This is a genomic window from Pseudomonas sp. SWRI50 (genome assembly GCF_014269095.1).
Lineage (GTDB): Bacteria > Pseudomonadota > Gammaproteobacteria > Pseudomonadales > Pseudomonadaceae > Aquipseudomonas > Aquipseudomonas kermanshahensis.
The window spans coordinates 107,954-161,304 of record NZ_JABWRW010000014.1 but is presented as its reverse complement, the minus strand read 5'-3'; the positions used below and the strand labels follow the sequence as shown (position 1 = coordinate 161,304).

The window sequence follows — 53,351 nt, the reverse complement described above, 5'->3', positions numbered from 1 at the left end:
TTCATTACTACAACCATGACCGCATCAAGCTAAGGCTTAACGGCCTGAGCCCTGTTGATTACAGGGCTCAGGCTGCTAGCTGAAACTGTCCAACTTTCTGGGGGCAGTCCAGGCGTCGTGTGCTATTTCAAGCAAGCAGAAATCCTGTGGGAGCGGGCTTGCCCCGCGAAGGGCCGCGCAGCGGCCCCGGCCTATTCAGCCTCAGCTCGCCTCGCGATAGGGGTTACGCGGATCCTGCGTCCAGTTCAGGTAAGGCTTGCCGGTATCCTGCGCCACCATGTCGATGCAGTTTTCCACCGGGCAGGTGATCTGGCACAGGTTGCAGCCCACGCATTCCTCCTCGATCACGCTGTAGACGTGGGTGCCGTCGGCCTTGGCCGTGCTGGCAATGGCCTGGTGCGAGGTGTCTTCGCAGGCGATATGGCAACGACCGCACCCAATGCAGGCGTCCTGGTCAATGTGCGCCACTGACTTGTAGTTGATGTCCAGGTACTTCCAGTCAGTGGTGTGCCCCACCGCCTGGCCTCTGAATGCTTCCAGGTTGCGGTGCCCATGCTGGTCCATCCAGCGCGCCAGGCCATCTTTCATGTCTTCGACAATGCGGAACCCGTGCAGCATCGCTGCCGTGCACACCTGCACGGCGCCACTGCCCAGGGCAATGAACTCGGCCGCGTCTCGCCAGTTGCCGATGCCGCCGATGCCACAGATGGGCAAGCCGCGTGTTTCCGGGTCGCGGGCGATTTCCGCGACCATGTTCAGCGCGATCGGCTTGACCGCCGAACCGCAATAGCCGCCATGGGTGCTCTGGTCGCCGACTATCGGGTGGGCCACCATGCGGTCCAGGTCCACGCTGGTGATCGAGTTGATGGTGTTGATCAACGACACCGCATCCGCCCCGCCACGGTGCGCGGCGCGGGCCGACTGGCGAATGTCGGTGATGTTGGGTGTGAGTTTCACGATCACCGGCAGGGCGCAATAGGTCTTGCACCAGCGGGTGACCATCTCCACATATTCCGGTACCTGGCCGACTGCTGCGCCCATGCCGCGCTCAGGCATGCCGTGGGGGCAGCCGAAGTTCAGCTCGATACCATCAGCGCCCGTGGCCTCCACCAGAGGTAGGATGAACTTCCAGGATTCTTCCTCGCACGGCACCATCAACGACACGATTAGCGCACGGTCGGGCCAGTCCTTCTTCACCTGGGTGATCTCGCGCAGGTTGATTTCCAGCGAGCGGTCGGTGATCAATTCGATGTTGTTGATCCCCTGCACCTGGCGGTTGGGGCCGTAGTGCGCCGAGTAGCGCGACGACACGTTGACCGCCGCCGGGTCTTCGCCCAGGGTTTTCCAGACCACACCGCCCCAGCCAGCCTCGAAGGCGCGGACCACGTTGTAGGCCTTGTCGGTGGGGGGCGCCGAGGCCAGCCAGAACGGGTTGGGTGCCTTGATGCCGGCAAATTCGATAGACAAGTCGGCCATTTACGCTGCCTCCACGTTGAGCATGAGTTGGGCATGGATGGCTTCAGCGGCCAGCTTGCCGTGCTGCACAGCCTGGACGGTGAGGTCCTGGCCCAATGCGGTACAGTCGCCGCCCGCGTAGACGCCCGCCAGGCTGGTGCGCATGTGCGCATCGACGCGGATGCGTTCACCCTCGCGGGCCAGCTGCGCCGCCACGGGGTCGGCGAGGCTGGCGTCATCGAAGCGTTGGCCGATGGCCTTGAAGATCGCATCGGCGGCCAGCTCGAAGGTTTCGCCGGTGTCGCGCAGGCGCCCGTCGGCAAGCTCGGTGCGGGCGAAGCGCATGCCGCGCACCTGGCCGGCATCGTCCAGCAGTACCGCCTCGGGGCGCGCCCAGGTGTGCAGGCGCACTTGGTTGGCCTTGGCGATGTCTTGCTCGTGATCGGTGGCGCCCATGTCGGCGTGGCCGCGGCGGTACACCAGGTTGACGTCATGGGCGCCCAGGCGGCTCATCTGCACGGCCATGTCGATGGCGGTGTTGCCGGCGCCAATCACCAGGCAGCGGTCGGCCAGCGGCAGTTGGCTCAGGTCATCGGCCTGGCGCAGTTCGCGGATGTACTGCGTGGCGGCGAGCACCCCAGGTGCCTCTTCATCGGCCAAGCCGAGCTGGCGCACCGCATTCAGGCCCAGGCCCAGGAACACCGCGTCGTATTGATCGCGCAGCTCGCCCAGGCCAAGGTTGTCCCCCAGGCGTTGGCCGTGGCGGATTTCGATGCCACCGATGCCCAGCAGGAATTCCACTTCGCGCTGGGCGTAGTCGTCTACCAGTTTGTAGCGGGCGATACCGTATTCGTTGAGGCCACCTGCTTTTTCGCAGGCTTCGAACACCACCACGTCATGCCCATGCATGGCCAGGCGATGCGCGCAGGACAACCCCGCAGGGCCGGCGCCGACCACGGCGATGCGCTTGCCGGTAGCGGGGGAGCGGGTGAAGGGGTGCTCGGTGAAGTGCGCGTTGTCCAGCGCATAGCGTTGCAACTGGCCGATCAGCACCGGTGCGCATTCTTGGGCGTTGTTGCGTACGCAGGCCTGTTGGCAGAGGATCTCGGTCGGGCAGACACGGGCGCAACTGCCGCCGAGAATATTGGCCGAGAGAATGCGTTCGGCGGCGCCTTGCAGGTTCTCGTCACTGATGCGGTGGATGAACGAGGGAATGTCGATTTCGCTGGGGCACGCATTGACGCAGGGCGCGTCGTAGCAATACAGGCAGCGTGCGCTCTCCACGGCGGCCTGGCGGGCGGTGAGGGGAGGGGCGAGATCGCCGAAGCGCTCGGCCAGCTGGTCGGCGCCGGCCCGGGGGCGCGGCAAGTGGTTCAGGGCATCGATCACGGTTGTAGCCTCTCTTTTCTTTTTTGGATGTGGCAGTCAACGGCAATACGGCGCCGCCCGGCCTCTTCAGGGCCGGTACGGCAGTGCAGGTGCAGTGCGGGTAATGCTCAGCGCTGAACGGGTGTCGGGCGCTGTTGCTCGGCGCGGCGGCCTAACACCTCGTACACCGAGGGGTAGGCCGGGCGCTCCACGTAACGACCGGCGCCAGGTTCGGCGCGCAAGTCGCCATCGGCCCACAGCACACGGCCCTGGCTGATGGTGTGGCTGGGGATGCCGCGAACGGTGCGGCCTTCGAAAATGTTGAAGTCCACGCGCTGGTGGTGGGTTTGCGCCGAAATCGTCCGCGTGCCCTGTGGGTCCCACAGCACCAGGTCAGCGTCGGCACCGACGCGTATCGCGCCCTTGCGCGGGAACAGGTTGAAGATCTTGGCCGTGTTGGTGGAGGTCAGCGCGACGAATTCCTGCATCGACAAGCGCCCACTGTTGACTCCGGCATCCCACAGCACCGCCATGCGGTCTTCGATGCCGGCGGTGCCATTGGGGATGCGGCTGAAGTCGTCGCGGCCCATGGCCTTTTGTTCGGCGCAGAAGCAGCAGTGGTCGGTGGCGGTGGTGTGCAGGTTGCCCGACTGCAGGCCGCGCCACAGGGCTTCCTGGTGTTCCCGCGGGCGGAAGGGCGGGCTCATTACATAGCCTGCGGCCGTGGCCCAATCCGGATTGCGGTAGACGCTGTCGTCGAGCAGCAGGTGGCCTGGCAGTACCTCACCATACACCGGCTGGCCTTTGGCCCGAGCGTAGGTGATCTCGTCCAGGGCTTCGCGGCTCGAGATGTGCACCACATACAGCGGCGTACCGATGGTTTCGGCAATACGGATAGCACGGCTGGCCGCCTCGCCTTCGACCTGCGAAGGGCGCGACAGCGGGTGTGCCTCTGGCCCGGTCAGGCCTTGGGCCAGCAGCTTGTTCTGCAGGTGGTAGACCAGCTCGCCGTTCTCGGCATGCACGGTTGGCACCGCGCCCAGTTGCAGGCAGCGCTCGAAGCTGGCGACCAAGGTATCGTCGGCCGCCATGATGGCGTTCTTGTACGCCATGAAGTGCTTGAAGCTGTTCACCCCATGGTTGGCCACCAGCTCGCCCATCTCTTCTGCGACCTGCTCGCTCCACCAGGTGATGGCGACGTGGAAGCCGTAGTCGCAGGCACTCTTTTGCGCCCAGCCACGCCAGGTGTGAAAGGCCTCCAGCAATGACTGCTGCGGGTTGGGGATGACGAAGTCGATGATGGAGGTGGTACCACCGGCCAGGCCGGCAGCGGTGCCGCTGAAGAAGTCTTCGCTGGCCACGGTGCCCATGAAGGGCAGTTGCATGTGGGTGTGCGGGTCGATGCCGCCGGGCATCAGGTACTGGCCACTGCCGTCGAGGATTTCGCAGTCGGTGGGCGGTTCGAGGTTTGCGCCTATGGCCGCTATCAGGCCATCGACACACAGGACATCGGCGGTGTAACGCTCTTCGTGGGTGATCACGGTGGCACCACGGATCAACAGGGACATGCCGTCTTCCTCGCAGGCTGACCGGTCTGGGCCGGTTCTTGAATTGTTATACGCCAGTGACTGCCGGTGATCGAAGGGTAGCCTACAATCCTGTCAGGCCTGACAAGAATGGAATCTAGATGGTGATTTGGGATTGTTCAAGAAAATAATTTATGAGCTTATAACTTTCGTAACTTATTGATATTTAGATAATTATTGTTTGAATCACCAAAATGGTGAGGCCTTTCACCATTTTGACGCACTTGACAAGAAGCCAAATTGGTCAAGATTTTCCATGCAAAATCAGCTGCTTGATAGCGGGCCAGAAGACGCCTGCCGCGTGGCTGAAAAAACAGGCTGCACCGGTTTGAAACACGCGCCGGACGCAAGCCTGGCTTGAGCGGGCGCAACAGGCAGGCGAAGGGATAACCGTGCTTTCGCTTTGCGTCGATAAATGCCTTGCAGTTCAGTTGATTACCTCCGGTCGGCGGCGGCCACCCGGGACGGCTCAGGCCAACCCGGCACGTAATTTGAGTACGGCCACAACCGCCAGGCCGGACCGGAGGAGCAGTACTGGTGGTGTGTGTACTCCGGCCATCGCTTTAGCCCGATGAGCAAACAATTAGAAAAACCTGGAGAAGGCCCCATGCAACAGAGCAGATCGCAAGTGATCGAGCAGGATGGCCTGTTCGAGCTGGAGGCAGGCACTGACGTGCTCGACAGCTCGCGCTACAACCACGACATCGCACCCACCAAGGTGCACCAACGCACCTGGAACAAATGGCACATCACCGCCCTGTGGGTGGGTATGTCCATCTGCGTGCCCACCTACACCCTCGGCGGCGTGCTCACGGCCTACTTTGGCCTGAGCGTGGGCGAGGCGCTGCTGGCCATTCTGCTGGCCAACCTCATCGTGCTGATCCCGCTGACCCTCAACGCGTTCCCTGGCACCAAGTACGGCATCCCGTTTCCGGTGCTGTTGCGTTCCTCGTTTGGCATCCTCGGCTCGAACGTGCCGTGCTTGATTCGCGCGGTGGTCGCTTGCGGCTGGTTCGGCATCCAGACGATGTTCGGCGGCCTGGCCATTCACCTGTTCCTCGGCTCGATGTTCGATGGCTGGAAGGCTCTGGAGGGCACCGGGGAGGTGATCGGCTTCATGATTTTCTGGGCGCTTAACTTGTGGGTGGTGTTGCGCGGGGCGGAGTCGATCAAATGGCTCGAAACGCTTTCGGCGCCGTTGCTGGTGGCGGTGGGCGTGGGCCTGCTGTTCTGGGCACTGCCGCACATGTCGATGACCGAGTTGCTGGCGCAGCCGCCCAAGCGGCCAGAGGGCGTCAGCGTGGTCAGCTACTTCTGTGCCGGGCTCACCGCCATGGTCGGTTTCTGGGCCACGCTCTCGCTGAACATTCCCGACTTCAGCCGGTACGCCAAAAGCCAGAAGGACCAGATACTGGGGCAGATCTTCGGCCTGCCGCTGACCATGTTCCTGTTCGCGGCATTGGGCGTGGTGCTGACCGCAGCCTCCGCGTCGCTGGTGGGTGAAACGGTGTCTGACCCGGTCAGCCTGATCGGCAAGATCCAAAGCCCGGGCTGGGTGGCGCTGGCCATGGCGTTGATCGTGATCGCCACGTTGTCGACCAACACGGCGGCGAACATCGTCTCGCCCACCAACGACTTCCAGAACATCGCGCCACGCCTGATCGGGCGAAGCCGCGCGGTGTGGCTGACCGGGTTTATCGGCTTGGCGCTGATGGGCCATGAACTGCTCAAGAAGCTGGGCTGGATCGTCTCGGACCTGAGCCTGGAAAGCGTTTATTCGAACTGGTTGCTGGGTTACTCGAGCCTGCTCGGGCCGATTGCCGGAATCATGGTGGTGGACTATTTCCTGATCCGTCGCCAGCGCCTGGATTTGGCTGGGTTGTACCGCGATGACGTGTATCCGGCCTGGAACTGGGCTGGATTCGCCGCCTTCGGCGTCCCGGTGGCGCTGACCGTGATGTCGATCGGCAACAGCAGCTTCAGCTGGTTCTACGACTATGGCTGGTTCACCGGCTCGCTGCTGGGTGGGGCGTTGTACTACGTCCTGGGTGGCTTGGCGGCGCGCAGCCCGGCGCGGTTGGCCAAGCCGTTGCCGTGATACCGAGTATGCCTCTTCGCGGGCAAGCCCCCACAGGCTACGGCACGTTCAATGTGGGAGCGGGCTTGCCCGCGAAGAGGCCCTGATAAACAACAAAAAAGCCTGAGGGGAAAACCCATGACTCCAGTCCACGATATCCTCAAGACCACCGCCCGCCATGTTGACAGCGCACGCCTGTGGCAATCGCTGATGGACCTTGCCCGCCTCGGCGCCACGGCCAAAGGCGGTGTCTGCCGGCTGGCGCTGACCGACCTTGACCGCCAGGCCCGCGACCTCTTCGTCGAGTGGTGCGAGGCAGCCGGTTGCACCGTGAGTGTCGATGCGGTCGGCAATATTTTCGCCCGCCGCCCGGGGCGCAACCCCAAGCTGCCACCGGTGATGACCGGCAGCCATATTGATACCCAGCCCACCGGCGGCAAGTTTGATGGCTGTTATGGGGTGATGGCCGGGCTGGAGGTGATCCGCACCCTCAACGACCTCGGCGTTGAAACCGAAGCGCCGTTGGAAGTGGTGGTGTGGACCAACGAGGAGGGCTCGCGCTTTGCCCCCTGCATGATGGGCTCTGGAGTGTTCGCCGGTAAGTTCACGCTGGAAGAGACGCTGGCCAAGCGTGATGCACAGGGGGTGAGTGTTGGCGAGGCGCTCGATGCCATCGGCTTCGCCGGCCAGCGCGCGGTACTCGGCCACCCGGTGGGGGCTTATTTTGAAGCGCATATCGAGCAGGGGCCGATCCTTGAAGACCAGGCCAAGACCATCGGCGTGGTGTTGGGTGCGCTGGGCCAGAAGTGGTTCGACCTGACCCTGCGCGGGGTCGAAGCCCATGCCGGCCCAACGCCCATGCACTTGCGCAAGGATGCCTTGGTGGGCGCTGCCGCCGTGGTCGAGGCAGTCAACCGTACGGCCCTTGGGCACCAGCCACATGCCTGTGGCACGGTGGGTTGCCTGCAGGCCTACCCGGGGTCACGCAACGTGATCCCGGGTGAGGTGCGCATGACCCTGGACTTCCGTCACCTTGAAGGCGAGCAACTGGACGCGATGATTGCCGAGGTGCGTGGGGTGATCGAGAGCACCTGCGCCAAGCATGGCCTGGCGCATGAGCTGATCCCTACGGCGGATTTCCCGGCCCTGTATTTCGACAAGGCCTGCGTCGATGCCGTGCGCGATTCGGCAGGTGCGCTGGGCCTGCCGCACATGGATATCGTCAGTGGAGCCGGGCATGACGCGATCTTCCTGGCCGAATTGGGGCCAGCAGGGATGATCTTCGTGCCTTGCGAGAATGGCATCAGCCACAACGAAATCGAGAACGCCACGCCGGAGGACCTGGCGGCGGGGTGTGCGGTGTTGTTGCGGGCGATGCTGGCAGCGTCGGAGGCGATTGCCAGTGGGCGGTTGGCGGCGTAGGGGGTGTATGTCTTGAAGGGGTGGTTCGGCTGACAGGTGCCTGGCGGGAGGTTTTCATCGCCTATGAGATCGAGCGCCGCCCGCGCGGCGCTCGATCTCATGGGCGCCACAGCCCTAACGGCATGCACCTATCAGCCGCAACCCTATCTACCCCACCACCACAAGACACCCATCCCGCCCAATATGATACCGCTGCAGGTCCTGCGCCAAGGTCAGATGCCCGCTGTAATGCGCCAGGGCCTCCACACGTACATCGTCGATGCACGGGTTGCGCCGCGGATCGCCCTGGTAGCGTGCGCTGAAATGCGTGAGCACCAGGTTGCGCACACCCGCCGCCTCGGCAAACCGTGCCACTTGCGCCGCTGTGCTGTGGCCGAACGTAGCCCCCGTGCGCTCGACGACCGCCTGGGTAAAGGTCGCTTCGTGCACCATCACATCCGCGCCCTTGGCCGCCTCCGCCAACAGCTCGGGGTTGTCGTTGTCACCGCACACGATCACCCGTCGCGCCGGCCGCGATGCGCGCAGGTAGTCCCGGCCGTGCAGGGTCCGCCCCTCATACTCGACCGACAGCCCTTTGGCCAGGTCGCCCCACAACGGCCCGCGTGGAATGCCTTCGGCATCCAGGCGCTGCACGTCCAGGCGCGGCTCAGGGTTGAGCTCTGTGAACACGAAGCCCACGCTCGGCACCCGGTGCGACAGCTGCACGGTACTGACCTGCAGCGTCTCGCTACGCCAGTCAGTCAGGCTTTCAACGGCCAGCAGGCGCACCTCGAAAGGCAGGTAAGTGTCGCTGGCGGTCAAGCCCAGGCGCACCCAGTCATGCAGGGCGGCGGGCAGGATGATATCCAGCGGCTGGGTACGCCCGCTCATCCCGGCGCTGGCCAGCAGGCCCGGCAGGCCGAAGCAATGGTCGCCGTGTACATGGGTGATGAAGATGCCGCGCAGGTCGCGTATCGACAGCGGCGTCTGTAGCAGCCGATGCTGCGTGCCTTCGCCGCAATCGATCAGGTACCAGTGGCTGCCGCTGGCCTCGATGAGGGCCGTGGCACTGACGTTGCGGGCCTTGGTCGGCACCCCAGCACTGGTACCTAGAAACAGCAGGTCCATGATCAGGCTCCTTTGCTTCAGCCCAGCAGCGACAGGTCGCGCAACAACGCTTGCAGGCCCTGCGGCACAAGCGGGCCGATGCGGTCGAAGTCGGCGCTGTCGCACCACCGGGCGCGGAAGGGGCTGCCGTCGGACTCGCGGCCTTCTACCCAGGTCTGCTGGTAAAGGCTGGCGTCGTCGAAGCGTGCATCGAATACCTGCACAATCTCATGCCCCGGCGTATCGGCATAGTGGAACAAGCTCTCCAGCGTGCCGAGCAACCGCACATCGCTGATCGACTGCCCCAATTCTTCTTCGATTTCCCGGGCGATGGCGTCACGGCCCCGCTCACCAAACTCGATGCCACCCCCGAGTGGGCGGCACAGCGTCTGCTGCGTCACCGGGTCGTCGAAGACGTTGACCAGAATCTTCCCTTGGTGATGGAAAACGCACAGCGCCAGCGAGCGAATGCGCGGTTCGAGCAACGGCTTGAGGAAGCTGCGTTCATAGCTGTGGATGAACCGTTGCTCAGTGGCCAGGGCGACTGCAGCGATGCATTCCGGGTTGGTCTCTGCCTGCTTGCGGTACTGCTCGTAGGCGGCCAGGCTGGAAAAACTGAACAGGCAGTAGGCGATGTTGTTGGCACCTTCGGCAGGCAGGAAATAGCCATGGTGCTTGCCGCCCATGCGCGTGACCAGGCGCATCCACAGGCGCGAATAGGCTTCGAAGGCCGGTAGCTGGTAAGGGTCGACGGTGTATTTGACGTGGCAGGTGATCAACGGCTCGTTCCTTCGAGGGGAGGCGGGGCGCACACCTTAGCCTGCTTGCCCCGCGTCGTCGACATGCCAGCCGCGCGGCGGGCTAGCCCTCCTGGCGCCAGATCAGCTTGCTGGTGTCGTAGCCTTGCTTGCGGGCAATCGACAGCAGTTCCTCGCGTTCCTGGTCGGTGATTGCCGGCGTGCGTGAGAGCAACCATAGGTACTCGCGGTTCGGGTGCCCGACCAGGGCCACGCGGTAGTCCTTGTCGTGGTAAAGCACCCAGTACTCACCCTTGGTCAGGCCTGGAGCCAGCCGGCTGAACCAATTGTCGAACTGCACCCAGAGCTTGTCGGTCTTGCCCGGTTGCTGGGCTTCGGCGATGCCCTTGGCCTCGTTCCACTGGCCGTCCTTTTCCTTGCAGCGGTTGTTGACGTCGATGCGCCCGTCCTCACGCAAGCCGTAACGCGCTTCGGATTGCACGCAGTTGCGCTGAAAGAACATTGGCAGGCGCGCCAGCTCATACCAGGTGCCCTGGTAGCGTTGCAGGTCGACCTGCTGGGTGGTCGGCGGCGTGCGGTGTTCATCGTTCGAACCCGCGCAGCCGACCAGGGCAAGGGTCATGCAGGAAAGCATCAGTGCCGTGCGCATCGCCATAGCGAACCTCCTTGAAGCGGATGTGGATTTACCTTTGCTTCGATGCGGGCGTGCGGGAAAAGTTGTATCGAATATCCCCACGCCGCCAGGTTTTACAGCCAGTAAGTCACCGCCCACCAGCCCAGCCCACCCATGACCACGGTATAGGGCAACGCCATCCACACCATGCGCCCGTACGACAGGCGGATCAGCGGTGCAATCGCCGAGGTCAGCAGGAACAGGAACGCCGCTTGCCCATTCGGCGTTGCCACGCTCGGCAAGTTGGTGCCGGTATTGATCGCCACCGCCAGCGTCTCGAAATGCTCGCGGCTCATGCCACCGTTCATGAAGGCCTGCTTGACCTCGGTAATGTAGATAGTGGCGACGAACACGTTGTCGCTGATCGCCGACAGCAAACCGTTGGCCAGGTACAGCATGCCCGGTTGTTGTTCGGCGGGCAGCGCCAGTACCCAGGCGATCAGCGGGCTGAACAACTGCTGCTGATGGATCACCGCGACCACGGCGAAGAACACCACCAACAGCGCGGTGAACGGCATGGCATCCTGGAAGGCGCGGCCCAGGCGGTGTTCGTCGGTGATGCCGGTGAACGCAGTGATCAACACGATTACCAGCAGGCCGATCAGGCCCACTTCGGCAATGTGCAGGCCCAGGCAGATGATCAGGATCAGCGCGGCGCTGCCTTGTACCCACAGCGCGGCGCGCTGTGCCGGCGTACGGGCGGCGTCATCTTCGGCGGCGTAGGCAGCCAGCACCTGGCGCACGCGTTCAGGCATCAGTGTGCCGTAGCCGAACAGGCGTAGTTTTTCCAGCGCTACGCAGGTCAACAGCCCGGCGCCGAGCACCGGCAACGACACCGGGGCGACCTTGAGGAAGAAGTCGGCGAAGTGCCAGCCCATTTCATGGCCTATCAGCAGGTTTTGCGGTTCGCCCACCAGCGTGCACACGCCGCCCAATGCAGTGCCCACCGCACCGTGCATCAACAGGCTGCGCAGGAAGGCGCGGAACTGGTCGAGGTCTTCACGGTGCAGTTGCGGGATCTGCTGGTCGCTGTCGAGCGCGCTTTCTTCACGCGGGTTGGCACCCGAAGCAACGCGGTGAAAGACCGCGTAGAAGCCCACGGCAGCGCTGATGATCACCGCCGTGACTGTCAGCGCATCGAGAAAGGCCGAGAGGAACGCTGACAGCACGCAGAACAGCAGCGACAGGGCCGCCTTCGAGCGCACACCGAGCAAGATCCGCGAGAACAGGAACAGCAGCAGCTCTTTCATGAAGTGAATGCCGGCGACCATGAACATCAGCAGCAGGATCACCGGGAAGTTGTGCAGCAGCTCTTCGTACAGGGCCTGTGGGGTGGTCATCTCGAGCAGCAGTGCTTCGACCAGCAACAAGCCGCCAGGCATCAACGGGTAGCACTTGAGCGCCATGCCCAGGGTGAAGATGAATTCGATCACCAGCACCCAGCCCGCCGTGACCGGGCCCGCAGTCAGCAACAGCAAGGGGTTGAGCACCAGGAACAGGCCGATGACAGCCTTATACCAAAGCGGTGACTGGCCCAGGAAGTTGTGGGCGAGCGCACCGGGCAGGGAGCGGGGCATGAATATGTATCCTTATGATTCAGCGATGGCGCACGGTGCCGGATCGAGCCGACTTAGGCAAGATTTGCCGTCCTGCTTTTGGCACAAGTGCGGCCTCCTGGCTGGGTTAACATCCTGCGTCATGACCCTTTCCCAGCAGGAGTGCCGCCCGTGACCGAGTACAGCGCGTTCAAGGTTGAACTGACTGATAGCATCGCCCACGTCCAGATCAACCGCCCCGAGAAAGTCAACGCGATGAACGCTGCCTTCTGGGAGGAGATCATCGACATCTTCCAGTGGGTCGACGACACCGATGCGGTGCGCGCCGTCGTCATTAGCGGTGCGGGCAAGCATTTCTCTGCCGGCATCGACCTGATGATGCTGGCCTCGCTGGCCGGCCAGTTGGGCAAGGACGTTGGCCGTAATGCGCGCTTGTTGCGCAGCACCATCCTGCGCCTGCAGGCGTCGTTCAATGCCGTCGACAAATGCCGCAAGCCGGTGCTGGCGGCAGTCCAGGGCTACTGCATTGGGGGCGCCATCGACCTCATCTCGGCGTGCGACATGCGCTACTGCAGCCAAGATGCGCAGTTCTCGATCAAGGAAATCGACATGGGCATGGCCGCCGATGTCGGCACGCTGCAACGTTTGCCACGTATCATTGGCGACGGCATCATGCGCGAGCTGGCATTCACCGGGCGCAACGTCGAGGCCGATGAGGCGCTGCGCATCGGCCTGGTCAACCGGGTCTATGATGATCAGGCCGCGCTGCTTGACGGGGTCTTTGCCATCGCCCGTGAGATTGCCGCAAAATCGCCGATCGCCGTGGCCGGCACCAAGGAAATGCTCAGCTACATGCGTGACCATCGCATTGACGATGGCCTTGAATACATCGCCACCTGGAACGCCGCGATGCTGCAGTCTGAAGACCTGCGCGTGGCCGTGGCGGCGCACATGAGCAAACAGAAACCGACGTTCGCCGACTGACTGGGTCGGGGGGCGCGCAGCAAGGAACCCCGACATGTCAGCACGCTGGACTACCGCAGTACTCGACCCGCAGATCACCGGGGGCTTGGCCGTCGCCCGCAGCCCGGAAGGGTTCCTGGTGGACGACAACGGCGCGCTGTTCCCCCGCGAATGGCTCAAGCGCCAGGACCTGGACGTGCTGTGCGAGCATGGCATCGGTCACTTCGATGGCGAGCCGGTGTTCCTGCTTGCACTGCGCGGCGCCACCGACCTGCCAGGTTGCAGCTGGCGTGGCCTGCGCGCGTTCATGCTCGAAGGCGACTTCGACCTGTACAAGGTGCTGGGTTATGCCGCGCAGATTGGTACCTGGGCCCGCGAGCACCGTTTTTGCGGTAGCTGCGGTCAGGCGATGACGCAAATCCGTTGGGAGCGGGCGATGTACTGCCAGCCCTGCGACCTGCGCAGCTACCCGCGCATTTCGCCGAGCATGATCGTGCTGGTCACCCGCGGTGACGAGATTCTGCTGGCGCGCTCGCCGCGTTTCGTCACCGGTGTCTACAGCACCTTGGCGGGTTTTGCCGAGCCCGGCGAGTCGGCCGAGGATTGCCTGGTGCGCGAAGTGCGTGAAGAGGTAGCGGTCGAGGTGCAGAACATCCGTTACGTCGGCAGCCAGTGCTGGCCGTTCCCGCATTCGATGATGCTGGGGTTCCATGCCGAGTACGCGGGCGGCGAGATCGTCATGCAGCCCGACGAGATCGAGGATGCCCAGTGGTTCAGCGTGCATGACCTGCCGCCGCTGCCGGCCGGGCGTTCCATCGCCCGGTACCTGATCGATTTGTACGTGGCTGAACGCTTAGGCCTGCCCGAACCAGTGCTGCCACGCTAGGCGCACGGTAAGCGCCAGCACCACGGTGATGAAGACCGGGCGGATGAACTTGCTGCCGCCGCTGATCGCCGTGCGTGCGCCGAAGAACGCACCCACCATCACCGACAGGCCCATGCACAGGCCGACGACATAATCCACCTGCCCGGAAATGATGAACACCGTCAGCGCCGCGATGTTGCTGACGAAGTTCATGCTGCGCGCCACACCGCTGGCGCGCACCAGGTCGATCGGGTACAGCAGCAGGGTGCTCACGGTCCAGAACGCGCCAGTGCCGGGGCCCGCTACGCCATCGTAGAAGCCCAGGGTGAAGCCTTGGGGGGCCTGCCATTTTTTCTTGATCGGTGCGTCGGCATCCAGCGGCGCCTTGGGCGTGCCGCCGAACAGCAAGTAGACGCCGCAGGCGAAGACCACGACCGGGAGCATCTTGTTCAGCCATTCGGCGGGCAGGTAGTGGGCGATCACCGCACCCAGCGAGGCGCCTACCAGGGTAGCGAACAACGCCGGGCGCCACTGCGCGGGGTGGAACAGTTTGCGCTTGTAGTAAGTGAAGCCGGCCGTGGCCGAGCCGAAGGTAGAGCTGAGCTTGTTGGTGCCCAGCACCAGGTGTGGCGGCATGCCGGCGGTGAGCAGGGCCGGGGTGGTGAGCAGGCCGCCGCCGCCGGCGATGGCGTCGATGAAGCCGGCGACGAAGGCGACCAGGGCCAGGATGAGTAGGGTGAGGGGTTCTACGGTGAGTTCGAAGGGCATTGGTTTTTTGTGCACACAGGAAGGCAAGGGCGCGGCAAACAGCCGCGCTAGAAGTGCCACATGTTAGTCCTGGCGGCTGTATGTTGCCAATGCGGGCCCTTTCGCGGGCAAGCCCGCTCCCACAGGTTTTCACTGGTTCGAAGGCAGTGAAAGTCGTGTGGGAGCGGGCTTGCCCGCGAAAAGGCCGCTACAGGGGGTTACATCAACTCCGTATAAACGCCAGCAAATCCGCATTGATCACATCGGCATGGGTGGTCGGCATGCCGTGCGGATACCCTTTGTAGGTCTTCAACGTGCCATTAGGCAGCAACTTGGCCGACAACGGGCCCGCGTTCTCGTAAGGCACGATCTGGTCATCGTCACCGTGCATGACCAGCACCGGCTGGGTGATGCGCTTGAGGTCCTCGGTGAAGTCGGTCTGCGAAAACGCCACGATGCCGTCGTAGTGCGCCTTGGCACTGCCGATCATGCCTTGGCGCCACCAGTTGCCGATGATGCCTTCCGACGGTTTGGCCCCGGGCCGGTTATAACCGTAGAAAGGCCCCGTGGGCACGTCGCGGTAGAACTGCGCCCGGTTACTCGCGACCTGGGCCTGGAAGCCGTCGAAGACCGACTTGGGCAGGCCGCCTGGGTTGGCCGGTGTCTGCACCATCAGTGGCGGCACTGCGGCAATCAGTACCGCCTTGGCCACCTTGTCGCCGGGGTAGCGTGCCATGTAGCGCACCACTTCGCCGCCACCCGTGGAATGGCCGACATGCACCGCACCCTGGATGCCCAGGTGGTCGACCACGGCGGCTACGTCATCGGCGTAGTGGTCCATGTCATGGCCATCCCACACCTGGCTAGAGCGCCCGTGGCCGCGGCGGTCGTGGGCGACCACGCGAAAGCCTTGGGCCAGGAAGAACAGCAACTGGGCATCCCAGTCATCGGCACTGAGCGGCCAGCCGTGGTGGAAGTGTATGACCGGCGCATCGCGCGGGCCCCAGTCTTTGTAGAAGATCTGAACGCCATCCTTCGTGGTTACGTAGCTCATGGTCGCGTCTCCTCTGTGCAGGGGATTGCCAAGTGAGCTATTGAGAATAGGAGAGATTTCTGAGTTGTCAGTACTGGCCTCTTCGCGGGGCAAGCCCGCTCCCACAGGAATACCACCGTCTCTAACCGGGTAGTAAACCTGTGGGAGTGAGCTATTGAGAATAGGAGAGATTTCTGTGTTGTCAGTACTGGCCTTTTCGCGGGGCAAGCCCGCTCCCACAGGTATATCACCGTCTTTAACCTGGTAGTAAACCTGTGGGAGCGGGCTCGCCCCGCGAAAGGGCCGGCACCGGCAATCGAGCCATTACAGGAACCAGCGGTACTCCCTGGCGCTGACTTCTTGCATGAATGCCAAGTGGTCTTGCCGCTTGTTCTCGCAATACACCATCACGAATTCTTCCCCCAGCCCCTCATTCACTGCGGGGTGGCTGCGCATCGCGGTGACTGCGCTGAGCATGTCCTTGGGGAAGTCGATGCCGCTGCCGCGGTCTTCGTTCAGCGGTGTGATCGGCTCCTGCGCCGCATCCAGCCCATGCTCCATCCCGCACAGGATTGCCGCCAGCACCAGGTAAGGGTTGGCGTCCGCGCCAGCCAGACGATGCTCGATGCGCAAATTGCGTACATCGGACTCGGGAATGCGTATGCACGCATCGCGGTCTTCATAGCCCCAACTCGCACGGCTGGCGGCGTTGACCATGGCGCCGTAGCGACGGAACGCATTGTGGTTGGCTGCAAAGATCGGCATGCAGTGCGGCAGGACCGCCAGGCAGCCCGCCACCGCATGGCGCAGCGGGCGTTGCCCATCGGCAGCCAGCAGGTTGTTGCCGTCGTTGTCGTACAGGCTGACGTGTACATGCATGCCGCTACCAGGGGCGTGCAGGTAGGGTTTGCTCATGAACGAAGCACGCAGCCCGTGCTTGAGCGCCACGCCACGGGTGCTGCGGCAGAACAGGGCAGCCCAGTCGGCGGCGCGCAGGCCGTCGTCGCAGTGGCCGAAATTGATCTCGAACTGGCCCGGCCCCAGTTCGGCCGTGATGACATTGGCATCCACCCCTTGGGCATTGGCCGTTTCGACCATGTCGCGCAGCACGTCGCTGAAGCGCGACAGGCGCTCGATGTGCATGTTGGGCTGATCGTCCGGGTCATCGCTGAACGGGTCGCGGGGGAACTGCGGCAGCCCTTCCTTCAGTGCCCGTTCGAACAGGTAAAACTCCAGCTCGAACGCCACCACCGGGCGAATGCCACGCCGCGCCAGGCGTTGCAGTACGCGGGCGAGCACTTCCCGGGGCTCGAACTCGATGGGCGCGGCGGTGCCGTCGGAGCTGATCAACATCTGCCCCAGCGGCTCGCGCTCCCAGGTGACTGGCTTGAGGGTGCCGGGGATCAGGCGCCGCACGGCATCCGGGTCGCCGTCGCTGAAACAGTAGTCACCAATCGGGAACAGCCCGCCCTGTACCCCTAGCAACACGCAGTTCTGCGGCAGTTTCAGCGGGCTGCCGGCGGCGACCTTTTCCAGCATGTCGACGGGGTAGCGCTTGCCGTAGAAATGCCCGGGGATGTCCAGGCTCAGCAGGTCGACTTGGCGTACTTCGGGGTAGCGGGCACGGAAGGCGCGTACTTCACTGAGCAGATCGGGAAAACCTGTTGTGATGGTCATGCTGTGCTCTCATCGGAAGACCCAGAGAACCCGGGTCGTCTGGTCGGTCAGGTTGGCGTAGCGGAACTGGCTGTGCGGCGGCAGCTGAAAGCTGTCGTTGCGCCGGAGCGTGACGGCCTCGGCGTGGCCATCGCGCCACAGCGTCAGCTCACCTTCCAGGACGAAACCGCCTTGCTCGGAACTGTCGTTCAGGTGCCCCTCGCCACTGCTGGCGCCGGGCGCCAAGTGGCTTTCGAGCATGGAAAAGCCGCCATTCAAGGTAGGCGACACCAGCACATCGCTGATGCCTTCGGCGTAGTAAATGGTGCGCCGCTCACCTGGTCGGGTAACCCAGTCCAGCGGCCGGGGTTGGCCGGCCTGGTAGAAGTAGGTGGTCGGTACGTGCAGCGCTTCGCTGATTGCGGTCAGGTCGGCCACGGTCGGCCGTGACAAGCCGCGCTCGACCTGTGACAGAAACCCCAGTGAGCGCTTGACCTTACCGGCCAACTCGTCGAGCGTCAGCCCGCGGTGCTTGCGCAGGTCGCGAATCAGCAGCGCCAGTGTTTGAACTTCATCAGACATGGTCGCGCAACCTGTACCAGGCTTTGGCTGCGGCTTCCAGCGGTGCGGCCATCAAGTCGCCGCCTGGGAAGCGGCCGTTATCGATACCTTGGTACAGCGCCAGCAGGTCGTCGTTGCCAAGGATCGCATCGCTGACCGCCCGCGCCCCGGCCAGGGTCGGCAGCACGCCGTGGCCCGAGAAGCCTTGTAACCAATAGCGCTCGCCGTCCCGGCCGATGTCGGGGGTGCGCTGGATGCTGCAGTCGATGTGGCCGCCCCAGGCATAGTCGATGGCCACGCCGGCCAACTGCGGGAACACCCGTTCAAGGTAAGGGCGGGTGGCGCTGGCCACATCCTTGGGGATGCCGCCCAGGTAGGTGCAGCCGCCGCCAAACAGCAGGCGGTTGTCGGGGGTAAGGCGGAAATAGTCGGGTACGAACTGGTTGTCGATCACGCAGCTGTTGCGCGGCAACAATGACTTGGCGAAGTCGGCTTCCAGAGGCGCGGTGGCGACCTGGTAGGAGCCGACGGGCAGCAAGCGGCGCGACAGGGCCGGGTCGAGGCGGTCGATGTACGCGTTGCAGGCCAGTACCAGGATTTGGCTGTGTACCTCGCCATGCTCAGTGCGGGTCACATAACCGTTGCCAGTCTGCTGGTAACCGAGCACCTGGCTTTGCTCGAAAATATGGCCACCGGCTGCCTCGATATTGCTGGCAAGGCCTTGGGCGAGCTTGAGGGGGTTGAGGTGGGCGCCTTTGGCGTCATACAGCGCGGCTTGGTAGCGTGGGCTGTCGATCCACTGGGGTAGCTCGTCGCGCCCTATCAGGCGCAGGGCGTCATAGCCCCATTTGGTTTCGGCGTCGTGCAGGGCTTCTTCAAGCATTTTTACGCGGCGCGGCAGCACGGCTGTCCACAAGCTGCCAAGCCGGTAGTCGATATCGAAGCCATGGCGCTGTGGCAGCTCACGCATTTCATCGGCCGCCCAGCACATGCTGTCCCACAAGCGCCGGGTGCGTTCTACGCCAAGGGCCTTCTCCAGCGGTGGCATGTCGCACGACCAGCCCAGCAACGCTTGGCCGCCGTTGCGCCCGGAAGCGGCCCACGCCACACGGCTTGCTTCCAGCAGCGTGACACGCTTGCCGGCCATGGTCAGTCTCAGGGCGGTGTGCAGGCCGCTGAAACCTGCGCCGACGATGAGGATGTCGGTGTCGTGGCGGCCTTGCAGGGTGGGGCGCAGGGGAATGCGGGTGGGGTAGGTCTGGGCGTAATAGCTGGCGATGTGTTGCGCGGATTGCTTGAACATGCCGGTGCCTCATGAAAATTATTGTGATTATTTTCATGAAAATTTAGCAGGTAAATTTCACGGCGCCAGTGCGTTGGTCGGGTTTTATGGTTTACCTGTGTTTTGGTGGTGCCTGTGCTGGTCCTTTCGCGGGCAAGCCCGCTCCTACAGATACACCTCAGGCTTCAGGTCGCTGCCTTTTTACGAGGCTGCCTTGGCTTGCCTGCGGTCGGTTTGCTTCCGGTGGCTTTACTTTTGCCGCCGCCCCGGCGCTTCTTTTTCCAAGGTGGCGCTGCGCCGGCCGCTGGCGCGGTAATGGTCATGCGCATGCTGCTGCAGCGTTCGACCAGCTTACCCATCCAGGCCGACTGCCGGGCGACGAACTCTTCCAGGCTCATTTCGCCGCTCTGCACCATGTCCAGGGCCTGCTCCCAGATGGCCGTCGTCCCGGGGTCGGCAATGGCCCTGGGTACGGCGTCGATGAGGCTGAAGGCTGCGGGCGTCGCGGATAAGGCCTTGCCGTTCTTGACCAGATAACCACGGTCGAGCAGGCCCTGGATGATGCTGGCGCGTGTCGCTTCGGTGCCGATGCCCGTGGTTTCCTTGAGCTTCTGCTTCAACCGCGGGTCATCTACCAGTTTGGCGACGTTTTTCATGGCCTTGATCAGGTCGCCTTCGGTAAAGGGCTTGGGTGGCTGGGTCCACATGTCCTTGAGTTGCAGCCCTTGCACGTTGCAGTCCTGGCCTTCGCGCAGGGCTGGCAGAACCTGGGCCGGCGGCGCCTCGCGGCCTTTGGCCGGGGTCAGCGCCTCGGGCAAGGCACGGCGCCAGCCAGGCTCGACGATCTGCTTACCCACAGCACGCAAGGCATGGCCTGCACAGTCGAAATCGGCCTGGGTGCGGTCGTACTCGTGGTTGGGCAGGAACTGCGCCAGGTAACGGGCGCGGATGAGGGTGTAGACCGCCTTGTACTTAGCGGGCAGGCGCGAGGGGTCGCTGGCCGCGGCAGTGGGGATGATGCCGTGGTGGGCGCTGACCTTGGCGTCGTTCCAGGCGCGGGAGCGACGCTGGGGCTCCAGGTGAGCCTGCAGCGGCGCCAGGCTGGCATCGGCGCGCTGCAGGGCGGCAAGGATGGCGGGGGCCTCGGCGTGCTGGCTCAGCGGCAGGTAACCACAGTCGCTGCGCGGGTAGGTGATCAGTTTGTGGGTTTCGTACAGGGCCTGGGCGATGTCGAGGGTTTCCTGGGCGCCGAAGCCGAACTTCTTTGAGCACAGCTCCTGCAGGGTGCCCAGGTCGAAGGGTAGGGGGGCGGCTTCGCGTACGCGTTCAGTCGCCACCTTGGCCACGCGGGCAGTGCCCGCATTGCCCATGTCGGCGGCAGCCTGTTGCGCCAGCACCTGGTTGAGGCACCGGCCCTGGTCGTCACAAGCATCTTCTGGTGCTCGCCACTGAGCGTTGAAGCCCTGGCCAGCCTGTTCGAGTTGCACGTCGATGGCCCAAAACGGTACCGGGACGAAGTCGGCGATGCTGCGATCACGGTCCACCACCAGGCGCAGGGTCGGGGTCTGTACCCGGCCTACCGGCAGTACGCCCTGGTAGCCGGATTGGCGCCCGAGCAAGGTGAATAGCCGGCTCATGTTCATGCCGATCAGCCAGTCGGCGCGGGAGCGGCCCAGCGCCGAGTGATAAAGGCTGAAGGTTTCCTGGCCCGGCAGCAGGCGTGCCAGGGCCTTGCGGATGGAAGCGTCATCGAGGGCCGACAGCCACAGGCGCTGGATCGGCCCGCGGTAACGGCAGTGCTCGACCAGTTCGCGGGCGATCATTTCGCCTTCGCGGTCGGCGTCGGTGGCGATGACCAGCTCGCGCGCCTCGCCTAGCAGGCGTTTGACGGCCTTGAACTGGCTGGCGGTCTTGGGCTTGACCAGCATCTTCCATTTTTCGGGAATGATCGGCAGGTCGGCGAGGTTCCAGCGCTTGTAGCGTTCGTCATAACTGTCGGGCGGGGCGGTTTCGAGCAGGTGGCCGATGCACCAAGTGACGCAGACGTCGGTGCCTTGCCAGCAGCCGTCGGCCTTGCGGTTGGCGCCGAGCACTTTGGCGATGTCTTTTGCCTGGGAGGGTTTTTCGCAGAGGAACAGGCGCATGGCCGAGCACGCTTCATCGGGGGTGATGGGCACTAGGATGCGCAAGCAGGGGCGCAGAGGCAAGTTTTATCTGGATGGATGTACAGGTTTTTGGCAGTGGAGATGTATTTGGCTGTGCTGGCCTCTTCGCGGGGCAAGCCCGCTCCCACAAGTCTTGCACTGATGCTGAATGCAGTGGAGGACCTGTGGGAGCGGGCTTGCCCCGCGAAGGGGTCAGTGAAACCACGGCTTATGGATCAGGCGCGCGAGTCGCGCACCATGTCCACATGCGGGATGCCGGCTTCAAGGAACTCTTCGCTGACGACGCGAAAGCCCAAGCGCTCGTAGAACGGCGTGGCGTGTACCTGGGCACTGAGCATCTGCTGCTTCAGGTCGCTGTTCTGGGCCTCGACGATGACCGCATTCATCAGTGCATCGCCAACCTTCAGGCCGCGCCAGTCCTTGAGCACCGAGACCCGGCCAATGGTGCCGTCAGGCAGCAGGCGGGCGGTACCGATCGGGTAGTCACCCTCCAGGGCCAGGAAGTGCACCGCGGTCGGATCGTCCGAATCCCACTCAAGCTCCGGTGGTACGTGCTGTTCGGCAATGAACACCGCCTCACGGATGCGGCGGATGTCGGCGTTGTCCTTATGCCAGTCGGCGAGGCGCACACGAATCTTATTCATTGGCGAATCCCAGGCTTCCTTGTTTGATCAGCTGCTGTACCAGCATAAGGCCATCTTCATCCTGCAGCCACTCTGCAAGGTTTTCGATGTGTAACGCATCGGCAGCACAGACCAGCTTCAGCAGCTCACGCAGTTTGGCCGGCAACGGGCAGCTGCGGCCGCTGGCGAACAGCATCAGGTCATCGTTGAGCTCGGACCAGGCCATGCGCGCGCTTGGGTTGCGGATCAGGATGGCGCCATCTTCCAGCGCTTCGATCAGCTGTTCCTCAGTGAGCTCTTCACCCACGACCTGCTCCGGGTAGCGCGGCTCGGTCATGAACTGGCCGAACCAGGTCAGCAGCAGGTCTTTGTCACCCATGTGCTTGTCGAGCAGGCCTTTGAGGCGGTCGAGGGCGTCGTGCTGGATCTGGTGCGGGTCGCTGACCGGCTGGGCGTCGGCGTCGCTGTAGCGCTCTTCGTCCGGCAGGAACTGGCCGAGGAAGTCGGTGAAGTGGGTCAGCACTTCAGCAGCGCTTGGCGCGCGGAAGCCGACCGAGTAGGTCAGGCAGTCGTCTTCGGCTACGCCGTAGTGGGCCAGGCGCGGCGGCAGGTAGAGCATGTCGCCAGGTTCCAGGGTCCACTCACCGCTCTGTTCGAAGTCGGCGAGGATGCGCAGGTCGGCGTGCTCGATCAGCGGGCTCTCGCTGTTGCACATCTGGCCGATCTTCCAGTTGCGCTTGCCGTGGCCTTGCAGCAGGAACACGTCGTAGTTGTCGAAGTGCGGGCCGACGCTGCCACCTGGGGCGGCGAAGCTGACCATCACGTCGTCGATGCGCCAGCTGGGCAGGAAGCGGAACTCTTCCAGCAGTTCGGCCACTTCCGGGACGAACTGGTCCACGGCCTGTACCAGCAAGGTCCAGTCACGCTCGGGCAGGGTGGCGAAGACTTCTTCTTCGAACGGGCCGCGGCGCAGCTCCCACGGGCGCTCGCCGTGTTCGAGCACCAGGCGCGATTCGACTTCTTCTTCCAGCGCCAGGCCGGCCAGTTCGTCGGGCTCGATCGGGCTGATGAAGTCGGGGAAGGCCTGGCGTACCAGCAGGGGCTTCTTCTGCCAGTAGTCGCGCATGAATTCGCGGGCCGAGATGCCGCCCAGCAGCTGCAGTGGAATATCAGGATTCATGTTCAACCTATTGAAAAAACGTAATTTTCGTACGGGAATAAAAACGCCCGGCTAAGCCGGGCGTTGAACGCGACGGTCAGCTTAGATGCGTTTGGCCTGTGCTGCCGCGTTACCGATGTAAGTGGCAGGGGTCAGCTGCTTGAGCTCGGCCTTGGCGTCGGCTGGCATGTCCAGGCCGTCGATGAAGGTCAGCAGCGCCTCAGGGGTGATGCCCTTGCCACGGGTCAGCTCTTTGAGCTTCTCGTACGGGTTCTCGATGTTGAAGCGGCGCATGACCGTCTGGATCGGCTCGGCCAGGACTTCCCAGCAGGCGTCCAGGTCGGCGGCGATACGCGCGGTGTTGACTTCCAGCTTGCCGATGCCCTTCAGGCTGGCTTCGTAGGCGATGACGCTGTGAGCAAAGCCCACGCCCAGGTTGCGCAGCACGGTGGAGTCGGTCAGGTCGCGCTGCCAGCGCGAGATCGGCAGCTTGCTGGCCAGGTGCTGGAACAGCGCGTTGGCGATACCCAGGTTGCCTTCGGAGTTTTCGAAGTCGATCGGGTTGACCTTGTGCGGCATGGTCGACGAGCCGATTTCACCGGCGACGGTCTTCTGCTTGAAGTAGCCCAGGGAGATGTAGCCCCAGACGTCGCGGTCGAAGTCGATGAGGATGGTGTTGAAGCGGGCAATCGCGTCGAACAGCTCGGCGATGTAGTCGTGCGGCTCGATCTGCGTGGTGTACGGGTTGAACTGCAGGCCCAGCTCGTCTTCGATGAAGGCGCGGGCGTTGGCTTCCCAGTCGATCTGCGAGTAGGCCGACAGGTGGGCGTTGTAGTTGCCCACGGCGCCGTTGATCTTGCCCAGCAGTGGCACGGCGGCTACCTGGGCGATCTGACGCTCCAGGCGGTACACGACGTTGGCCAGCTCTTTACCCAGGGTGGTCGGCGAAGCCGGTTGGCCGTGGGTGCGCGACAGCATCGGCACGTCGGCCAAGGCGTGGGCCTGGGCGCGGATGGCGTCGGCGATCTGGCGCATCAGCGGCAGCAACACGTCGTCACGGCCAGCGCGCAGCATCAGGGCGTGGGACAGGTTGTTGATGTCCTCGCTGGTGCAGGCGAAGTGGATGAACTCGCTGACCTTGGCCAGTTCAGGCAGCTGGGCAGCCTGCTCTTTGAGCAGGTACTCGATGGCCTTGACGTCGTGGTTGGTGGTGCGCTCGATTTCCTTGACGCGTTCGGCGTGCTCGAGCTTGAAGTCGGTGGCCAGAGTGTCCAGCAGGGCGTTGGCTTCGGCGGAGAACGCCGGTACTTCGCCGATCTGCGGGTGGGCGGCCAGGCGCTGCAGCCAGCGCACTTCGACCAGGGCGCGGAAACGGATCAGGCCGTATTCGCTGAAAATGGGGCGCAAGGCCTGGGTTTTGCCGGCATAACGGCCGTCTACAGGGGAAACCGCAGTGAGCGAGGAAAGCTGCATGGGGTGTTCTCGGACAGTCAGGCTTTTGGAAGGGCGCATATCATACATGAAAAAAGCGCCCGGGTCGGGTGGCTGACCAAAGGTCGGGCCTATAAAAACATCTCGCAGTGCCTTTGTGGGAGCGGCCTTGTGTCGCGAAAGGGTTGCGCAGCAGCCCCGTCAATCTTGAGTCAGGCCTGAGAGGCTGGGGCTGCTGGGCAGCCCATTCGCAGCACAAGGCTGCTCCTACAAGGGTCGGCGTTGCCTTCAGGAAGGCGTACGCATCATGTCGTACAGTTCGTTGAGCAGCTTGCGACGGCTGAACACCAGCTGCCAGCGATGGCCGCCCAGCTGGCGCCACAGGCGCGCGGCGCGGATGCCGGCCAGCAGCAGGGCGCGGATTTTGGAGGCGTTGCTGGCCTGCTGCAGGAAGCGCATGTCGCCGTGTACCTGGATACGCTGGCGCAAGGTGCTCAGGGTGTCCTGGTACAAGGCGCCACTGGAAGCGATGACGTTTTCATGAACCAGGCCGAAATGGTCAGCCTGTGACTGGATTTGCGGCAGGCGGTTGCCGATGGTGTCGAGCAGGTCGCCGCGCTTGGCCAGTTGGCGTTCCAGGCCCAGCATGGACAGGGCATAGCGCAAGGGCTCGCGCTGCAGGCTGCTGGGGTCGCGCTCCAGGGCGCCGACCAGGGCGCGGTAGCCGTCCCGCAGGTTGAGGTCGTCACCGCCGAACACCTCCAGGGTGTCCTTGGGGTCGCGCACCAGCAGGCTACCCAGCATGCAGCCGATGTTGGCCTCGCTGGCCTGGCCGGTGCGGGCGATGCGGTCGACCAGCACGGCGGCTTGGAATACGCCGCCCAGGGCAATCAATTGCTCCTGCAGGTTGCTCATGCGCGCGGGCTCCAGGGCTCGGCAGTCTCGATCACACCGCCACCCAGGCACACCTCACCGTCATAGAACACCACCGACTGGCCTGGGGTGACCGCGCGTTGCGGTTCGTCGAACACGGCGCGGTAACCGCTCTCGGTCAGTTCCAGGGTGCAGTGCTGGTCGCTCTGGCGGTAGCGCACCTTAGCGGTGAGCTTGCGCGGGCTGCTGAGGTCGATCGGGTTGACCCAGTAGATTTCCGAGGCGAGCAGGGCGCGGGAGAACAGCCAAGGGTGTTCATTGCCCTGGCCGACCACCAGCACATTGCGGGCCAGGTCCTTGTGCAGCACGTACCACGGCTCGTCGCCGGCGTCCTTCAGGCCGCCAATACCCAGGCCTTGGCGCTGGCCGATGGTGTGGTACATCAGGCCATGGTGGCGGCCGATGACTTCGCCGTCGGTGGTCTGGATTTCACCGGGCTGGGCTGGCAAGTACTGCTTGAGGAAGTCGCTGAAACGGCGCTCGCCGATGAAGCAGATACCGGTGGAGTCTTTCTTCTTGGCGGTGGCCAGGCCATGCTTTTCGGCAATGGCGCGCACCTCTGGTTTTTCCAGCTCGCCGACCGGGAACAGGGTGCGGGCGATTTCTTTGCCGCCAACCGCATGCAGGAAGTAGCTCTGGTCCTTGTTCGGGTCCAGGCCCTTTAGCAGCTCGGTGAGCGCGCCGGTGTCGCGTCGGCGCACGTAGTGGCCGGTGGCGATCAGGTCGGCGCCCAGCGACAGGGCGTAGTCAAGGAACGCCTTGAACTTGATTTCGCGGTTGCAGAGGATGTCTGGGTTAGGCGTGCGGCCGGCTTTGTACTCTTCGAGGAAGTGCTCGAACACGTGATCCCAGTACTCGGCGGCGAAGTTGGCGGTGTGCAGCTTGATACCGATGCGGTCGCACACGGCCTGAGCGTCGGCCAGGTCTTCACGGGCTGTGCAGTATTCGGTGCCGTCGTCCTCTTCCCAGTTCTTCATGAACAGCCCTTCCACCTGGTAGCCCTGCTCCATGAGCAGAAGGGCGGAGACGGAGGAGTCCACGCCGCCGGACATGCCGACGATGACGCGGGTCTTGGCGGGGTCTTTGAGTGCTGGGCTGGTCATGGCTACCGATGTGTATCAGAGGGGAAAAACGCCGATTCTATCAAACCCGAGGCTGCACGTCAGTCGCGCAGCAGCGTGAGGCTGTGCAGCGGGCCGGCGAGGTAGTCGTCAAGGCAGCGCGGCACCAGCTCGCTGCGCCAGCGGGTGGGGTCGGCCAGCAGTTCGTCGCGGGTCAGCCAGACGGCACGGACGATGTCGGTGTCCAGTGCCAGGTCAGCATGATGGCGCACGGTGCGGGCGGCGAAGCAGATGCGCTGATAAGTCACGCCATTGCTGGGGGCGGTGTACAGGTAGATGCCGACCACGCCGGTCAGTTCGACTTCCCAGGCGGTTTCTTCGAGGGTTTCGCGCAGGGCGGCCTGGGGCAAGGTTTCGTTGGGTTCGAGGTGGCCGGCGGGTTGGTTGAAGACGTGCTGGCCGGCTTTGAATTCTTCGACGAACAGGAATTTACCTTCGTGCTCGACGAGGGTGGCGACGGTGATGTGGGGTTGCCAGGTCATTGAAGTGTCCTTGTCGATTGCCGGGACCGCGTTGCGGTCCATCGCCGGCAAGCCAGCTCCCACAGGTGGTGCATAAATCTCAGGGTATGCACATTGCCTGTGGGAGCTGGCTTGCCGGCGATGGGCTGCAAAGCAGCCCCCAAGATCCAGAAAGCACAAACCCCGGTGCGTGGCCGGGGTTTGTGGGGTTACTTCAAGCGGACCTTACAGGGCGGCAATGGCGCTGTTGAAGGTCTGGCTTGGGCGCATCACCTTGGCGGTCAGCTCGGCATTCGGGGCGTAGTAGCCGCCGATGTCGGCCGGCTTGCCTTGAACGGCGTTGAGCTCGGCGACGATGGTCGCTTCGTTCTCGGCCAGGGCTTTTGCCAGCGGTGCGAAGCGTGCCTGCAGGGCGGCGTCGTCAGTCTGAGCAGCCAGGGCCTCGGCCCAGTACAGGGTCAGGTAGAAGTGGCTGCCGCGGTTGTCGATACCACCGACTTTGCGCGAAGGCGACTTGTTGGTGTCGAGGAACTTGCCGGTGGCCTGGTCCAGGGTATTGGCCAGGACTTTGGCGCGCGGGTTGTCGTAAGTGTTGCCCAGGTGCTCCAGGGAAGCGGCCAGGGCCAGGAATTCACCCAGCGAGTCCCAACGCAGGAAGTTCTCTTCAACCAACTGCTGCACGTGCTTCGGTGCCGAACCGCCAGCGCCGGTTTCGAACAGGCCACCGCCGTTCATCAGTGGGACGATCGACAGCATCTTGGCGCTGGTGCCCAGCTCCATGATCGGGAACAGGTCGGTCAGGTAGTCGCGCAGCACGTTGCCGGTCACCGAGATGGTGTCCTTGCCTTCGCGGATGCGAGCCAGGGAGAACTTGATGGCATCGACCGGTGCCAGGACACGGATGTCCAGGCCAGCGGTGTCGTGATCCTTCAGGTACTTCTGGACTTTCTCGATCATCACGCCGTCGTGGGCGCGAGCCGGGTCCAGCCAGAACACCGCCGGGGTGTTGCTCAGGCGGGCACGGTTGACGGCCAGCTTGACCCAGTCTTGGATCGGCGCGTCTTTGGTCTGGCACATGCGGAAGATGTCACCAGCTTCGACGTTCTGCTGCAGCACGACTTGGCCTTTGCCATCGACCACACGAACCACGCCATCGGCCTGGATCTGGAAGGTCTTGTCGTGGGAGCCGTACTCTTCGGCTTTCTGCGCCATCAGGCCAACGTTCGGCACGCTGCCCATGGTGGTCGGGTCGAAGGCACCGTTGACTTTGCAGTCTTCGATGGTGGCCTGGTAGATGCCGGCGTAGCAGCGGTCCGGGATGATCGCCTTGGCGTCTTGCAGCTCACCGGCGGTGTTCCACATCTTGCCCGAGTCACGGATCATGGCCGGCATCGAGGCGTCGACGATGACGTCGCTCGGCACGTGCAGGTTGGTGATGCCTTTGTCGGAGTTGACCATGGCCAGGGCCGGGCGAACGGCGTACAGGGCCTGGATGTCGGCTTCGATCTCGGCCTGCTTGTCAGCTGGCAGGTCTTTGATGCGGGCGTACAGGTCGCCGATGCCGTTGTTGGCGTTGAAGCCTACTTCAGCCAGTGCAGTGGCGTGCTTGGCCAGCACGTCGTTATAAAACTCTTCGACGATGACGCCGAACATGATCGGGTCGGAGACCTTCATCATGGTGGCTTTCAGGTGCACCGACAGCAGCACGCCGGAGGCCTTGGCATCGGCGATCTGCTCGGCGATGAAGGCTTTCAGGGCTTTGCGGCTCATGGTCGCGCAGTCGACGATTTCGGCAGCCTTGACCGCGGTCTTGGCTTTCAGGACGGTGGTGGTGCCGTCTTTGGCGACCAGCTCGATGCGCAGGCTGTCGTCAGCCTCGATCAGGGCGGCCTTTTCGCTGCCGTAGAAGTCGCCTTGGGTCATGTGGGCAACGTGCGACTGCGAGTCGGCAGCCCAGGCGCCCATCTTGTGCGGGTGCTTGCGTGCGTAGTTCTTGACCGACAGCGGCGCGCGGCGGTCAGAGTTGCCTTCGCGCAGTACCGGGTTAACGGCGCTACCTTTGATGCGGTCGTAACGGGCGCGAGATTCTTTTTCGGCCTCGGTGGACGGCTCATCGGCGTAGTCAGGGATGTTGAAGCCCTTGCCTTGCAGTTCCTTGATCGCGGCCTTGAGCTGCGGTACCGAGGCGCTGATGTTCGGCAGCTTGATGATGTTCGCTTCAGGCGTGGTAGCCAGTTGGCCCAGTTCCGCCAGGTGATCGCCTACTTGCTTCTCGGCGCCCAGTTGCTCCGGGAATGCCGCGAGGATACGGCCGGCCAGGGAGATGTCGCGAGTTTCGACGGCGATGTCAGCGGAAGCGGTGAAGGCTTCGACGATCGGCAGCAGCGAGTAGGTGGCGAGGGCGGGGGCTTCGTCGGTGAAGGTATAGATGATCTTGGAACGGGTGGGCATGCGGGTTAACTCTCTATGTGCTGAGCGTACTCGAGTCTCGAGGTGCGCAGGGTAGGCGCTTCGCCCTGGCGACGCCATGAGCGGAAAGTCGAGAGGCTGCGAGCGGTGATGGTGGATGCATCAGTCGAGCGTCAAGTGCTGAACTGCGGTAACAGCCCAGGCTTTGTGGCCGTTCTTGGCCAAGGGCGAGCCGCATTTTCCTAGGGATCGCCCCAATGACCCTTCGGTCGCGGCGGAGTATATCAAACCCTTTGGGCTAATCAGCAAGGCCAAGTGACATCGGCGCCATTTATAAGACCAAAGACGTAGGGGCAATGTGGCGCGATGTCGCAGCCCTTGCAGGTCAGCAGATGTGGTTTAGGCTCATTGGATTGCAGGATGTCCAATCACACCCGAAAGCGGAGTAGTGCAAGCATGGGATACCAGAAAATCAAGGTTCCGACCGACGGCACCAAGATCACCGTCAATGCAGACCATTCGCTCAATGTGCCCGATAACCCCATCATTCCTTATATCGAAGGCGATGGGATTGGCGTCGATGTCTCGCCGGTGATGATCAAGGTCGTGGACGCCGCCGTGCAGAAGGCCTACGGCGGCAAGCGCAAGATTGCCTGGATGGAGGTGTACGCGGGTGAGAAGGCCACCCAGGTCTACGACCAGGACACCTGGCTGCCGCAGGAAACCCTCGATGCGGTGCGCGAGTACGTGGTGTCGATCAAGGGCCCGCTGACCACGCCGGTCGGGGGCGGTATCCGCTCGCTGAACGTGGCGTTGCGCCAGCAGCTTGACCTGTACGTGTGCCTGCGCCCGGTGGTGTGGTTCCAGGGCGTACCGAGCCCGGTGAAAAAACCGGGCGATGTCGACATGGTGATCTTCCGCGAGAACTCCGAAGACATCTACGCCGGCATCGAATGGAAAGCCGGCTCGCCCGAGGCGAACAAGGTGATCAAGTTCCTCAAGGAGGAAATGGGCGTCACTAAGATCCGTTTCGACCAGGACTGCGGTATCGGCGTCAAACCCGTTTCCCGCGAGGGCACCAAGCGCCTGGTGCGCAAGGCCCTGCAATACGTGGTGGACAACGACCGCGAGTCGCTGACCCTGGTGCACAAGGGCAACATCATGAAGTTCACCGAAGGGGCCTTCAAGGATTGGGGCTACGAGGTGGCCCGTGACGAGTTTGCTGCCGAGCTGCTCGACGGCGGCCCCTGGATGACGTTCAAAAATCCCAAGACTGGGCGTGAGGTCATCGTCAAGGATGCCATCGCCGACGCCATGCTCCAGCAGATCCTGCTGCGCCCCGCTGAATACGACGTGATCGCCACCCTCAACCTCAACGGTGACTACCTGTCCGACGCCCTGGCAGCAGAGGTGGGTGGTATCGGCATTGCGCCGGGTGCCAACCTGTCGGATACCGTGGCCATGTTCGAGGCCACCCACGGCACCGCGCCCAAGTACGCCGGGCAGGACAAGGTCAACCCGGGGTCAGTGATTCTGTCTGCAGAGATGATGCTGCGCCACATGGGCTGGACCGAGGCGGCCGACCTGATCATCAAGGGCACCAATGGCGCGATTGCCGCCAAGACCGTGACCTATGACTTCGAACGCCTGATGGACGGGGCGACGTTGGTGGGCAGCTCGGGCTTTGGCGATGAGATGATCAAGCATATGTGAGGCAAGAGAAAACCGGTCGCCTGGCTAAAGAGGCGACCGGTTTTTTCATATACCCACACGGAGCAGTGGTCAGGCTCTGGCGGTTTCGCTTGCAGTCTGGCCTTGGGCCTTGGCAGCCGCAGCGGCAGCGGCGTCCTTTATGTTGACCGCGTGCAGGCCTTTGGGGCCCTGGATGATGTCGAACTCCACGGACTGGCCAGCCTTCAGCGTCTTGTATCCGTCCATCTGGATGGCCGAGTAATGAGCGAAAAGGTCATCGGATTTACCTTCCTCGTTGATGAATCCGTAGCCCTTGGCATTGTTGAACCACTTGACTTTACCGCTTGCCATCCCTATGTCCCTCTGCAAAGGACTCCATCACTGGAGTATCATCCACTTCATCCGCATACGAACCATGCGAAAAATCTGGTTGACTGCGCGGATCTTTATCGACCACGGTGGGTTCTTATTGGTTGTAACACCGTTTTGCCGATAGTCAAGGTCATGCGGCGCGTGCGCCGGAGGCTGACTTTGCGCTCAACCCACAACTTTAACCTGTCGATCATGATGAAATTCTTTCCATGCATGCACCTAGTGAGATTCGACTAACATTCAATCAGGATCGCCCGCAATCGAATGAGGACGACGGCTCAGGTCTTGCTGTCCAGGAAGCCAAGCCGATCCTGCAGGCGCCACCGATGTACAAGGTGGTTTTGTTCAACGATGACTACACACCAATGGATTTCGTCGTCGAAGTGCTCGAGACGTTCTTCAGTCTGAACCGCGAGCTGGCGACCAAGATCATGCTGACCGTCCATACCGAGGGGCGGGCAGTGTGCGGATTGTTTACCCGTGACATCGCCGAAACAAAGGCCATGCAGGTCAACCAATACGCCAGGGAAAGCCAGCATCCGCTACTCTGTGAAATCGAGAAGGACGGTTAATCGCCGACCACTTGGGTATGAGGTGAAGCTATGTTAAACCGCGAGCTCGAAGTCACCCTCAATCTGGCCTTCAAGGAGGCTCGTTCGAAGCGTCATGAGTTCATGACCGTCGAACATCTGTTGCTGGCACTCCTTGACAATGAGGCTGCTGCGACCGTTCTGCGCGCCTGTGGCGCCAATCTCGACAAACTCAAGCACGACCTGCAAGAGTTCATCGATTCCACCACACCCCTGATTCCGGTCAACGACGAAGACCGCGAAACCCAGCCGACCCTGGGCTTCCAGCGTGTGCTGCAGCGTGCCGTGTTCCATGTGCAGAGCTCCGGCAAGCGCGAAGTGACCGGCGCCAATGTGCTGGTGGCGATCTTCAGTGAACAGGAAAGCCAGGCCGTGTTCCTGCTCAAGCAGCAGAGCGTGGCCCGTATCGACGTGGTCAACTACATCGCTCACGGTATTTCCAAGGTGCCGGGCCATGGCCCCAACACCGAAGGCGACCAGGAGATGCAGGACGAGGACGGTGGCGAAACGTCATCGTCGAGCAACCCACTGGACGCCTATGCCAGCAACCTGAACGAACTGGCACGTGCCGGGCGTATTGACCCGCTGGTGGGCCGTGAGCAGGAAGTCGAGCGTGTTGCGCAGATCCTGGCGCGCCGGCGCAAGAACAACCCGCTGCTGGTCGGTGAGGCCGGGGTGGGCAAGACGGCCATCGCCGAAGGCCTGGCCAAGCGTATCGTCGACGGCCAGGTACCTGACCTGCTGGCCCAGAGCGTGGTGTATTCCCTCGACCTGGGTGCACTGCTGGCCGGTACCAAGTACCGCGGCGACTTCGAGAAGCGCTTCAAGGCGCTGCTCGGCGAACTGCGCAAACGCCCGCAGGCGATCCTGTTTATTGACGAGATCCACACCATCATCGGCGCCGGTGCGGCTTCCGGTGGGGTCATGGATGCGTCCAACCTGCTCAAGCCGCTGCTGTCGTCTGGCGACATTCGCTGCATCGGTTCGACTACCTTCCAGGAATTCCGCGGCATCTTCGAGAAGGACCGTGCCCTGGCGCGGCGTTTCCAGAAGGTTGATGTCAGCGAGCCTTCGGTGGAAGACACCGTGGGGATCCTGCGCGGGCTCAAGGGCCGGTTCGAGAGCCACCACAACATCGAGTACAGCGACGAAGCCCTGCGCGCCGCTGCAGAGCTGGCCTCGCGTTACATCAACGACCGGCACATGCCGGACAAGGCCATCGACGTGATCGACGAGGCGGGTGCCTACCAGCGCCTGCAGCCTGAGGCAAACCGAGTCAAGCGTATCGAGGTGCCACAAGTCGAAGACATCGTCGCCAAGATCGCGCGGATTCCGCCGAAGCATGTCACCAGTTCCGACAAGGAGCTGCTGCGCAACCTTGAGCGTGACCTGAAGCTGACCGTGTTCGGGCAGGACGCGGCCATCGACTCGCTGGCGACGGCGATCAAGCTGTCCCGTGCGGGGCTCAAGGCGCCCGACAAGCCGGTGGGTTCGTTCCTGTTCGCCGGGCCAACCGGTGTCGGCAAGACCGAAGCGGCGCGGCAGTTGGCCAAGGCGCTGGGTGTGGAGCTGGTGCGCTTCGACATGTCCGAGTACATGGAGCGGCATACCGTTTCGCGCTTGATCGGTGCACCGCCTGGCTACGTCGGGTTCGACCAGGGTGGCCTGTTGACCGAGGCGATCACCAAGCAGCCGCATTGCGTGTTGTTGCTGGACGAAATCGAGAAGGCGCACCCTGAAGTCTTCAACCTGCTGCTGCAGGTGATGGACCACGGCACGCTGACCGACAACAACGGGCGCAAGGCGGACTTCCGTAACGTGATCCTGATCATGACCACCAACGCCGGGGCTGAGACTGCGGCGCGGGCTTCGATCGGGTTTACCCATCAGGATCATGCGTCCGATGCCATGGAAGTCATTCGCAAGAGCTTCACGCCGGAGTTCCGCAACCGCCTGGACACCATCATCCAGTTTGGCCGCCTGAGCCACGAAACCATCAAGAGCATCGTCGACAAGTTCCTTATCGAACTGCAGGCGCAGCTGGAAGATAAACGTGTGCTGTTGGAGGTCAGTGATGACGCACGAGGCTGGCTGGCGGCGTCGGGCTACGACGTGCAGATGGGTGCACGGCCGATGGCGCGGCTGATCCAGGACAAGATCAAGCGGCCGCTGGCTGAAGAGATCCTGTTCGGTGAGCTGGCCGAGCATGGCGGCGTGGTGCACGTCGACTTGCGCGATGGCGAGTTGGTGTTCGACTTCGAGACCACGGCTGAGGTGGCGTGATAGCGGGGGCCGCTTTGCGGCCCATTCGCAGCGCAAGGCTGATCCTACAGGGTGTCACATTCCCAGGTAGGAGCAGCCTTACGCTGCGAATGCGCTGCAAAGCAGCCCAACCACTCTTGCAGGCACAAAAAAGCCCGGCACTTGGCCGGGCTTTTTCATGGCTTGGGCTTAGCGCGCACGATACGTGATGCGGCCTTTGCTCAGGTCGTAAGGTGTCAGTTCGACGCGGACCTTGTCGCCAGTGAGAATACGGATGTAGTTCTTGCGCATCTTTCCGGAGATGTGCGCGGTTACGACGTGCCCGTTTTCCAACTCCACGCGGAACATGGTGTTGGGCAGGGTGTCGACGACAGTACCTTCCATTTCGAAGCTGTCTTCTTTCGACATGCAGTTGAGCCCTCGGTGTCCAGTGTTGGCCCGACGCATAACCGCACCGGGCAAAAAAGTGGCGTGGATTATGCCGGAAAATAGTATTTCAAGCCAATGCTTTCAGTTGAGGGTGACCCAGCGCTGGTTGATCAGCAGCTCGATGGGGCGATACTGGGTCTTGTAGTTCATCTTCTTGCAGTTCTTGATCCAGTACCCGAGGTAAACCGCCTCCAGGTTCTGCCGAAGGGCTTCGGTGATCTGCCAGAGGATGGCGAAACGGCCCAGGCTCCGGCGCTCTTCATCGGGCTCGTAGAAGGTGTAGACCGCCGACAAGCCGTTGGGCAGCAGGTCGCATACCGCCACCGCCAGCAGGCGCCCTGCCAGGCGGAACTCGTAGAACCAGCAGAAGGGCAGGTCACGTACCAGGAAGGTGGAAAACTGATCACGGCTGGGCGGGTACATGTCGCCGTCGGCGTGGCGTGTCTCGATGTAGCGCCGGTACAGGTCGAAATACTCTTCCTTGAACGCCGGGCGTGCGGCGGTCACGGTCAAGTCGGCGTTGCGCTTGAGAATGCGCCGTTGCTGGCGGTTGGGGATGAAGCGCGCCGCCGGAATGCGTGCTGGCACACAGGCGTTGCAGTTTTGGCAATGGGGGCGGTACAGGTGATCGCCACTGCGCCGAAAACCCATCTCCGACAGGTCGGCGTACACGTTCACGTCCATTGGCTGGCTGGGGTCGAGAAACAGCGTGGTTGCCTGCTCCTCGGGCAGGTAGCTGCAGGAGTGGGGTTGAGTGGCATAAAACTTCAACCGCGCCAACTCTGTCATGATCAACCCCTTCGGTGAGACTTTGCCTTAAGTGTAAGCCAGCTCTGAGAACTCGCCTAGGGAACCCAGGTGGCGCTGTTGGGCTGGTCGAGGTAGCGCGCGAGGTAGTCGGCAAAGTCGGCGCGGCTGATGGCGCGCGCGCCAAGGCTGTGCAGGTGGTTGGTCGGCATCTGGCAGTCGATCAGCACAAAACCGGCCTGGCGCAGGTGTGTGACCAGGGTCACGAAGCCGACCTTGGAGGCATTGTCGGCGCGGCTGAACATCGATTCGCCGAAGAACAGGCGGCCCATGGCCAGGCCGTACAGGCCGCCGATCAGCTCACCGTCCTGGCGCACCTCCACCGAATGGGCGTAGCCGAGCCGGTGCAGCTCGCAGTAGGCCGCGCGCAGGGTGTCGGTGATCCATGTACCGTCGGCGTAGTCACGTGGCGCGGCGCAGGCGGCGATCACGCCGGCGAAGTCGGTGTCGAAACTGACCTGGTAGTGGCCCTGGCGCATGAACTTGGCCAGCGAGCGCGAGACGTGCAGTTCGTCTGGCAGCAGCACGGTGCGAGGGTTGGGTGACCACCAAAGGATCGGCTGGCCGTCCTGGTACCAGGGGAAGCAGCCGTGGCGATAGGCCTGCACCAGGCGCTCGGGGCTCAGGTCGCCGCCGGCGGCGAGCAAGCCGTTGGGTTCGTGCAGGGCCTTTTCCAGGGGCGGAAAGGTCAGCGAGTCGCGGGTCAGCCAGGTAAGCATGGTCTATCGTGCGGTGGGGGAGGGGAGTGGTCAGCATGGCGTGGCTGAAAAGCAGGGTCAATCACTGCGGTTCATTCGCCGTAGTGCAGGCAGCCCTTTAGGCATTTTCTTACACATTCATGAGGCCTCAGGCACCATCCGAGACATTTGCTGTCACACCTGTGCAAAAACACAGCATAAGCCTTTGTCACAAAAGAAAATGCATGCTCAAATTGCAGCTAAGTGAAAGCAGCCCCCTCAAGCCCATGTGCGGCGCGCCGCCATGGCGGCTGGCGGGCAGTAATGTTAAAAGTAGTGGTTCATTGGCCAGACACCGGCCGATCACTATTGGACGCGCAGCACGCGCAGGAATAGACGCGTTTTGAAGAAATCCACCGCAACTCCAGCTCCCTTGCCAGTGCCTATGTGGCGGCAGCAGCTGCACTATCGTCTCAAGGAAGGTGCGTTGATCGCTGTCGGCGCCCTGTGCCTGTACCTGTGGATGGCGCTGCTGACCTACGACACTTCCGACCCTGGCTTCAGCCACACCAGCAACATTGACCAGGTGCAAAACGCCGCCGGGCGAGCAGGGGCCTACTTCGCCGACATCCTGTTCATGGTGCTGGGCTATTTCGCCTACATCTTCCCGCTGCTGCTGGCGATCAAGACCTGGCAGATCTTCCGCGAGCGCCACCAACCCTGGGAGTGGAGCGGCTGGCTGTTCTCCTGGCGCCTGATCGGGCTGGTGTTCCTGGTGCTGTCGGGCGCAGCCCTGGCGCATATCCATTTTCACCCGCCGGCGAGCATTCCGTTCTCCGCGGGCGGTGCCCTCGGCGAAAGCCTGGGCGAACTGGCGCGCAGCCTGCTGAACGTGCAGGGCAGCACGTTGATGTTCATTGCCCTGTTCCTGTTTGGCCTGACGGTGTTCACCGACCTGTCCTGGTTCAAAGTGATGGACCTTACCGGCAAGATCACCCTCGACCTGTTCGAGCTGGTGCAAGGCGCCGCCAACCGCTGGTGGGAAGCCCGCAACGAGCGCAAGCGCCTGGAAGCGCAGTTGCGTGAGGTGGATGAGCCGAGTTTCAACACCGCGCCAGCGGCTGCGCAGAAGCGCGAGCCGGTCAAACCTCAGCTGCGTGAGCGTAGCGTCGAGCGCGAAGAGGCGCCCGCCCGGCCTGCCCCACCACGCGAACCCGTGGTGGCGCGCGAGACAGTGGTGCCCCGCGAGCAACCTGCGGCGCCAGTGATCATCCCGCCAGCCCCGGCCAGGGCGCCAGAGCCGAGCAAGCGGGTGATGAAGGAAAAACAGACCCCGCTGTTCGTCGACAGCGCTGTGGAAGGCACGTTGCCGTCGATCTCCATTCTCGATCCGGCCGAGCAGAAAAAGATCGAGTACTCGCCAGAATCCCTGGCCGGTGTTGGCCAGCTGCTGGAAATCAAGCTCAAGGAATTCGGCGTGGAAGTCTCGGTGGACTCCATCCACCCAGGCCCGGTCATTACCCGCTACGAAATCCAGCCCGCGGCAGGGGTCAAGGTCAGCCGTATCGCCAACCTGGCCAAGGACCTGGCGCGCTCGCTGGCGGTGACCAGCGTGCGCGTGGTCGAGGTAATCCCGGGCAAGACCACCGTGGGTATCGAGATCCCTAACGAAAACCGGCAGATGGTGCGTTTCTCTGAAGTGCTGTCGTCGCCGCAGTTCGACGAGTCTAAGTCGCCGGTTGCGTTGGCCTTGGGCCATGACATCGGTGGCAAACCGGTGATCACCGACCTGGCCAAGATGCCGCACCTGCTGGTGGCCGGTACTACCGGTTCTGGTAAGTCGGTGGGTGTGAACGCGATGATCTTGTCGATTCTGTTCAAGTCCGGCCCGGAAGACGCGCGGCTGATCATGATCGACCCGAAGATGCTCGAACTGTCGATCTACGAAGGCATCCCGCACCTGTTGTGCCCGGTGGTCACCGACATGAAGGACGCCGCCAACGCGCTGCGCTGGAGCGTCGCCGAGATGGAGCGGCGCTACAAGCTGATGGCCGCGATGGGCGTGCGTAACTTGGGCGGCTTCAACCGCAAGATCAAGGACGCTCAGGAGGCCGGCGAGGTCATCCACGACCCGCTGTACCGTCGCGAGAGCATGGACGACGAGCCACCCGCGCTGAAGACCCTGCCGACCATCGTGGTGGTGGTCGACGAATTCGCCGACATGATGATGATCGTCGGCAAGAAGGTCGAAGAACTGATCGCCCGTATCGCTCAGAAAGCGCGGGCCGCCGGTATTCACCTGATCCTCGCCACCCAGCGCCCGTCGGTTGACGTGATCACCGGCCTGATCAAGGCCAACATCCCGACGCGCATGGCGTTCCAGGTGTCGAGCAAGATCGACTCCCGCACCATCATCGACCAGGGTGGCGCCGAGCAGTTGCTCGGTCACGGTGACATGCTGTACATGCCACCCGGCACCAGCCTGCCGATCCGCGTGCACGGTGCGTTCGTTTCCGATGACGAAGTGCACCGCGTGGTGGAAGCCTGGAAGCTGCGTGGCGCGCCGGACTACAACGATGACATCCTCAACGGCGTCGAAGAGGCCGGTAGCGGCTTCGAAGGTGGCGGCGGTGGTGGTGACGGCGACGATTCGGAAAGCGATGCACTGTATGATGAAGCCGTGCAGTTCGTGCTCGAGAGCCGCCGTGCCTCCATTTCCGCTGTGCAGCGCAAGCTGAAGATCGGCTACAACCGTGCCGCACGCATGATCGAGGCAATGGAGATGGCCGGCGTGGTCACCCCGATGAACAGCAACGGCTCGCGGGAAGTGATAGCCCCAGGCGGCCCGCGCGATTGATGAACACCTTGCCGGGCGCCTGCTGGGCGCCTGGCTCATTTACTGTCCTACGAGGATTTCCATGCGCGCGATTCGCATGCTGTTGGTTTCTGCCCTGGCCATGGGCTCTGTGTCGGCCCATGCCGGCGAGTTGGACGTGAAGCGCCTGACCCAGTTGCTGGAAAAGTCGCAGACGATCGATGCCAATTTCTCTCAGCTGACGCTGGGTGCCGACGGCACCAGCCTGCAGGAGACCAAGGGCCAGATGACCGTCAAGCGTCCGGGCCTGTTCTACTGGCACACCGATGCCCCGCAGGAGCAGGTGGTGGTGTCTGATGGCAAGATGGTCACCCTGTGGGACCCGGACCTTGAGCAGGCCACCATCAAGAAGCTTGATGTACGCCTGAACCAGACCCCGGCGCTGCTGCTGTCCGGTGACGTGTCGAAGATCAGCCAGAGCTTCGACATCGCGTCCAAGGAGCAGGGCGAAGTCATGGATTTCACCTTGAAGCCGAAAACCAAGGACACCTTGTTCGACTCCCTGCGCGTGTCGTTCCGCAAGGGCCTGATCAATGACATGCAGCTGATTGACAGTGTCGGCCAGCGGACCAACATCCTGTTCAGTGGGGTGAAGGCCAACCAGGCAGTGCCTGACAGCAAGTTCAAGTTCGATGTCCCGAAAGGCGCGGATATCATCCAGGAGTAACCGGAGCCCGTGATGGACCTGTTTCGAAGCGAACCCGTCGCCCAGCCCCTGGCTGCTCGCCTGCGCCCGTCCAACCTGGACGAGTACGTTGGCCAAGAGCACCTGCTGGCGCGCGGCAAGCCGCTGCGCGAGGCGCTGGAGCAGGGGGCGTTGCACTCGATGATCTTCTGGGGGCCGCCCGGGGTGGGCAAAACCACCCTGGCGCGGCTGCTGGCGCAGTTCTGTGATGCGCACTTCGAAACGGTCTCGGCGGTACTGGCAGGGGTCAAGGAGATCCGCCAGGCGGTCGAGGTGGCCAAGCAGCAGGCGGCCCAGTATGGCCGCCGGACCATCCTGTTCGTCGACGAAGTGCACCGCTTCAACAAGTCGCAGCAGGACGCCTTTTTGCCCTACGTGGAAGACGGCACGCTGATCTTCATTGGCGCCACCACCGAAAACCCGTCCTTCGAGCTGAACAATGCGTTGCTTTCCCGCGCGCGGGTGTATGTGCTCAAGAGCCTGGACGAGCCGGCGCTGCGCAAGCTCGTCGACCGAGCCTTGAGCGAAGAGCGCGGCCTGGGCAAGCACAACCTGCAGGTGGGCGACGAGGCCTTCAAGATGCTCATGGCGGCCGCCGACGGCGATGGCCGGCGCATGCTCAACTTTCTGGAAAACGCCTCGGACCTGGCTGAAGATGGCAGCGAAATTGGCGTCGAGCTGCTGCAAAGCCTGCTCGGTGACAGCCGTCGGCGCTTCGATAAGGGCGGCGAGGCGTTCTATGACCAGATCTCGGCGTTGCACAAATCGGTGCGTGGCTCCAACCCCGATGCCGCGCTGTACTGGTTCGCGCGTATGCTCGACGGGGGGTGCGACCCGCTGTACATCGCCCGCCGCGTGGTGCGCATGGCCAGCGAAGACATCGGCAATGCCGACCCTCGTGCCCTGAGCCTGTGCCTGTCGGCGTGGGACGTGCAAGAGCGCCTGGGCAGCCCCGAGGGTGAGCTGGCCGTGGCCCAGGCCATTACCTACATCGCCTGTGCGCCAAAGAGCAATGCGGTGTACATGGGCTTCAAGACTGCCCTGCGCGAGGCGGCCGAGCATGGTTCGCTGGAAGTGCCGCTGCACCTGCGTAACGCCCCGACCAAGTTGATGAAGCAATTGGGCTACGGCGACGAATACCGCTATGCCCATGACGAGCCCGATGCCTACGCGGCAGGTGAAGACTACTTCCCTGACCAACTCGAGCCTCGCCAGTATTACCAACCCGTGCCCCGCGGCCTGGAGCTGAAAATCGGCGAGAAGCTACGGCACCTGGCCGAGCTGGATCGCAGCAGCCCCCGGCAACGGAGAAAACCATGATTGCACTGATCGCTGCCGTCAGTGCAGGCGGTATCGCGGGTACTTTGCTGCGCTTTGCGACCACCAACTGGGTGGTCGCCCACTGGCCACGGCACTTCTATCTCGGTACGCTGGCCGTCAATCTGATCGGCTGCTTGTTGATCGGCCTGCTGTATGGCCTGTTTTTGCACAAGCCCATGGTGCCGGTCGAGCTGCGCGCGGGCCTGATCGTCGGCTTCCTGGGCGGCTTAACCACGTTTTCCTCCTTTTCGCTCGATACCGTACGCCTCATGGAAAGCGGGCAGATGCCCCTGGCTTTGGGCTATACCGGTATCAGCGTGGTGGGCGGGCTGCTCGCGACTTGGGCCGGCCTGTCCTTGACCCGATTCTGAACCAACACCTACACATAACGAGAGAACGATATGCTCGATTCCAAACTGTTACGCGGCCAACTTCAGGAAGTGGCGGATCGCCTGGCCTCCCGTGGCTTCAGCCTGGATGTCGCGCGCATCGAATCACTGGAAGAGCGCCGCAAGGCCGTGCAGACGCGCACCGAGCAACTGCAGGCGGAGCGTAACGCCCGTTCCAAGTCCATCGGCCAGGCCAAGGCCAAGGGCGAAGATATTGCGCCGCTGATGGCCGACGTCGAGCGCATGGCCAATGAGCTGGCCGCAGGCAAAGTCGAGTTGGACGGCATCCAGGCTGAGCTGGATGGCATCCTGCTGACCATTCCTAACCTGCCGGACGCCAGCGTGCCGGTTGGTGCCAGCGAAGACGACAACGTTGAAGTGCGCCGCTGGGGCACCCCTAAAGCCTTCGACTTCGAAATCAAAGACCACGTCGCCCTGGGCGAAATCAGCGGTGGCCTGGACTTCGAAGCGGCAGCCAAGCTGTCTGGCGCCCGCTTTGCCGTGCTGCGTGGCCCGATCGCCCGCCTGCACCGCGCCCTGGCGCAGTTCATGATCAACCTGCACACCGGCGAGCACGGCTACGAAGAGCACTACACCCCGTACCTGGTACAAGCGCCGGCCCTGCAGGGCACCGGCCAACTGCCGAAGTTCGAGGAAGACCTGTTCAAGATCAGCCGCGAAGGCGAAGCTGACTTCTACCTGATCCCAACCGCCGAGGTTTCGCTGACCAACCTGGTTGCCGGCGAAATCCTCGATGCCAAGCAACTGCCGCTCAAGCTGGTCGCCCACACGCCTTGCTTCCGCAGTGAAGCCGGCGCATCGGGCCGTGACACCCGTGGCATGATCCGCCAGCACCAGTTCGACAAGGTCGAAATGGTCCAGGTAGTCGAGCCATCCAAGTCGATGGAAGCCCTCGAAGGCCTGACCGCCAATGCCGAGCGCGTGCTGCAGTTGTTGGAACTGCCCTACCGGGTACTGGCGCTGTGCACCGGCGACATGGGCTTCGGTGCGGTGAAAACCTACGACCTGGAAGTGTGGGTACCGAGCCAGGACAAGTACCGCGAGATCAGCTCCTGCTCCAACTGCGGTGATTTCCAGGCGCGTCGCATGCAAGCCCGCTGGCGCAACCCGGAAACCGGCAAACCAGAGCTGGTACATACCCTCAACGGTTCTGGCCTGGCAGTCGGCCGCACCCTGGTGGCGGTATTGGAGAACTACCAGCAGGCCGACGGTTCGATCCGTGTGCCTGAGGTGCTCAAGCCGTACATGGGTGGTGTCGAGGTCATCCGCTAAATGGATTACCTGCCACTGTTCCACAAGCTGCAGGGCGGCCGGGTACTGGTCGTCGGCGGCGGTGAAATTGCCTTGCGCAAAGCGCGCCTGCTGGCGGATGCCGGCGCCGCGCTGCGCGTGGTGGCGCCCGAGGTTGACGGCCAACTGGCCGCACTGGCCCGGGAAGGTGGCGGTGAGGTCTTGGTACGCGGCTATCAGGCGCCCGACCTGGTCGGTTGCCGGCTGGTGATCGCGGCCACTGATGACGCTGGGCTGAACGCCCAGGTGTCGGCCGATGCCCAGGCGCTCAACCTGCCGGTCAATGTGGTGGACGCGCCGGCCCTGTGCACGGTGATCTTCCCGGCCATCGTCGACCGCTCGCCGTTGGTGGTGGCAGTCTCCAGTGGGGGTGATGCGCCCGTGCTGGCGCGTTTGATTCGCGCCAAGCTGGAAGCGTGGATCCCTTCGGCCTATGGCGAACTCGCCGGGCTGGCGGCGCGGTTCCGGCACCAGGTCAAACGCCTGTACCCAGACGTCAACCAGCGTCGCGGCTTTTGGGAAAATGTCTTCCAGGGCCCGATTGCCGAGCGTCAGCTGGCCGGGCAGGGTGCCGAGGCCGAACGCCTGTTGCAGGCCATGGTCGACGGCGCGCCGGTGCAGCAGGGCGGTGAGGTGTATCTGGTGGGGGCAGGGCCGGGCGATCCGGACTTGTTGACTTTCCGCGCGTTGCGCCTGATGCAGCAGGCCGATGTGGTGCTGTACGACCGCCTGGTGGCCCCGGCCATCATCGACATGTGCCGGCGTGATGCCGAGCGTATCTACGTCGGCAAGCGCCGCGCTGACCATGCCGTGCCGCAGGACCAGATCAACCGCCTGTTGGTCGACTTGGCCAAGCAGGGCAAGCGCGTGCTGCGGCTCAAGGGTGGCGATCCGTTCATCTTTGGCCGTGGTGGCGAGGAGATCGAACAGCTGGCCGAGCAGGGCATCCCCTTCCAGGTGGTGCCCGGCATTACCGCGGCCAGTGGTTGTTCAGCCTATGGCGGCATCCCGCTGACCCATCGCGACTACGCCCAATCGGTGCGCTTTGTGACCGGGCATCTCAAGGATGGCACCAGCAATTTGCCTTGGGATGACCTGGTGGCACCGGCGCAAACCCTGGTGTTCTACATGGGGTTGGTAGGCTTGCCGACCATTTGCGCCGAACTGATTCGTCATGGGCGTGCGGCCAGTACGCCCGCGGCGCTGGTGCAGCAAGGCACTACGCGCAATCAACGGGTGTTTACGGGCACCCTGGCGGATTTGCCGGCGCTTGTGGCCCAGCATGAAGTGCATGCGCCGACCCTGGTGATTGTGGGGGAAGTGGTGCAGTTGCGTGAGAAGCTGGCGTGGTTTGAAGGTTCGCAACATAGCTGAAACGGGTGGGGCCGTTTGCGGCCCTTCGCAGCACAAGGCTGCTCCTACACAGGCGTGCGCCGGAGCTGTGGGAGCAGCCTTGTGCTGCGAAGGGCTGCAAAGCAGCCCCGCTGTGTCACCGGTTAACCCAGATCCCCTGGCCCACCAACCGCTCCCGATCATGCGCCAGACCAAAGTCCTGCAATGGCCCTTTAGGCACGATCCCATTCGGGTTGATGGTCTTGTGGCTCATGTAGTAATGCTTCTGGATATGCTCCATATCCACCGTCTGCGCTACCCCCGGCCACTGGTACACTTCGCGCAGCCAGTTTGACAGGTTGTGGTAGTCGCTCAGGCGTCGCAGGTTGCACTTGAAGTGCCCGTGGTACACCGCATCAAAGCGCACCAGCGTAGTGAACAGTCGTACATCCGCCTCGGTGAGGTACTCGCCAGCAAGGTAGCGATTGCGGCTTAGCACGTCTTCCAGGTAATCCAGCTCATTGAACACGTCGTCAAACGCGGCCTCGTAGGCCTCTTGCGTGGTGGCGAAGCCTGCGCGGTAGACGCCATTGTTCACTGCGGGGTAGATCCGTTCGTTCAGCGCTTCGATCGCCGGGCGCAAGGGCTCGGGGTAGAGGTCCAGGCGGTTGCCGGTCAGCTCGTCGAAGGCACTGTTGAAGATGCGGATGATCTCGGCCGATTCGTTGTTGACGATACGCTTCTCTTTTTTGTCCCACAGCACCGGCACGGTAACGCGCCCGGTGTAGTGCGGGTCATCCTGGGTGTAGCGTTGGTGCAGGAATTCGAGTGCATCGAGGTGGTCGCCGGTGGAGCCCTGCTGCTGGTCGAAGGTCCAGCCATTCTCTTGCATCAGCCAGCTCACCACCGACACATCGATGAGCGGCGACAGGCCCTTGAGGGCACGGAAAATCAGGGTGCGGTGCGCCCATGGGCAAGCCAGTGACACGTACAGGTGATAACGGCCGGCCTCGGGTGCGGGCAACGCGTTGCGGCGCTGGGCGTTTTCGCGTTTGAAGGCCCCGTCTTTGCCTGTTTCATACCACTGGTCGTGCCAGCGGCCGTCGATCAAAAGGCCCATGTTGAGCTCCTGGAGCAAAGTTGTTTGTCGTTGGAGCCCAGTCTAGGGAATATCGTTCGAATAAATAGCGCAAAGACTCGGGGTCTTTAATCGATTAAATCGATGCGTTGCGTTCGCTCCAGTAGCGACGCGCTGTGGCGAAGGCGTCGTCACGGTTCTGCCCCAGCCCGCGCAAGGCCAGGGCCATGGTGGCGACCACGGCCATTTCGCCGTAGCTGTCTTCGGCTTCGTCCTGCCACACGGCGAGCAGTTGCTGCGGCTGCAGGCTCGGTGGTTTGACATGGCGGCGTTCGCTCAGGGCTGGCCACTCTTCATCCCAGGCCTCGCCCGCTGTAGTGCCATAGAGATGGCTGATGACATCGGGATTGACCTCGATCTCGCCGCCATCACCCTTGATCACCACGGCATGGTCGCCGAGCAGACGGCTAGCTTCACGGTGCACCGCCTGGTAGCCAGGGTGGAAGATGCTCTGCAGGCCGCAGCGCGCACCCAGCGGGTTCAGTACCCGAGCCAAGGAGTGAATTGGCGAGCGCAGGCCCAAGGTGTTGCGCAGGTCAATCATGCGTTGCAACTGGGGTGCCCAGTCCTGCAGCGGGAAAAACGCCAGCCGCTGCTGGTCGAGCGCGGTGCTGACAGCCGCCCAGTCGCGGCACAGCGGAATCTGCAGCTGTTCGAGCAGTTGTTCAGTGAACATGCGCCCGGCGGTGTGGGCGCCGCCGCCATGCATCAGGATGCGCACCCCGTTGTTGGCCAGGCACTTGGCCGCCAGCAGGTACCAGGGCAGGTGGCGCTTCTTGCCCGCGTACGTGGGCCAGTCCAGGTCCACGGCAATGTGCGGCGCTTGCAAGTGCGCGCGTAGGGCCTCGGTGAAACCGGCCAGTTCATCGGCGCTTTCTTCCTTGTGCCGCAGCAGCATGAGGAAGGCGCCGAGCTGGGTGTCCTCGACTTTGTCTTCCAGCAGCAAGGTCATGGCCGCGCGGGCTTCTTCGCGGGTCAGGCCGCGCGCGCCGCGCTTGCCTTTGCCAAGGATGCGCACGAATTCGGCGAACGGGTGTTCGGCGGGTGTTTCAAGGGTGAGCGGGCGTGGTTCGATCATATGCAGTTGGTCGGCTTGGGCAGGCCCGCCAGCTTGGCGGCAAGTTTGGCAGGAGTGCCGTTGAACAGGCGGTTCAGGTGCGGGCTGTTGCCCTTTTCAGGGCCCAGCTTCAGCGCGGTGTACTTGATCAGCGGGCGTGTGGCCGGCGAAAGCTGGAATTCCTGGTAGAACTGGCGCAGCAGCTCGAGGATTTCCCAGTGGTCAGCGGTCAGCGGGATGCCTTCACGTGTGGCGAGGGCATCGGCGACGGCAGGGGACCAGTCGTGCAGGTCGACCAGGAAGCCGTCCTTGTCCAGGGCAATCGTTTGATCGCCAACGTTCAGCGTACTCATAGCCAGCTGTTGACCTTGTCGTAATGCAGCGACAGCTCGACGAATGCAGCGTAGTCCACAGGCGTGGCCAGGTCGTTGGCAACCGCGCGGGCGTGCAGGTCTTCGTCGAGGGCGAACAAGCGCTGATCGAGCGCGGCGGCTTGCAGCAGCTGCTGGGGCTCGCTGCCGGCGTGCAGTGCATAGACCGCATCACCGCACAGCAGCAGTGCATCGTCGGCACCGAGCAGGCGCAGGCAACTGGCCAGGCGGTCGTCGCCGAAGGGCGAGTGGGCAATTACATGCAGGGTTGTCATCACAGCGTTACCACCTGGTCAAAACGGGCGATCAATGCGGTCAGTGCCGCGTCGTCCAACACCTGCACCGGTAGCGCCAGGGTGTCGGCGGCAAGGCCGCGCTGGCGCAGGCTATGGCTGCAGGCGAAGAGCGCTTCTACGCCGAACATCGGCAAGGCCTGCAGGTTGGCCGCCAGGTTCTTCTGTTGCAAAGTTGAAGGTTGCTGGCCCGGGGCGAGCTGGAACACGCCATCGTCCAGGAACAGCATGCCCAGCGGCAGGTCGAACGCGCCACCGGCCAGTGCGATGTCCAGCGCCTCACGGGCCGATGGGCCGTTCCAGGGTGCCTGGCGGCTGATGATCAACAATGACTTGGCCATTTCAATCGCCTCCGAAGCAGATCAGCCGATCGGCACTCTGCGCCGCCTCGTGCAGTTGGCCGAGCCCGGACAGCTCCCAGGGCTTGGGCAGGTTCGCGGCTGGCCGTTGATAGCGGCTGGCTTCGGCCTCGTCGAGCACGCCACGGCGCAATGCAGCGGCAATGCACACCACCGCGTCCAGCTGGTGGTGGTCGATGAAGGTGCGCCATTGGGCGGCGACATCCAGCTCATCCTGGGGCGTGACCACGTTGGCCGAGGCACTGTGTACCCCGTCCTGATAGAAGAACAACCGGGCAATCTCATGCCCGCCGGCCAGCACCGCCTCGGCAAAGCGCAGGGCGCGGCGCGAGGAGGGCGCATGGGCCGGGGAAAAAACCGCGATAGCGAATTTCATGGACAACTCATGCAAAGGAATGCCGCCATGATAAAGCAAAAAAGCCCAACCCCGCTCATACAAGGACCTCGTGGCCTTGTGCAGAGGGGCTGGGCTTTTCAGCGAGGCGCTGAAGGGTCAGGCGCGCTCTTTGCTCTCTGGCAGGAACCAGTTCAGCACCAGGGCGCAGATACCGCCGGTGGCGACGCCCGACTCCAGCACATTGCGGATTGCCGCCGGCATGTGGGCCAGGAACTCAGGCACTTGGGCCACGCCCAGGCCCAAGGCCAGCGACACAGCAATGATCAGCAGGGCGCGACGGTCCAGCTGCGTGCTGGCCAGGATGTTGATACCCGAGGCCGCTACCGCGCCGAACATCACCATGGCCGCGCCACCCAGTACCGGCTCCGGTACCGCCTGGATCACTCCAGCAACCGTCGGGAACAGGCCCAACAGCACCAGCATCACAGCGATCCAGATGCCGATATGGCGGCTGGCGATGCCGGTCAGCTGAATAACGCCGTTGTTCTGGGCGAAGATTGAGCTTGGGAAGGTGTTGAACAAGCCGGCCAGCAGCGAGTTGGCGCCGTTGACCAGCACGCCGCCTTTGATCCGCTGCATCCACACCGGGCCTTCGACCGGTTGGCGCGAGACCTTGCTGGTGGCGGTAACGTCACCAATGGCTTCCAGCGATGTCACCAGGTAGATCACCAGCATCGGAATGAACAGCGCCCACGAGAAGCTGAGGCCAAAGTGCAGCGGTGTGGGCACCTGGAACAGCGCAGCCTCGTGCATGCCGGTGAAGTCCAGGCGGCCCAGGTAGCCGGCCAGCGCATAGCCCACCGCCAAGGCGATGACGATAGCGCAGCTGCGCATCCATACCACCGGGATGCGGTTGAGAATGACGATGATCGCCAGCACCACGCCCGACAGCAGCAGGTTTTCGCCATTGGCGAAGGTGCCGTTGGCCATCGCGCCAAAGCCACCGCCCATGCTGATCAGGCCGACCTTGATCAGGGTCAGGCCAATCATCAGCACGACGATGCCGGTCACCAGTGGCGTGATCAGGCGTTTGACGAACGGCAGGATGCGCGACACGCCCATCTCCACGAAGGAGCCTGCGATCACCACGCCAAAAATGGCAGCCATCACGCCTTCTACCGGCGTGCCTTGTTTGACCATCAGCGCACCGCCAGCGATCAGCGGCCCGACGAAGTTGAAGCTGGTGCCTTGAACGATCAGCAACCCCGCGCCAAACGGCCCGAAGCGCTTGCACTGGACGAAGGTGGCGATGCCGGAGATCACCAGCGACATGGATACGATCAGGTTGGTGTCCCGCGCCGAAACACCCAATGCCTGACAAATCAGCAGGCCCGGTGTCACGATCGGCACGATGATCGCCAGCAGGTGCTGCAGCGCCGCCAGCAGGCCGATCAGCAGCCGTGGCTTGTCCTCAAGACCCAGCACCAGTTCATTGGCAGGCGCCGATGCGCCTGGGCTGTGTTCGTGTGAGCTCATTGCAGAAAGCCGCCCCGGAAGAAAAAAGGAGCGCATTCTACGGGCTGAAGCGCAATTGGGGTAGGGGCAAGCACGATGGCGGCATGATCGGTGTTTGTTCGCTCAATAAGCTGACTTTTAAGTCAGTCTTTGGCGCACAAAAAGCCCGCCGAAGCGGGCTTTTTAATGAGGCGCGATATCAGTCGTCGCGGCCCATGATGCCGAACAGCTGCAGCAGGCTGACGAACAGGTTGTAGATCGATACATACAGGCTGATGGTCGCCATGATGTAGTTGCGCTCGCCGCCATGGATGATCGCGCTGGTCTGGAACAGAATGCAGACCGACGAGAACAGCACGAAGCCAGCGCTGATCGCCAATTGCAGGCCGCTGATCTGGAAGAAGAAGCTGGCAACCACTGCACCCAGCAGCACGAAGAAGCCTGCCGTGATGAAGCCGCTGAGGAAGCTCATGTCCTTGCGGGTGATCAGCACATAGGCCGACAGGCCACCGAACACCAGTGCGGTCATGGCGAATGCCGAGCTGACCACTTCAGCGCCACCGGCCATGCCCAGGTAACGGTTGAGGATAGGGCCGAGGATGAAGCCCATGAAGCCAGTGAGGGCAAAGGTGGACACCAGGCCCCAGGCCGAATCACGCAGTTTGTTGGTGAGGAAGAACAACCCGTAGAAGCCGATCAGCACCACGAACACGTTCGGGTAGCCGACGCGCATCTGCTGGGCCACAAAGGCCATGACACCGCTGAAGGCGAGGGTGAGTGCCAGCAGGCTGTACGTGTTGCGCAGGACTTTGCTGATCTCCTGCTGCTCGACCTGCTGGCCGTGGTGTACGGCGTAATCCTGTTCGCGCATGGCGAGGCTCCTTGGTAAACCTGTGGTTTCAGACGTTCAGATGCTAGGAGTCTATCAGACGTCCTGCAACCCGCGACACAGAGAGTTTGACAGCGTGTTTCATTACGGTATTATGGCGGCCGCAAAACGAGCTGGAAGCGTGGCCGAGTGGTTTAAGGCAACGGTCTTGAAAACCGTCGATGGGCAACTATCCTAGAGTTCGAATCTCTACGCTTCCGCCATATTCAAAGCCCTGATTATTCAGGGCTTTTTGCGTTTTTGGGGCGTAGAAAAACTACCCATGGGCACTTTATTTCGGAAGCGCTTCCGATACGTCCGTAGTTCTGAGCCCGTCGATTGGCGCCTTCTCGAAGATGTCGCGCAACTGCCTACCTCGGCCCCAACATGCTAGGTCCTTAGCTGCTCGCCTTCGCTTCGAGTTCGCCTCACTTCAGTCAAGCCAAGCTCAGATCGCTGCCTAAGGGTCTCGGCTTAGCTGACTTGTTCAGGAAGAAATAGCTGATTCATTCCTTGCCGGGGTTCTTCCTGCGCTTGCTGGTGCGCTTGTGTCGGTAGTAGGTGACCGTTTCAGCGAGTCGATGAGCTCGTTTTGTAGCTCGCCCTCGGCCTGGCCGATAGCTCAGAGGTGCTGACCCCATCGCCCCTCGTCGGTGGGTTGATGCTTTGTTTGCCGACCACCATCCAGCCCACTGCTGCGCCGCAGATCAGCTGCTTGTAGATATTGTCGCCATCGATGCTAAGTTCGCCTCGCCCGAGTAGGTCGGCGGGCTTGAGTTTTAGGGGAGGGGTTTAAATGGCCAAGGCGCAGGTAGGTGCGAATAGAAGCTCGCGAGGATACAGCTTCGGTCGAAGCCGCACGACACAATGCAAGGTCGCACGGCCCCATTTTAGTGTCTTGTAGAGGGTTTGGATTTAAGTCTTTCTGTATAGGCTCAATCCCCAGCCGTGATAATCATTTGGAGCTTGGTCGACCTGGAATATGGCTAAGGATCGATTTGGAGAATCCGCCATCGACACAGATATCCTGTCCCGTGACATAGCCCGCTAGCGGGCTAATGAGAAATTCGATCACGTTTGCGATGTCTAGCGGTTCGCCGATTCTGGCCAGTGGGATGATCGCTTCTCGTGCTTTCTTGATCTGCGGATCAGCGTACATTTTTTCAGACATGGGTGTATGTGTCATGCCTGGGGACACGATATTGACCCGAATGCCTTCAGGTGCCCACTCCAGGGCGAGAGTTTGCGCCAGCATTGTTAATGCTGCCTTGGTGGGGCTGTAGGCGCCAGAGCCGGCGTGCGGAAGCTGGCCAGACATCGACGAGGTAAAGCACGCTGAGCCTCGGCTTTCGCGAAGATGCGGGTAGCTTGCTTTGGCAAGCAACCAGGCGCCGCGAAGATTGACGGCGAACATGTCGTCCCAATCCTCAATGGACAAATTGCAGATCGCGCCGGGGCTGGCGACGCCGGCATTCGCAACCAGCGTGTCAAGCCCGCCGAATTCGGCCACTGCAGCTGCTACCAGTTGGTCAGGCACTGCAGGATCGCCGAGATCACCAGACAATGATATCGCGACGCCACCCATGGCTATGATTTTTCGAACGATTTCATCCTGGGTTGAGTTTGGGGCTTGCCCACAAACGGCAATTTTCGGCTGCGAGCCCCGGGCAAGCGCAGCCTCCGCGATCCTGAGGCATACCGAAGCACCGATGCCGCTACTACCGCCACTCACCAAAGCTCTCATTTAACAACCCTCACACATAGATTTTGTTGTAGGTGGGAGCCCTAACCTACAAAACCAAGTGTGACTTTGCAACCAAATTGACAATGGAATTCGATTACGTTATGTTTTTTTCATCATCAGGATTTCCTTAGCAGCGCATTGGCTGTCGCCATTTATCTGCATCCATGGTCGCGTCTTGCTGCAAGCGATAGTGGTCAGCCTACAAAATTCATAATATGAATGGCCCGTTTCACTCCGGTGAATACTCAACTGAAAGGATGTTTCGATATGATCATCAGCACGTTTTCTTATCTGTGGTCATCCACGGCAATCGATGCAATTGCGCAGCTCTCTGAGCATGGGCACCGTGTGTTCGAGGTGCCCGTAAGTTCGCCACATTGCTGGCCGGTGGAAATGTCGACTGCAGAGCGTTCTGCTGCAAGCGTGCGTCTACGTCAGTACGATGCCAAGATCAGGTCGCTCAATGCCGGCGGCTATGACGTCAACTTGGCAAGTCCCGCCGCCAACATGCGTCAGAAGAGCATTGATCACATTAAGGCGGTGATTGACCTGGCTGTCGCTTGGGGTACCCAGGAGGTGGTGATATCTCCTGGCACGCGGCGCCCGATGATTTCTCCACCGCTCGAAAAGACTTATGATTGGATGTACGAGAGCCTGGCGGCTTTGACGCCGCTGGCGAAACAGGCTGGTGTGCGCTTGCTGCTAGAAAATACCCCGTATTGCTTCACACCTACGATGCGGGAGTTGGCTGAGGTTGTTGATACTGTCAATGATGATGTCGTCAGAGTCGTTTATGACATCGCCAACGCTGCTTACATAGGTGAGGACCCAGTAGCGAGTTTGCTGGCCTACCAGAGTGCTATCGACTTTGTGCATGTGTCCGACACCGGCACGGATGTGTGGGGGCATGATCCAGTTGGTACCGGAGTGGTAGACTTCATCGGATTGGGTGAAGCCGTTCACGCGACCTGCGGTATTGAAAACTGCGTGCTCGAAATCATCCGCGAAGACAACGCCTTATATGAACTGAACAAAGGTGTGCAGGATCTGCGTGAGAAGGGGTGGAACATTCGGTAGTTGCCTTTCTATCGCTCGTCGCCCCAGTAGCCCTGAGGCCCGCAATGGGCCCAGGTGCAAGTTAGAGCATTAGCGCGCAGCTTACGAGTCTCCCCCGCTGACAGATGTCCACAGAGACCAGCACTCTCCCACCCTGGTGGCCGAACGTTTCAAGTGTTCAATATGAGCATCCAAGGTTTCCTCGCGCATGCGTGCAATGGGGCCGGCGATGCTAAGAGTTGCCACCGGGGCTGAGTTGCTTGATCGTGAGGGGTCGAATACAGGCACTGCCACGACGCACACGCCCACTTCGCCTTCTTCTCGTACTACCGCATGCCCCTCTTTGCGAATCAGTGCGATGTCATCAAAAATGTCGCGAATCGAAACGCGTGCGTTGGGCCCTGCATATTCTCGGCTATTCTCGATATCCCAGGCGGCGAGAATGCGCATGGCGCGCTCATCACGCATAGTGGAGAGCCATG

At 62.5% G+C, this 53,351-nt stretch carries 49 protein-coding genes, 1 tRNA gene and 1 pseudogene (1 of these 51 cut by a window edge); 16 read left to right on the top strand and 35 right to left on the bottom strand.

From position 1 onward, the window contains the following. Nucleotides 1-83: IS3 family transposase (locus HU750_RS16600; RefSeq protein ID WP_186679064.1), on the top strand; the 83-nt coding region annotated here is incomplete at its 5' end. A 118-nt stretch (nucleotides 84-201) separates the two neighbouring features. Here the strand turns inward: HU750_RS16600 and preA are convergent. From preA to hydA, 3 genes are all read right to left on the bottom strand, one after another. Next, nucleotides 202-1,476, bottom strand: a complete 1,275-nt coding sequence (gene preA, locus HU750_RS16595; protein WP_085272989.1) for an NAD-dependent dihydropyrimidine dehydrogenase subunit PreA — start codon at nucleotides 1,474-1,476, stop codon at nucleotides 202-204. Next, nucleotides 1,477-2,844 carry an FAD-dependent oxidoreductase gene (locus HU750_RS16590; RefSeq protein WP_186681232.1) on the bottom strand — a complete coding sequence of 456 codons (1,368 nt, stop codon included), beginning with the start codon at nucleotides 2,842-2,844 and terminating at the stop codon, nucleotides 1,477-1,479. A gap of 107 nt (nucleotides 2,845-2,951) precedes the next feature. Continuing rightward, entirely contained in the window at nucleotides 2,952-4,391 is a 1,440-nt protein-coding gene (gene hydA, locus HU750_RS16585) for a dihydropyrimidinase (RefSeq protein ID WP_027592759.1), read from the bottom strand. A gap of 625 nt (nucleotides 4,392-5,016) precedes the next feature. Between hydA and HU750_RS16580 the strand changes: the two genes are divergently transcribed. Both HU750_RS16580 and HU750_RS16575 read left to right on the top strand, forming a co-directional pair. Then, the gene (locus tag HU750_RS16580; protein WP_186681230.1) at nucleotides 5,017-6,507 is read left to right on the top strand and encodes an NCS1 family nucleobase:cation symporter-1; all 1,491 of its coding nucleotides are present in this window, start codon (nucleotides 5,017-5,019) and stop codon (nucleotides 6,505-6,507) included. A 117-nt stretch (nucleotides 6,508-6,624) separates the two neighbouring features. Beyond that, the gene (locus HU750_RS16575) at nucleotides 6,625-7,908 is read left to right on the top strand and encodes a Zn-dependent hydrolase (protein WP_099454748.1); all 1,284 of its coding nucleotides are present in this window, start codon (nucleotides 6,625-6,627) and stop codon (nucleotides 7,906-7,908) included. A gap of 147 nt (nucleotides 7,909-8,055) precedes the next feature. Here HU750_RS16575 and HU750_RS16570 read toward each other — a convergent pair whose 3' ends face one another. The 5 genes and pseudogenes from HU750_RS16570 to nhaB form a co-directional block, all read right to left on the bottom strand. Then, a complete protein-coding gene (locus tag HU750_RS16570) occupies nucleotides 8,056-9,015 on the bottom strand; it encodes a ribonuclease Z (protein WP_186681227.1) in 960 nt (319 codons plus the stop codon). A 17-nt stretch (nucleotides 9,016-9,032) separates the two neighbouring features. Continuing rightward, nucleotides 9,033-9,479, bottom strand: a complete 447-nt coding sequence (locus tag HU750_RS27600) for an NUDIX hydrolase (protein ID WP_186681243.1) — start codon at nucleotides 9,477-9,479, stop codon at nucleotides 9,033-9,035. Further along, nucleotides 9,474-9,773 (bottom strand): annotated as a pseudogene (locus HU750_RS27595) (NIPSNAP family protein); the annotation flags it as partial. The gene HU750_RS27600 and the pseudogene HU750_RS27595, both read right to left, overlap by 6 nt. Nucleotides 9,774-9,855: 82 nt before the next feature. After that, nucleotides 9,856-10,407: a lipocalin family protein gene (locus tag HU750_RS16555; protein ID WP_186681225.1), complete on the bottom strand. Its 552-nt coding sequence runs from the start codon at nucleotides 10,405-10,407 to the stop codon at nucleotides 9,856-9,858. Nucleotides 10,408-10,499: 92 nt separating this feature from the next. Next, nucleotides 10,500-12,002 (bottom strand): sodium/proton antiporter NhaB, encoded by a 1,503-nt coding sequence (nhaB, locus tag HU750_RS16550; RefSeq protein ID WP_186681223.1) that lies wholly within the window; start codon nucleotides 12,000-12,002, stop codon nucleotides 10,500-10,502. 150 nt (nucleotides 12,003-12,152) lie between these two features. Between nhaB and HU750_RS16545 the strand changes: the two genes are divergently transcribed. Further along, nucleotides 12,153-12,965, top strand: a complete 813-nt coding sequence (locus HU750_RS16545; RefSeq protein WP_099428805.1) for a crotonase/enoyl-CoA hydratase family protein — start codon at nucleotides 12,153-12,155, stop codon at nucleotides 12,963-12,965. A gap of 34 nt (nucleotides 12,966-12,999) precedes the next feature. Beyond that, nucleotides 13,000-13,830, top strand: coding sequence for an NAD(+) diphosphatase (gene nudC, locus HU750_RS16540; RefSeq protein ID WP_186681221.1), 831 nt, complete (start codon nucleotides 13,000-13,002; stop codon nucleotides 13,828-13,830). Here nudC and HU750_RS16535 read toward each other — a convergent pair. The 13 genes from HU750_RS16535 to HU750_RS16475 form a co-directional block, all read right to left on the bottom strand. Next, complete coding sequence (locus HU750_RS16535; protein WP_186681218.1) at nucleotides 13,798-14,577, bottom strand: TSUP family transporter; 780 nt, start codon at nucleotides 14,575-14,577, stop codon at nucleotides 13,798-13,800. The two genes, nudC and HU750_RS16535, sit on opposite strands and share 33 nt — an antisense overlap. Before the next feature lie 202 nt (nucleotides 14,578-14,779). Beyond that, nucleotides 14,780-15,610, bottom strand: a complete 831-nt coding sequence (locus HU750_RS16530; RefSeq protein WP_186681216.1) for an alpha/beta fold hydrolase — start codon at nucleotides 15,608-15,610, stop codon at nucleotides 14,780-14,782. Nucleotides 15,611-15,913: 303 nt separating this feature from the next. Continuing rightward, complete coding sequence (locus HU750_RS16525; protein WP_346010853.1) at nucleotides 15,914-17,260, bottom strand: glutamine synthetase family protein; 1,347 nt, start codon at nucleotides 17,258-17,260, stop codon at nucleotides 15,914-15,916. A 15-nt stretch (nucleotides 17,261-17,275) separates the two neighbouring features. Next, a complete protein-coding gene (locus HU750_RS16520; protein ID WP_027592747.1) occupies nucleotides 17,276-17,827 on the bottom strand; it encodes a helix-turn-helix domain-containing protein in 552 nt (183 codons plus the stop codon). Beyond that, on the bottom strand, nucleotides 17,820-19,109 hold the full coding sequence (locus tag HU750_RS16515; protein ID WP_186681212.1) for an NAD(P)/FAD-dependent oxidoreductase: 1,290 nt from the start codon (nucleotides 19,107-19,109) through the stop codon (nucleotides 17,820-17,822). Before HU750_RS16515 ends, HU750_RS16520 begins: the two co-directional genes overlap by 8 nt. Before the next feature lie 164 nt (nucleotides 19,110-19,273). Continuing rightward, nucleotides 19,274-21,232, bottom strand: coding sequence for a DNA topoisomerase III (locus HU750_RS16510; protein WP_186681242.1), 1,959 nt, complete (start codon nucleotides 21,230-21,232; stop codon nucleotides 19,274-19,276). Between the two features lie 236 nt (nucleotides 21,233-21,468). Further along, complete coding sequence (locus HU750_RS16505; protein ID WP_027592744.1) at nucleotides 21,469-21,897, bottom strand: GNAT family N-acetyltransferase; 429 nt, start codon at nucleotides 21,895-21,897, stop codon at nucleotides 21,469-21,471. Further along, nucleotides 21,890-23,056, bottom strand: coding sequence for a ribosomal protein uL16 3-hydroxylase (locus HU750_RS16500; protein ID WP_186681210.1), 1,167 nt, complete (start codon nucleotides 23,054-23,056; stop codon nucleotides 21,890-21,892). Before HU750_RS16500 ends, HU750_RS16505 begins: the two co-directional genes overlap by 8 nt. An 81-nt stretch (nucleotides 23,057-23,137) precedes the next feature. Beyond that, the gene (gene purB, locus HU750_RS16495) at nucleotides 23,138-24,508 is read right to left on the bottom strand and encodes an adenylosuccinate lyase (RefSeq protein ID WP_027592742.1); all 1,371 of its coding nucleotides are present in this window, start codon (nucleotides 24,506-24,508) and stop codon (nucleotides 23,138-23,140) included. Nucleotides 24,509-24,754: 246 nt separating this feature from the next. Then, the gene (gene hflD / locus HU750_RS16490) at nucleotides 24,755-25,381 is read right to left on the bottom strand and encodes a high frequency lysogenization protein HflD (RefSeq protein WP_027592741.1); all 627 of its coding nucleotides are present in this window, start codon (nucleotides 25,379-25,381) and stop codon (nucleotides 24,755-24,757) included. Beyond that, nucleotides 25,378-26,502 carry a tRNA 2-thiouridine(34) synthase MnmA gene (mnmA, locus tag HU750_RS16485; protein ID WP_027592740.1) on the bottom strand — a complete coding sequence of 375 codons (1,125 nt, stop codon included), beginning with the start codon at nucleotides 26,500-26,502 and terminating at the stop codon, nucleotides 25,378-25,380. The genes hflD and mnmA overlap by 4 nt, the downstream gene beginning before the upstream one ends. 59 nt (nucleotides 26,503-26,561) lie before the next feature. Continuing rightward, the gene (locus HU750_RS16480; protein ID WP_186681208.1) at nucleotides 26,562-27,002 is read right to left on the bottom strand and encodes an NUDIX hydrolase; all 441 of its coding nucleotides are present in this window, start codon (nucleotides 27,000-27,002) and stop codon (nucleotides 26,562-26,564) included. A 204-nt stretch (nucleotides 27,003-27,206) separates the two neighbouring features. Further along, nucleotides 27,207-29,432 (bottom strand): NADP-dependent isocitrate dehydrogenase, encoded by a 2,226-nt coding sequence (locus HU750_RS16475; protein WP_186681206.1) that lies wholly within the window; start codon nucleotides 29,430-29,432, stop codon nucleotides 27,207-27,209. 414 nt (nucleotides 29,433-29,846) lie between these two features. Here HU750_RS16475 and icd point away from each other — a divergent pair, with 414 nt between their 5' ends. Continuing rightward, nucleotides 29,847-31,103, top strand: a complete 1,257-nt coding sequence (gene icd, locus HU750_RS16470; RefSeq protein WP_027592737.1) for an NADP-dependent isocitrate dehydrogenase — start codon at nucleotides 29,847-29,849, stop codon at nucleotides 31,101-31,103. Between the two features lie 69 nt (nucleotides 31,104-31,172). Here icd and cspD read toward each other — a convergent pair whose 3' ends face one another. Then, complete coding sequence (cspD, locus tag HU750_RS16465) at nucleotides 31,173-31,433, bottom strand: cold shock domain-containing protein CspD (protein WP_027592736.1); 261 nt, start codon at nucleotides 31,431-31,433, stop codon at nucleotides 31,173-31,175. 230 nt (nucleotides 31,434-31,663) lie between these two features. On the opposite strand from cspD, the gene clpS reads away from it, so the two are divergent. Both clpS and clpA read left to right on the top strand, forming a co-directional pair. Further along, complete coding sequence (gene clpS, locus HU750_RS16460; protein WP_003251220.1) at nucleotides 31,664-32,026, top strand: ATP-dependent Clp protease adapter ClpS; 363 nt, start codon at nucleotides 31,664-31,666, stop codon at nucleotides 32,024-32,026. Between the two features lie 30 nt (nucleotides 32,027-32,056). After that, nucleotides 32,057-34,327 carry an ATP-dependent Clp protease ATP-binding subunit ClpA gene (clpA, locus tag HU750_RS16455; RefSeq protein ID WP_186681204.1) on the top strand — a complete coding sequence of 757 codons (2,271 nt, stop codon included), beginning with the start codon at nucleotides 32,057-32,059 and terminating at the stop codon, nucleotides 34,325-34,327. A gap of 168 nt (nucleotides 34,328-34,495) precedes the next feature. Here clpA and infA read toward each other — a convergent pair whose 3' ends face one another. The 3 genes from infA to aat form a co-directional block, all read right to left on the bottom strand. Further along, the gene (infA, locus tag HU750_RS16450) at nucleotides 34,496-34,714 is read right to left on the bottom strand and encodes a translation initiation factor IF-1 (protein WP_002553999.1); all 219 of its coding nucleotides are present in this window, start codon (nucleotides 34,712-34,714) and stop codon (nucleotides 34,496-34,498) included. Between the two features lie 102 nt (nucleotides 34,715-34,816). Continuing rightward, nucleotides 34,817-35,524: an arginyltransferase gene (locus HU750_RS16445; protein ID WP_027592734.1), complete on the bottom strand. Its 708-nt coding sequence runs from the start codon at nucleotides 35,522-35,524 to the stop codon at nucleotides 34,817-34,819. Nucleotides 35,525-35,580: 56 nt separating this feature from the next. Next, complete coding sequence (aat, locus tag HU750_RS16440) at nucleotides 35,581-36,261, bottom strand: leucyl/phenylalanyl-tRNA--protein transferase (protein ID WP_186681201.1); 681 nt, start codon at nucleotides 36,259-36,261, stop codon at nucleotides 35,581-35,583. A gap of 361 nt (nucleotides 36,262-36,622) precedes the next feature. Here aat and HU750_RS16435 point away from each other — a divergent pair, with 361 nt between their 5' ends. The 6 genes from HU750_RS16435 to cysG all read left to right on the top strand — a co-directional run bounded on the left by HU750_RS16435 (nucleotide 36,623) and on the right by cysG (nucleotide 44,173). Beyond that, the gene (locus HU750_RS16435; protein ID WP_420876185.1) at nucleotides 36,623-39,076 is read left to right on the top strand and encodes a DNA translocase FtsK; all 2,454 of its coding nucleotides are present in this window, start codon (nucleotides 36,623-36,625) and stop codon (nucleotides 39,074-39,076) included. 61 nt (nucleotides 39,077-39,137) lie between these two features. After that, nucleotides 39,138-39,761: an outer membrane lipoprotein periplasmic chaperone LolA gene (lolA, locus tag HU750_RS16430; protein WP_027592731.1), complete on the top strand. Its 624-nt coding sequence runs from the start codon at nucleotides 39,138-39,140 to the stop codon at nucleotides 39,759-39,761. Between the two features lie 12 nt (nucleotides 39,762-39,773). Next, nucleotides 39,774-41,099, top strand: a complete 1,326-nt coding sequence (locus HU750_RS16425) for a replication-associated recombination protein A (protein WP_085273001.1) — start codon at nucleotides 39,774-39,776, stop codon at nucleotides 41,097-41,099. Then, a complete protein-coding gene (gene crcB / locus HU750_RS16420) occupies nucleotides 41,096-41,470 on the top strand; it encodes a fluoride efflux transporter CrcB (RefSeq protein WP_085273002.1) in 375 nt (124 codons plus the stop codon). The genes HU750_RS16425 and crcB overlap by 4 nt, the downstream gene beginning before the upstream one ends. A gap of 30 nt (nucleotides 41,471-41,500) precedes the next feature. After that, nucleotides 41,501-42,781 carry a serine--tRNA ligase gene (gene serS / locus HU750_RS16415; protein ID WP_186681199.1) on the top strand — a complete coding sequence of 427 codons (1,281 nt, stop codon included), beginning with the start codon at nucleotides 41,501-41,503 and terminating at the stop codon, nucleotides 42,779-42,781. Next, a complete protein-coding gene (cysG, locus tag HU750_RS16410) occupies nucleotides 42,782-44,173 on the top strand; it encodes a siroheme synthase CysG (protein WP_027592727.1) in 1,392 nt (463 codons plus the stop codon). A gap of 115 nt (nucleotides 44,174-44,288) precedes the next feature. Here the strand turns inward: cysG and HU750_RS16405 are convergent, their stop codons facing one another. The 8 genes from HU750_RS16405 to HU750_RS16370 form a co-directional block, all read right to left on the bottom strand. Continuing rightward, on the bottom strand, nucleotides 44,289-45,251 hold the full coding sequence (locus tag HU750_RS16405) for a glutathione S-transferase family protein (RefSeq protein ID WP_085273004.1): 963 nt from the start codon (nucleotides 45,249-45,251) through the stop codon (nucleotides 44,289-44,291). A gap of 94 nt (nucleotides 45,252-45,345) precedes the next feature. After that, on the bottom strand, nucleotides 45,346-46,347 hold the full coding sequence (locus tag HU750_RS16400) for a glycosyl transferase family protein (RefSeq protein ID WP_186681197.1): 1,002 nt from the start codon (nucleotides 46,345-46,347) through the stop codon (nucleotides 45,346-45,348). Beyond that, nucleotides 46,344-46,679 carry a TusE/DsrC/DsvC family sulfur relay protein gene (locus HU750_RS16395; protein ID WP_027592724.1) on the bottom strand — a complete coding sequence of 112 codons (336 nt, stop codon included), beginning with the start codon at nucleotides 46,677-46,679 and terminating at the stop codon, nucleotides 46,344-46,346. Before HU750_RS16395 ends, HU750_RS16400 begins: the two co-directional genes overlap by 4 nt. Next, on the bottom strand, nucleotides 46,676-46,972 hold the full coding sequence (tusB, locus tag HU750_RS16390) for a sulfurtransferase complex subunit TusB (protein ID WP_186681195.1): 297 nt from the start codon (nucleotides 46,970-46,972) through the stop codon (nucleotides 46,676-46,678). The genes HU750_RS16395 and tusB overlap by 4 nt, the downstream gene beginning before the upstream one ends. After that, on the bottom strand, nucleotides 46,972-47,331 hold the full coding sequence (gene tusC, locus HU750_RS16385; RefSeq protein WP_099454724.1) for a sulfurtransferase complex subunit TusC: 360 nt from the start codon (nucleotides 47,329-47,331) through the stop codon (nucleotides 46,972-46,974). Before tusC ends, tusB begins: the two co-directional genes overlap by 1 nt. A 1-nt stretch (nucleotide 47,332) precedes the next feature. Further along, complete coding sequence (gene tusD / locus HU750_RS16380; RefSeq protein WP_099428820.1) at nucleotides 47,333-47,725, bottom strand: sulfurtransferase complex subunit TusD; 393 nt, start codon at nucleotides 47,723-47,725, stop codon at nucleotides 47,333-47,335. Nucleotides 47,726-47,842: 117 nt separating this feature from the next. Then, nucleotides 47,843-49,222: a nucleobase:cation symporter-2 family protein gene (locus HU750_RS16375; protein WP_085273009.1), complete on the bottom strand. Its 1,380-nt coding sequence runs from the start codon at nucleotides 49,220-49,222 to the stop codon at nucleotides 47,843-47,845. Between the two features lie 178 nt (nucleotides 49,223-49,400). Further along, a complete protein-coding gene (locus tag HU750_RS16370; RefSeq protein WP_003251184.1) occupies nucleotides 49,401-50,072 on the bottom strand; it encodes a Bax inhibitor-1/YccA family protein in 672 nt (223 codons plus the stop codon). 133 nt (nucleotides 50,073-50,205) lie between these two features. On the opposite strand from HU750_RS16370, the gene HU750_RS16365 reads away from it, so the two are divergent. Further along, nucleotides 50,206-50,293, top strand: a tRNA-Ser gene (locus HU750_RS16365). 731 nt (nucleotides 50,294-51,024) lie between these two features. Here the strand turns inward: HU750_RS16365 and HU750_RS16360 are convergent. After that, nucleotides 51,025-51,813: an SDR family NAD(P)-dependent oxidoreductase gene (locus HU750_RS16360; RefSeq protein ID WP_099454723.1), complete on the bottom strand. Its 789-nt coding sequence runs from the start codon at nucleotides 51,811-51,813 to the stop codon at nucleotides 51,025-51,027. A gap of 267 nt (nucleotides 51,814-52,080) precedes the next feature. Here HU750_RS16360 and HU750_RS16355 point away from each other — a divergent pair, with 267 nt between their 5' ends. Further along, nucleotides 52,081-52,890 carry a sugar phosphate isomerase/epimerase family protein gene (locus HU750_RS16355; RefSeq protein WP_186681192.1) on the top strand — a complete coding sequence of 270 codons (810 nt, stop codon included), beginning with the start codon at nucleotides 52,081-52,083 and terminating at the stop codon, nucleotides 52,888-52,890. 81 nt (nucleotides 52,891-52,971) lie between these two features. Here the strand turns inward: HU750_RS16355 and HU750_RS16350 are convergent, their stop codons facing one another. Then, a protein-coding gene (locus HU750_RS16350; RefSeq protein ID WP_186681190.1) for an IclR family transcriptional regulator crosses the window boundary here: on the bottom strand, nucleotides 52,972-53,351 show its final stretch. It continues 415 nt past the right edge of the window; the window shows 380 of its 795 coding nt (coding positions 416-795); its start codon lies off the right edge, out of view; it ends in the stop codon at nucleotides 52,972-52,974.

Coding starts and splice junctions, on each gene's coding strand:
- HU750_RS16395 (WP_027592724.1), bottom strand. CDS start 46,679: ATGAGTACGCTGAACGTTGGCGATCAAACGATTGCCCTGGACAAGGAC.
- tusD (WP_099428820.1), bottom strand. CDS start 47,725: ATGAAATTCGCTATCGCGGTTTTTTCCCCGGCCCATGCGCCCTCCTCG.
- hflD (WP_027592741.1), bottom strand. CDS start 25,381: ATGAGCAACCTGCAGGAGCAATTGATTGCCCTGGGCGGCGTATTCCAA.
- HU750_RS16425 (WP_085273001.1), top strand. CDS start 39,774: ATGGACCTGTTTCGAAGCGAACCCGTCGCCCAGCCCCTGGCTGCTCGC.
- HU750_RS16405 (WP_085273004.1), bottom strand. CDS start 45,251: ATGGGCCTTTTGATCGACGGCCGCTGGCACGACCAGTGGTATGAAACA.
- HU750_RS16510 (WP_186681242.1), bottom strand. CDS start 21,232: ATGCGCCTGTTCCTCTGCGAAAAACCCTCCCAGGCAAAAGACATCGCC.
- HU750_RS16520 (WP_027592747.1), bottom strand. CDS start 17,827: ATGTCTGATGAAGTTCAAACACTGGCGCTGCTGATTCGCGACCTGCGC.
- HU750_RS16360 (WP_099454723.1), bottom strand. CDS start 51,813: ATGAGAGCTTTGGTGAGTGGCGGTAGTAGCGGCATCGGTGCTTCGGTA.
- crcB (WP_085273002.1), top strand. CDS start 41,096: ATGATTGCACTGATCGCTGCCGTCAGTGCAGGCGGTATCGCGGGTACT.
- clpA (WP_186681204.1), top strand. CDS start 32,057: ATGTTAAACCGCGAGCTCGAAGTCACCCTCAATCTGGCCTTCAAGGAG.
- mnmA (WP_027592740.1), bottom strand. CDS start 26,502: ATGACCAGCCCAGCACTCAAAGACCCCGCCAAGACCCGCGTCATCGTC.
- HU750_RS16445 (WP_027592734.1), bottom strand. CDS start 35,524: ATGACAGAGTTGGCGCGGTTGAAGTTTTATGCCACTCAACCCCACTCC.
- tusC (WP_099454724.1), bottom strand. CDS start 47,331: ATGGCCAAGTCATTGTTGATCATCAGCCGCCAGGCACCCTGGAACGGC.
- HU750_RS16555 (WP_186681225.1), bottom strand. CDS start 10,407: ATGGCGATGCGCACGGCACTGATGCTTTCCTGCATGACCCTTGCCCTG.
- lolA (WP_027592731.1), top strand. CDS start 39,138: ATGCGCGCGATTCGCATGCTGTTGGTTTCTGCCCTGGCCATGGGCTCT.
- HU750_RS16515 (WP_186681212.1), bottom strand. CDS start 19,109: ATGTTCAAGCAATCCGCGCAACACATCGCCAGCTATTACGCCCAGACC.
- HU750_RS16535 (WP_186681218.1), bottom strand. CDS start 14,577: ATGCCCTTCGAACTCACCGTAGAACCCCTCACCCTACTCATCCTGGCC.
- purB (WP_027592742.1), bottom strand. CDS start 24,508: ATGCAGCTTTCCTCGCTCACTGCGGTTTCCCCTGTAGACGGCCGTTAT.
- HU750_RS16480 (WP_186681208.1), bottom strand. CDS start 27,002: ATGACCTGGCAACCCCACATCACCGTCGCCACCCTCGTCGAGCACGAA.
- HU750_RS16580 (WP_186681230.1), top strand. CDS start 5,017: ATGCAACAGAGCAGATCGCAAGTGATCGAGCAGGATGGCCTGTTCGAG.
- nhaB (WP_186681223.1), bottom strand. CDS start 12,002: ATGCCCCGCTCCCTGCCCGGTGCGCTCGCCCACAACTTCCTGGGCCAG.
- infA (WP_002553999.1), bottom strand. CDS start 34,714: ATGTCGAAAGAAGACAGCTTCGAAATGGAAGGTACTGTCGTCGACACC.
- HU750_RS16575 (WP_099454748.1), top strand. CDS start 6,625: ATGACTCCAGTCCACGATATCCTCAAGACCACCGCCCGCCATGTTGAC.
- cspD (WP_027592736.1), bottom strand. CDS start 31,433: ATGGCAAGCGGTAAAGTCAAGTGGTTCAACAATGCCAAGGGCTACGGA.
- preA (WP_085272989.1), bottom strand. CDS start 1,476: ATGGCCGACTTGTCTATCGAATTTGCCGGCATCAAGGCACCCAACCCG.
- HU750_RS16375 (WP_085273009.1), bottom strand. CDS start 49,222: ATGAGCTCACACGAACACAGCCCAGGCGCATCGGCGCCTGCCAATGAA.
- HU750_RS16500 (WP_186681210.1), bottom strand. CDS start 23,056: ATGAATCCTGATATTCCACTGCAGCTGCTGGGCGGCATCTCGGCCCGC.
- HU750_RS16475 (WP_186681206.1), bottom strand. CDS start 29,432: ATGCCCACCCGTTCCAAGATCATCTATACCTTCACCGACGAAGCCCCC.
- HU750_RS16355 (WP_186681192.1), top strand. CDS start 52,081: ATGATCATCAGCACGTTTTCTTATCTGTGGTCATCCACGGCAATCGAT.
- hydA (WP_027592759.1), bottom strand. CDS start 4,391: ATGTCCCTGTTGATCCGTGGTGCCACCGTGATCACCCACGAAGAGCGT.
- HU750_RS16400 (WP_186681197.1), bottom strand. CDS start 46,347: ATGATCGAACCACGCCCGCTCACCCTTGAAACACCCGCCGAACACCCG.
- serS (WP_186681199.1), top strand. CDS start 41,501: ATGCTCGATTCCAAACTGTTACGCGGCCAACTTCAGGAAGTGGCGGAT.
- clpS (WP_003251220.1), top strand. CDS start 31,664: ATGCATGCACCTAGTGAGATTCGACTAACATTCAATCAGGATCGCCCG.
- tusB (WP_186681195.1), bottom strand. CDS start 46,972: ATGACAACCCTGCATGTAATTGCCCACTCGCCCTTCGGCGACGACCGC.
- HU750_RS16370 (WP_003251184.1), bottom strand. CDS start 50,072: ATGCGCGAACAGGATTACGCCGTACACCACGGCCAGCAGGTCGAGCAG.
- icd (WP_027592737.1), top strand. CDS start 29,847: ATGGGATACCAGAAAATCAAGGTTCCGACCGACGGCACCAAGATCACC.
- aat (WP_186681201.1), bottom strand. CDS start 36,261: ATGCTTACCTGGCTGACCCGCGACTCGCTGACCTTTCCGCCCCTGGAA.
- HU750_RS16505 (WP_027592744.1), bottom strand. CDS start 21,897: ATGAATAAGATTCGTGTGCGCCTCGCCGACTGGCATAAGGACAACGCC.
- HU750_RS16530 (WP_186681216.1), bottom strand. CDS start 15,610: ATGAGCTACGTAACCACGAAGGATGGCGTTCAGATCTTCTACAAAGAC.
- HU750_RS16570 (WP_186681227.1), bottom strand. CDS start 9,015: ATGGACCTGCTGTTTCTAGGTACCAGTGCTGGGGTGCCGACCAAGGCC.
- nudC (WP_186681221.1), top strand. CDS start 13,000: ATGTCAGCACGCTGGACTACCGCAGTACTCGACCCGCAGATCACCGGG.
- cysG (WP_027592727.1), top strand. CDS start 42,782: ATGGATTACCTGCCACTGTTCCACAAGCTGCAGGGCGGCCGGGTACTG.